Genomic DNA, 57671 nt, shown 5'->3' with positions numbered 1-57671 from the left:
TATGTATGGTAAGTTCGATTACTATCGTCGTAAGATCGATGGTATGATCTACGAGGTGAATGTTCCACAGCCACCGTATCCAAATGGCAAGCAATGGCAGAATATTGGCGAGATGGAGAGTAAAGGATGGGAGTTCGAGGTTGGTGGTGACATCATCCAGAATAAGGACTTCACTTGGACTTCCAGCTTGAATATGAGCCATAACTCGGGTAAGATCCTTACGATGTATGGCAACAATTCACGTATGGATGGTAACGCTATGGATGAACCGGGATGGCCGGGCGATGCCGCTCGTATTGAAGAGGGGGCAGAGATCGGTGCGTTCCATATGTGGAAATTCGCTGGATTCGACGATAAAGGAGACTTCCTTTTGTACAATAAGGATGGTGAGGTTATACCTGCTTCCCAGAAGAGTGTAGACGACAAACAATATATCGGTAATTATCTGCCCAAGGTGATGATGGGATGGAACAATACCTTTACTTATAAGAATTTTGACTTGGGTATTAATATGCGTAGTTGGATAGGTTTCGATGTCTTGAATACTTATCCGATGTACTTGGGTATCCAGGGACAGAGTGGTGCCGGCCAGTGGAATCTTTGGAAACCGGCGCTTGACGATCCGAAGTTTAAGGACATTCGCGGCGTGAAGCAGCTTTGCGATTACTTCTTGGAGGATGGCTCGTTCTTGAAGATAGATGCGATTACGTTAGGTTATACATTGGCGTTGAATAAGTATACAAAATGGGCAGAGCGTCTGCGCGTATATGGAACTGTCGGCAATGTAGCGACTATTACAGGATATAGCGGACATAATCCAGAGGTAGATATCACAGGCTGGACAGGTGGTACCGATAAGGTTTGGAACTGTGACCCGATTGTCCGCACATACACTTTAGGTATTCAAGTAACATTCTAAAAAAGGTAAGAAGAAAATGAAAATTAGCAAGATAACAAATTGGATGGTAGCCGGGGCTGCTTGCTTGCTGCTGGGTACCTCATGTGATGTGGATCCTACCTTCTATTCGCAGGTTGTTCCCGACACGTATTATACGAATGCAGACGCGATTTGGTCGCGTTTTAATCGTCCTTTTACGCATTGGCGTTGGTGGGTAGCTCATAACGACGCTCGTGTGCGCTTGATGGAAGTGGGAACTGATGCTATGTGTGTGCCTACTCGTGGTAATGACTGGTTTGATGGCGCCGTTTATCAGAACATGCATCATCATCATTTTATGGATGATATGAGCCCGATGAAGGATGGATGGGACTTGACGACGATGGGTGTGGCTCAGTCGTGGAGTGCCTTGGAGGATTTGGAGAATATCGATTTCGTATCGGTGGGCTTGACTGAGGAGGATCGTGTATCAATGATTAATCAGTTGAACGTATTGGCTGCCTCTTTTTATTTGGATGGTTTGGACATGTTTGGTGGTATGCCTCTTTACACATCTACGAAGGAGGATGTGAAGGCTCGTGCTACAGATGTGGAGACTTTCCATTTTATCGACTCCTTGTTGGATGTATCTATGCCGAATCTTCCGTTGAAGGAGACCTTGGGAGCACCCGAGACGAACGTTATCCATCGTGCTGTGGCTGCGGCTTTGAAGGTTCGTTTGTATTTCAACGCTGAATCGTATATCAATAAACCGATGTATGAGGAGGCCGCTAAGATTTGTCAGGATATTATCGATGGAAAGTATGGTCAGTATAAATTGGCCAACCATTTCACCGAGATCTTTGGTTGGGGTAATGAGACTTGCCCGGAGATTATCTGGACAGTACCTTCCGAGAATGCCAAAGGTGAGACGGATGGTGGTTTGACTGCCTTCACTCTTCCCTATAATTTCAAGGATTTCTTAGGGGGCTTGCAGGATGCTAGTGGTAATAATGGGCTTTGCCTATGCCCTAGTCGCGATCCGGAGGGTAACTTGTATAAGTTTAACGTAGGTAATCCATACGAGACATTCAACGACAAGGATATCCGTAAGCAGCAGTATGTATATGAGGGTGGTCGCAAATACCGTGGTATGTTTATCGTTGGTGAGTTGCAAAACCCGGATTTCCCCGAGTACAAATGCTTGGGTGCCCGCGAGTATGCCGGCAAGGTCTTGAATGTCGTAGACCAGATCGCTCATATCAGCCAGGTGGGCAATACGGTAGCCAGTCTTAAGGATCTGACTTCTACGATTGCCGATGCAGAGGAGAACTCAGGCGTGCGTGTTCTTAAATTTAGTCCTCTGCCTAATCAAGATGAGTTCAAGGAACGTTTCAACCCAGATTGTCCTGTAATTCGTCTGACAGAGATCTATTATACTTTGGCGGAATGTAAGATGCGTTTGGGCGATAAGAATGGTGCGGCCGATATCATCAACTCCATCCGTAAGCGTAACTTCGAGGGTGGAAACGACCCGGATCCTGTTACCGCTGCCAATTTGGATAAATACCGTATGCTGAAGGAATGGATGCAAGAGTTCTTGCGCGAGGCCCGTCGTCGCACGGACTTAATCCGTTGGGACGCATATGTGACAGAGGATTGGTGGGATCATAAGGCTACGAACGATGAGAAATACAATCGTTATCCATTGCATCAATTGTCATTGGGTGCGAACCCGTTGTTGGAACAGAACCCGGGATATTAATAAGTTAAACTTAATATAAAAAAGGAGGTATGTCAGTTGGGCATACCTCCTTTTTTTGATATGGTGTGGAAAACGCAGTAGTACTTACTTAACCGGAGAATATATACTTCATCGGGCAAGTAAGTATATATTTGTAGACGAAGTAAGTACTACTGCGTTTTCTGGCATATAATTTTGATCTGCTATTAGTTCTTATTCAAAATGGGAGGAATTGCGTTTGATCGAGCGTTTTTTCCTGCCAGTCAAGCGTATTGTCAAGGAAAGTTTTTGAGATCATATGTTCTTATCTTGTTCTGATAAAAAGGAATGTCTATCTTTGTTCATGGTAAGTATATCTAAACGATCATCGCTATGAACCAGACAATTTATCCTATCGGCATACAGAACTTTGAGAAGATCCGTAAAGACGGTTATCTCTATATTGATAAGACAGCTTTGATTTATCAGTTGGCTAAGACCGGAAGTTACTATTTCTTGAGTCGTCCGCGGCGTTTCGGCAAGAGTCTCTTGCTATCTACGTTGGAGGCCTATTTCCAAGGGAAGAGGGAGCTGTTCGAGGGGTTGGCGATGGAACGGTTGGAGAAAGACTGGGAGGTATATCCGATCTTGCATTTGGACTTGAATGCTCGTCATTATAAAGATACTGCCGCTCTGACTAGTATCTTGAATGAGTTCTTGGAGAAATGGGAGGCTTTATATGGAACGGAGAAACAGGATCGTGCCTTGGAGGAACGTTTCAGTTATGTGATAGAACAGGCTTACCGCCAGACCGGGCATCGCGTGGTGATATTGATTGACGAGTACGACAAGCCTTTGCTGCAAAACCTGCACGATGAAAAGACGCAAACGCAATTGCGGAATATGTTGAAGCCTTTCTACGGCGTGTTAAAGACGATGGATAGAGCCATTCGTTTCGCTTTGTTGACAGGGGTGACGAAGTTTGGTAAGGTAAGCGTGTTCAGCGATTTGAATAACCTTATGGATATCTCGATGGACAATCGCTACGTCGAGATATGTGGCATCACGGAGAAAGAGATACATGCCTACCTAGAAGAGGAGTTGAAGGAGCTGGCTGAGACACAGGAACTGGATTATGAGGAAACCAGCCAGAAACTCAAGGAGCGCTATGACGGATACCATTTTACCGCCAAGTCTGCGGGAATATACAATCCCTTTAGCCTATTGAATACCTTCGCCAAGATGGAGTTCGGAGATTATTGGTTCGAGACCGGTACGCCCTCTTACCTCGTTGAATTACTCAAGCATACCCATTACGACCTTTACGAGATGGCGAACACGGAGACTGATGCGGATGTGTTGAACAGTATCGATGCTGCCTCGAAAAATCCCGTTCCCGTAATCTACCAGAGTGGTTACTTGACGATCAAGGATTACGATCCTGAATTTGGTATCTACCGGCTAGGTTTCCCCAACCGGGAAGTGGAAGAAGGTTTCGTGAAATATCTCCTTCCATTTTACACGAGTGTTAGTGCGCCCAAGACCCCTTTCGAGATCGGGCAACTCGTACGAGAGATACGCTCCGGTGATTACGATGCGTTCTTCCGCCGTTTACAAAGCTTCTTCGCTGATACACCCTATGAGGTGATCGCCGGCCAGAAGCCGGAGCGTGATACGGAGTTGCATTACCGGAACGTGCTTTTTATCGTATTTAAGTTGGTTGGACTTTATACGCAGGTGGAATATCATACCTCACAAGGGCGTATTGATCTCGTTCTGAAGACCGATCGCTATATCTACGTGATGGAATTCAAGCTGAACGGCACCGCCGAGGAGGCGTTGCGTCAGATAGAGGAAAGACAGTATGCGCTTCCCTTTGCGAGTGATCCACGGCAAGTTTTTAAGATCGGCGTGAACTTCTCCTCTGTGACCCGTAACATCGAGCGATGGTTGGTGGAATAATAATCTATTAAGTATATGAACTGGAAACAAACGCTTTTCTGGTCTTTTTCGGCAGCTGCTATTTTTTATTATTTCCTGCTTTTTGGCGTGTTTGTGTTTGTCGGTCAGGAGGAGATGCAATTGTTTATACCTGAGTGGTGGTATATCCGGGAGTTCCTTTTTCAGCCGGGAGGATTTTGCGCTGTCGCCGGGCAATGGATCATTCAATACTACCGGCAGCCTATGTCGGCGGTGGTTCTCCATACGGTTTTACTCGTTGGTTGCGGGTTTATGGTCTATAGGATCTTGCGTTGTTTTTCTGACAAGACCTACCTGCTGTTCCTCTCTTTATTGCCGGTCCTGTATCTGGTTAAGATGAGTATTCATGGGGAGTATTTGGTGGACGGGACGGTTGGCGTGGTTTTGATGCTTTTAGCTTTGTCGGTCTCGCTAAAGGTGCGGCGGGCGGGTTCTATTGCCGGATACGGAATTGCCTCTACACTTTTTTTATGTGGGCTGACCGGGCTTCTTTCGGTCTGTTACGCTTTCTTATATACGCTGTTAGCCTTACTCCGCTACAAAACGTCGCGGCAAAGATTGGCCGCCGCTGCCTGCTTGATCCCAGCGCTTTTTATCTATTTGTTTAGCGGATGGTTAGGGATTCCTGTACCTTTGTCTGATGGATGGATGCCGGAAGCCTATCTGGAGATACAGCGATTACCTCATTATTATATGTATCGTGTATGGACTTTCTTTACCCTTTCGATTGTCGGTGTTGCTTTATTTGCTCGCTTTGTTCCGGTGATTGGCGAGAAGAGTAAATGGATGGATCGGGTAGCCCTTGTTGTTTGTCTGATCACGGCGCTGGTATCCATCCGGTTTTGCCTGCCGGAACCTTGGCATGCGCAACGCATGATGCTTGACGAGCTCTCTTTCTTAGCCCGGGAGAGGCAATGGGACGCCATTATTGATAAGTACCGGGGAAAGCAGATCTATAATTATGTTAGCTTAAACTATTTGAATATGTCGTTGGCCCATAAGGGAGAATTGGCCGACCGGATGTTTACTTTCGATCAGAAAGGAACGAAAAGCTTATGTGCCGATTGGAATCAGACCTTTTACATGGATCGTTTATTGAGCGATGTTCATTTTCTTGTTGGCGATGTCTCTTTGTCTGAAAGCTTTGCGATGGACGGATTTACGCAAGCCAAACGTAAAGGGAGTGCCCGCATGATGCAACGTTTCGTGCAAGTTTGTCTGATTAGGGGTGAGGTGGCGCTGGCCAAGAAATATTTGGACTTGCTTGCCGCTATGCCATTCTATAAAGATTGGGCTTGCCGTTATGCTATCTATCTGGTACATCCGGAATTAATGGATAAAGATCCGGAGTTGAGTGACAAATATATGCCTGTTGAGAAAAGGGATCGACTGAGTTTGTCCGTACCTGTCGATTCCTTATGGAGTGGATACAATCTTCCGGATCATCGGATCGGTTGGGAATACCGGGGATGTTATTATTTGTTGGGTAAGAAGCTGGATGCATTTGGCCGATTCTTGGAAGAGACATCTTTCATGAAGGGGGAACCGATACCCCGGCATTTCCAAGAAGCCGGATTGTTGTTGGCGGACAAAGACAGTATATCGCTTTCCTCCTATTCCATACAGCCGGAGATCGTAGACCGATACCGGGAATTCAAGCAGGTTTTGGGACGATCTGCCAACCAAGTGGATGTGTCCTCGATGTATCGACAATTTGGAGATACCTATTGGTATTATTACTATTTCAAGATCTTTAAAGGAGAAGAACAATGAAGCGATTATCTATCTGTTGGATTATAGGTTGTCTTTTGGGACTTGTGGCTTGTAGGCCGGAAGTTCCTGCGCAAGCGGAACAAGGAGAAACTGACGTGTTTCCGGATTACAGGGAAGTTACTGTACCGGTCAATATGGCCCCTCCCAATTTCAAGTTGGTTGATCAACAGCTACAGGGGATAACTCGGTTGAAAACTATGAATAGGGAGTTGATAATCGCAGCCGATCATGGTGTTTTCAACCTGCCGGAAACGGATTGGAAGACCCTGTCGCAGGACGCACAAGGAAAACAAATAGATGTGACGGTTTATTTTCGAGAACCTCAAAGTAATTGGAAACAAATGAGTTTCCCTATCTATGTGTCAAGAGATTCCGTTGACGCTTATTTGGTGTATCGCCGTATTTTTCCCGGATATCGGATGTGGAACGAGATGGGGATTTATCAACGATGTGTTGAAAACTATGTTGAAAAGTCTATTCTTGATAACCAATCGACAAATAATAGTTGTATGAACTGCCATGCCTTTTGTGAGCGACAAGGGGAACAAATGCTTTTTCATCAGAGGGGTTCTCATAATGGGACTTACTTGATTGATCATCGGCAGGTAAAGAAGATTGCGTTGGAACGGGACGGTAAGCTGGCTTCGTTCGTTTATCCGTATTGGCATCCATCCGGCCGGTATGTCGCTTTTTCTACCAATGAGACCCACCAAGACTTCCATCTTTCCGATGAGAATCGGATTGAGGTATATGACGTGGAATCGGACGTGCTGATCTATGACACGGAGAAGGAGAGGGTATTCAGTTCGCCATTATTGGCTTCCATGGCGTGTTATGAGACTTTTCCCACTTTTACTCCGGATGGTAACTATCTGCTGTTCTGTTCGGCGGATTCTGTCTGTATGCCGGAAAATTATCGGGATGTCCGGTATAACCTGCTACGAGTCGCTTTTGATCCGGAAGACGGTTCGATTGGAACCCAAGTGGATACCTTATATAATGCGAGGGAAGCGGGCCGGAGTGTTAAGTTCCCGAGAGTCTCCCCGGATGGGAAGCGGCTACTTTATACGGTGTCCGATTATGGCAATTTCTCTATTTGGCATAAGGATGCGGATTTGTATATGCTGGATCTGTCTACCGGGGCAATCGATTCTTTGCCGGAAGTGAATAGCCCGGATGTAGAGAGCTATCATTCTTGGAGCGGCAATAGTCGTTGGTTTGTCTTTTCCAGCCGCCGGGACGATGGGCTTTTCACACGCCCGTATTTGGTACATGTGAATGAGCGGGGGCAGTGCGGTAAACCTTTCTTGTTACCGCAAGCATCTCCGGATTATTATGAATGCTCCCTGTTCTCGTTTAATGTTCCGGAATTTATACATACTCCGGTTATAATCTCGAAGGAAAGGCTGGTCGAGGCTTCACGAAAAGAAGACACTACGACCATTAAACATATCGAGGGCATCTAATTTTTCACTTCTTTGTGCCGAAGGTATTTATAAAAGTCGTACTTTTGCGCTAAAATCAAAACGATGCGAAAAGTTCATTTGATCTCCGTAACCGAACCTTTGGTTTTAGATCTAGCCCTAGCACTTCGAGAAAAAGGATATGAGGTAAGCGCTTCCGGTTGTGGTCTGACTGAAGAGATGATAGGAAGACTTCATAACGCGGGCTGTACCTGTTATGGGGATGGGTGGTTTCCGGAGAAATTAATAAAAGATATTCACTCGGTGGTTTTGGGTGCTAAAGTAAAGCAAGATAACCCGGAATTATTGCGTGCGAAGGAATTGGGGATGTTAATCCAATCTATTCCGGAATTTATATTTCAACGGACTCGGTCGAAAACTCGGGTTGTTGTGGCGGGTAGTCGTGGAAAGAAGACAATTATTTCCATGATGGTCTGTGCGTTGCGCCGGCAAAAGTTGGCGTTCGACTATGCGTTGACTAGCAAGGTGGACTCGCTTCCGAATCGGGTACATTTGAGTTATGAGGCACGTATCGCTTTGATCGAAGGAGATGAGCATATCACCTCTGCCTTGGACAAGCGTTTCCAATTGGAATTCTATCGTCCGCATATCGCCATCCTGACGAATTTATCTTGGTCTACCGAGACGGATCATGCGACTCCGGAGGCTTATTTATCCACTTATCAGTCTTTCTCCGTTTCTATTGAGCGGGAAGGGAAATTGATTTATTTTGGAGGTGATGATACTGTCAGTCAGTTGGCAGGGGACGTCCGGAGCGATATCACCGCTATCCCTTTTGAGGAACATCCGGTCGTGGAGAAAGACGGGCAGACTTTTTTGCATACTCGCTACGGAGACTATCCGGTACGGATTCCCAATCGCTATTTCTTGATCAATCTGAATGCTGCACGTTTGGCTTGCCGGCAGTTAGGCGTTAAAGACGCGGATTTTTATCAAGCGTTATCGGAATATAGTTTATCTTTGCCGATATGATAATAGCTAGACAAAAAAGAAAAGAGAATATCGCTGAATATCTGCTTTATATGTGGCAGGTTGAGGACTTGATCCGGGCGAATAAGTTCGATATGGATTCGATCAACCGCACGGTGATCGCCCATTACGACCAGCCCGAGGAGGTGAAGAAGGAAATCGCTCAATGGTACGAGGAATTGATCGAGATGATGCGTAGCGAAGGGGTGATGGAGAAAGGTCATATCCAATTGAACAAGAATGTGATTATTACTTTGACCGATTTGCATCTCCGTCTTTTGAAATCTCCGAAAGAGATGGTTTATAGCGCGGCTTATTATAAGACGCTTCCTTATATCGTACAGCTCCGGGCTAAATCGGGTGGAGAGGATCTGCCGGAGCTGGAAACTTGTTTCGCTGCCGTATATGGCTATCTGCTTTTGCGTATGCAAGGGAAAGAGGTGAGTGCGGAGACGTTAGAGGGTATTAAACAAATCAGCTCCTTCTTGGCGTTGCTCGCCGAGAAATATCGGGAAGATATGAAAGGGGAACTTAAACTAGAGGATTAATAATAGATATAGACATGAAGACAGTTTTGGTAACCGGAGCGAACGGTCAATTGGGAAGTTCTATCCACGCTCGTATCAGCCAGTATCCCGGCTATAATTTTCTTTTTACGGATATAGATACGTTGGATATTTGCGACAAGGAGGCCGTCCGGAAATATGTCTTGGAAAATGATGTTCAATATGTCATGAATTGCGCCGCTTATACGGCGGTGGATAAAGCGGAGGAGCATGAGGATTTGTGTATGCGCATCAACCGGGATGCGGTACGGAACTTAGGTGAGGCCGCTCATGCCGTAGGTGCGAAGGTGATTCATGTATCTACCGATTATGTGTTCGATGGAACGAGTTGCCGTCCTTATCTGGAAAGCGATGCGACTTGTCCTGTTTCCGTATATGGACGTACGAAACTGGCGGGAGAGCAGGCCTTGATGGAGGTGTGTCCGGATTCCGTGATTATCCGTACGGCTTGGTTGTATTCCGAGTATGGAAACAATTTTATGAAGACGGTATTGCGTTTGGGAAAGGAGCGGGATGAGTTGCGTTTCATATTCGACCAAGTGGGTACGCCTACTTATGCCGGAGATTTAGCGGTCGCTATGCTTACCGTGCTGGAACGTGCCGAGGCGGGTAAATTTATACCGGGTATCTATCATTTCTCGGACGAGGGGGTGTGTAGCTGGTATGATTTTACGGTAAAGATCTTGCAAATAGCAGGTATGAATAACCGGGTGATACCCATAGAGACCAAGGATTATCCGACACCGGCCAGCCGGCCGCATTATAGCGTATTGAATAAAGGTAAGATAAAAAGCTCGTACGGACTGACGATTCCCCATTGGGAGACTAGCTTGGCCTACTGCATGAATAACAAAGTGTAACTGATAACAATATATACATATAAAATAGAATGAGCCAGTATTCAGAAGAGATTGAAAGAAGAAGAACGTTTGCCATAATCAGCCACCCGGATGCCGGTAAGACTACACTTACCGAGAAATTATTGTTATTTGGTGGCGCTATCCATGTAGCGGGAGCGGTGAAGTCTAATAAAATCAAGAAGACTGCCACGTCCGACTGGATGGAGATTGAGAAGCAACGCGGTATCTCCGTAGCTACCTCCGTAATGGCTTTTGATTATTCCGATCATAAGATTAATATCTTGGATACACCGGGCCACCAAGATTTCGCCGAGGATACGTTCCGTACCTTGACGGCGGTGGATAGCGTTATTATCGTAATCGATATCGCCAAGGGCGTGGAGGCGCAGACTCGTAAGTTGATGGAGGTTTGCCGTATGCGTAAGACTCCGGTGATCGTTTTTGTCAACAAGATGGACCGTGATGGTAAAGATCCTTTTGATTTGCTGGATGAGATAGAAGAAGAATTACAGATAAAGGTACGCCCATTGAGCTGGCCGATCGATATGGGACAACGTTTCCGGGGCGTATACAATATTTTTGAGCAGAAACTGAACCTATATACCCCGAGTAAGCAATATGTGACGGAGAATGTGGAATTCAAGGATATCACTAGTCCGGATCTCGAGACTTATATTGATCCTACGCAAGCTGCGAAGCTTCGTGAGGATATAGAGTTGATAGAGGGGGTTTATCCCGAATTTGATGTGAATACGTATTTGGATGGGGATATCGCTCCGGTATTCTTTGGTTCCGCTCTGAATAACTTCGGTGTGAAAGAGCTATTGGATTGCTTTATCCGTATCGCTCCCTCGCCACGTCCGATCCATGCGGTAGAGCGTGTGGTAGACCCGAATGAGGATAATTTCACCGGCTTCATTTTCAAGATCCATGCGAATATGGACCCGAACCATCGCAGTTGTATCGCTTTTGTGAAGATTTGTTCCGGTCGTTTTGAGCGTAATGCGAACTATAAGCATGTACGCTTCGGTAAGATGATGCGTTTCAGTAGCCCGACGGCTTTCATGGCTCAGAAGAAAGAAGTGGTGGATGAGGCGTTCGCGGGTGATATTATCGGTTTGCCGGATACCGGGAATTTTAAGATAGGGGATACGTTGACTTCCGGAGAGGAATTGCATTTCAAGGGATTGCCAAGCTTCTCTCCCGAGATGTTCAAATATATAGAGAACGCCGATCCGATGAAGGCAAAGCAATTGAACAAAGGTATCGAGCAATTGATGGACGAGGGTGTAGCCCAGTTGTTTACCAATCAATTCAATGGCCGGAAGATTATCGGTACCGTGGGACAATTGCAGTTTGAGGTTATTCAATACCGCCTGTTGCATGAGTATGCCGCTCAATGTAAATGGGAGCCGATCAGCCTATATAAGGCTTGCTGGATCGAGAGTGATAACCAAGAGGCATTGGAGAATTTCAAGAAACGTAAGGCGCAATATATGGCGTTGGATAAGGAAGGCCGTGATGTTTATTTAGCGGATTCCAGCTATGTATTGATGATGGCCCAACAGGATTTTCCGGATATTAAGTTCCATTTTACATCAGAGTTCTAATATGAAAAGTCAATTCTCCATTCTTTGTTTACTTGTTAATATCTTGTTGATAAGTTGTGAACAGGCTCCCCAATACTATGAGGTATCCGGAAGGCTTCATACACCTTATCATATTAAGTTTGAGCATACTAAACCATTGGATAAGGAGATTGACGAGCAGTTGAAATATTTCTACCACCTGTTTAATGCTTTTGATTCTACTTCGGTAATCAGTCAGGTAAACCAGAACCGTGACATACGGGTAGATACGCTCTTCCAAAAAGTCTTTAAGAAGGCGCTTGAAGTGTCTACTGAGACAAATGGGGCCTACGACGTGACTTGCGCCCCGTTGATCAACCTTTGGGGGTTTGGCTTCAGCCGGAAGGATAGCGTAACCCCTGCCCATATCGACAGTGTCCGTCAGTTTATCGGTTTTCAGAAAGTTCGTTTAGAAGGGGATCGCATCGTGAAGGACGATCCTCGCTTGATGATGAACTTTTCTTCTTTGGCGGATGGAACGGTTTGCGATATGATAGCCCAAATGCTGGAGAAGAAAGGGGTCCGTAATTATTTGGTGGAGTTTGGTGGCGAGATGCGTGTGAAAGGTGTGAATCCCTCGGGCATGGATTGGCGCTTAGGGATCACGAAGCCTACGGATGACGCTGCCGGCATGAATCAAGAACTCGAGCAGATCGTTAGCTTCCCTAAACCGTTAGGAATGGCTACATCAGGTAATTACCGTAATTTTTATATAAAGGATGGACGTAAATACGCCCATACGATCGACCCTCGTGAAGGTTGCCCTGTACAGCGGGATATCCTTAGCGCTACGATCGTCGCTCCGGATGCCATGACCGCTGATGCGTATGCTACCGCGTTTATGGTCTTAGGCTCGGAGGAGGCTAAGTCCTTATGCGCTAAAGTGCCGGGTCTTGAATATTTTATTATTTGTTCCGATTCGATAGGAGACGGGTATCATCCGGAATACTCTGAGGGCTTTCGTCAATATCTGGTGACTGCCGATAAGTAATCGATTTATTTATAAGCTGTTAAGATGTTGTTCTTAGAATAGGCATTGTAAGATCTTTATGATGCCCATTCTAAGGAGCTTATAATGCCCATCGTAAGCATGCTATAATGGGCATTGTAAGAAAGGTCTATTTATAGGATAGATTTGATCTCTTCCAGAGAGCGGACTGTATGGGTCGGGGTGAATCCATCGGCAGGTAATCCTTCCGGATTCAACCATATCTGGTCGATCTTGGATTGGTAAGCCCCAATGATATCAGCTTCCCAGCTATCCCCGATCATTAAGCTCTCGGATCGGCGTGAGTTCGTGTTCTTTAAGGCGAAGTCGAAAATACCTTTATGGGGTTTTTGTATATTAGCGTCCTCGGACAGGATCATCCGTTCGAAATAAGGAGCCAAGCCTGCGTTGCTAAGTTTCTTGAATTGTACCTCACGGAATCCATTGGATAAAATAAATAACCGATAGGAAGGGCGGAGATATTCCAGTAATTCAATGGCTCCGGGCACTAATCGGGTTTTGGTGGTCGTGCGTTGCAAGAAATCATTATTTACCGATAAGACGGTTTTCTTATCTTCTATTCCTAACGGACGAAGTACGTAGAGAAATCGATCCAAGATTAAGGTTTGCCGGTCTATTTCCCCCGAACGGTACTTGGCCCATAAGTCTAGATTATGAGGCATATAAATATCGAAGAAAGCCTCGAAAGAGGCATAATACCGATTAAAGTGGTAATCGGTATATAGCTCTTCAAGGCATTCTTTATTGTTATGGTACGTGTCCCAAAGGGTATCGTCCAAATCGATAAATATACTTTTATAAATCATTATCCAACTTCGATCACTAAATACTTGCCTAGGCTCCAGAAAGCCTTCTCGTCATTTATTTTCAAGGTCAAGTTTCCGTCTTCATCCTCTACGAACTCATAAGATCCTTCCGGATGATTGGATTTTAGTTTAGCCTTGCTTGCGAACAAAGGAATTTCTTTTACCTCACGGATATCGATAGAGATGAAATAATCCTTGTTGAAACCACTCTGCAATACTTTAGATTTAGAGAACAGGCCACCACCGGATAAGATCTTCTGTTCCTTCAATTCCTTGGAAGTACCGAAACAGTAGTAAGCCGTGTGAAGGGCTTTATCTTGAGCGTTCAATTTCTCGGATTGAGCGGCTGCGGTAGTAGCCAGACTTTCCACATCCTCATTCAAGGAACTTACCATCTCGTCCAATTCTTGGATACGTACGTTCTTCTTTGCCAAATCCTCTTGCAAAGCGACAATCATCGTTGCCTTTTGATCCAGCTCGGAGGAAAGACGATCGATCGTCTTTCGTAATGCGGAAGATTGAATACCGCTTTTCTTCAATTTCTCCTCCAACTGGCTGATTTGCTCCTTGTTCTTCTTCAAGGTCTCGCTGATCAATTGCATGTTTTGCTTGATTTGATCTCTGCGTGACTGATTTAGCTCACCGCCGGTTTGTTGTTGGATTGTCAAATAATTCTCGGCATCACGTATAGATTGAAAATCAGATTCAATATCATTTAGGGTGGAGAGCATATCATTAAGCTCATCCGTGTTCTTCGTATTCTCGATACGTAGAGAATCGTTCTCAGCCTTTAGTTTCTTGTAATCCGCTGAATTTTGGCCACAAGAGGCCAGCATGGCTGTGCAGACACATACTAATAATACTTTCTTCATGTTCTTTTTGCTTGTTAAGTTAAACATCTTTTTCTGTCTCTTTGTCCTTTTTATCTTTTAAGCCTGCTAATACAATAACAATCTCACCCCTTGGTTCGTTCACGGTAAAATGCTGAATTACTTCTTCTAAGGAACCTCGTACGGTTTCCTCGTGTAATTTGGAGATTTCCCGGGATACTGATACTTGGCGGTCCGTACCGAAAAACTCGGCGAATTGCGTCAAGGTCTTGAGCAGACGGAAAGGTGATTCATAAAAAATAATAGTCCGGTATTCCAAAGCCAATTCTTTTAGCCGGGTCTGCCTTCCTTTCTTTTGAGGGAGAAACCCCTCGAAACAGAACTTCTCATTGGGTAATCCGGACGCTACCAAGGCGGGCACGAAAGCCGTAGCTCCGGGCAGGCACTCTACGTCTACCCCTTGGCGAACACATTCCCTCACCAACATGAATCCCGGATCGGAGATGGCCGGCGTACCGGCATCGGAAACAAGGGCGATATTCTCGCCTCCCTTGATACGGGCCGCGATTTGCTCCACCGTCTTATGTTCATTGAACTTGTGGTGGGACTGCATCTTGTTCTGTATCTCGAAATGTTTCAGCAAGATGCCGGTCGTACGGGTATCCTCCGCTAAAATAAGATCAACTTCTTTTAGCACACGGATCGCCCGGAATGTCATATCTTCCAAGTTACCAACAGGGGTTGGGACTACAGTCAATTTTGCCATATCGTATATTTATGAGAAGCGTTTTTCCAATAGCTTGATGAAATCGGCTACGGAAGCGTCTTCTATATTCCAGTTCAACACCTTGTTCAGATAAGTGACCGATTCCTCGTACGAGCTAAGATCGTTCAGGTCTGAGATCGCCTTATTCATTTTCTCCTCATTTCCTCCGAATAATTCCCTTCTGAAGCGGAAACGATCATTTAAACTGAATGCCTTACGGAAATCAGAAAGATTCTTTTTCTCCAATATATCATTCAGTGAAATACTGGATTTATCCGCTAATATAGTTTTATGTGGAATCTCTATCTCTTTCAAGGGGATTGTCTCTTGTACGATCTTTTCTTCTGGGATCACTTTTTCGACAATTGGTTCTGCTACGATAGGTTCCTCAACGACCGGTTCTTGTACCTGTACGACCTCGATCGTAGGGGATACTTCCGGAGCCGGTTGCACCTCCGGCATCTGTAAAGGTTTACTTACGGGAATAGAATCGATAAGTCGTTGATGTTCCTCCATTTGTTTACGCAAAGCCTCTAACTGAAACTCCTCCAGCGTATGAAGCTCCTTCAATACCTTGTGGGTCAACTGGAAGGTCTGGTTGAAGAAAGAGGCGGGATAAATTTCCGCATCCCTCATTCCGGCTACCAACTTCTCCAGCTCCCTGATATCGATCAATAGATAATCTATTTTTTCCTTGTTTGCCATTTCTATATGTTTTTCAGATGCTATAAATCATCCGGACATACGTATGTTTTGCAACAAAAATAAGTATTTCTTGTCAATGTTGCCAGTTTCGATCTTAAAATATTGTAAATCATTCGACGAACTCGTCCGGTAAATTCACCAGATATAGGTGATGGGTCGCCCGGGTAAAAGCCGTGTAGAGCCACCTATAGAAATCCTCACCAAGCATTTCCTCCGTGATGTAACCGATATCGAGAAAGACGTTCATCCATTGGCCGCCTTGGGCTTTATGGCAGGTTACCGCATAAGCGTATTTTACTTGGACGACGTTGTAATGAGGATCTACCTTCATCTTTTTCATTTTTCCCGCCTTGGTAGGAATGTCCTCGTAATCTTCCAATATGGTGTAAAAGAGCTTGTCGTTTAGCTCCTTAGGGAGGGCGGGGGAGTCGGTCTGTAAAGTATCCAATAGGATTTTCAAATCGATTTCCAGATCATAATCTTGAAAACGAGCCGTGATGTCGGCAAAGCGGAAGCCATACATCTCCGTGACACGGCGTACCCGCATGACTTGAATGATCTCTCCGTTCGCTATAAAGTCCATCTCCTTGCAATTCGCTGTCCAATAATAATTGTTCTTCGCTACCATTAAACGATCGCCGGACGATAGCTCTTCTTCCCTGTATAGGATACGGTTACGTATGCCGTTATTATAAATCGTGGCTCGTTTATTCGAGCGGGAGATAATCATTGTCTCTTCCATACCGTCGCGGCTATAGGCGGAAGATATTTCCTCAATTAGCTCATCTCCATTGACTTTCGTGAAATCGGAGAAGCCTTTTAATTGTAATTTCGGAAAGATCTCGACCGTGTGGTTTCGTAGTGCGTCTCGTAGCCGGGTAGCGTTGAACAGGATTCCCGAGTCCTCGCTTTGGCGTACGACTTGAGTTAACGCTATCTCCCAAACCTGTAGGTTGTAACCCCGTAATATCTCAGGATTCAAGGCGGGACTCTCCGTTTGCATCACCGGAGGAAGCTGTGCGACATCTCCCATTAGGATAAGACGGCAGTTTTCCCCGGAATAGACATACTGGATTAAATCGTTCAACAGGCGTCCGGAACCAAAAACAAATGAATCCAACCCCTCGTTGGCGATCATAGAAGCCTCGTCGACGATAAAAAGTGTATCTTTATGTAAATTATCTGCCGGCATGAAGCCCGTCGGCTCATTGGAAAACGCCCGTTGACGATATATTTTTTTATGAATTGTATACGCTTTTTGGCCAGCGTAGCCCGAGAAAACTTTGGCTGCTCGTCCGGTTGGAGCCAACAAAAACGTTTTTTGCTTTAGTTCGTTAAGCGTTTTCACCAAAGCCCCGACCAGAGAGGTTTTTCCGGTTCCTGCGTAGCCTTTCATCAGTAGAAGGCTGTCCGGTTCCTCTGACAAGAGAAATTCGGTAAGCGTATGAAGCGCTAAAAACTGATCATCCGTCGGTTTATAGGGGAAATTTCGTTCGATTTGCTGGCTTATGTAACTATTTATCATTTTGATCGCAATAATTTTCGCGATAAAGGTAGTGTATTAAATATTCTTTTTTAAATTTGCCGAACGAAATAAATTCAAAAAACAATACAAACCATGAAAGTTACATTAAAGATTTTATTAGCTGCCGCAGTTGTACTGCTAGTTTACATGTGCTACAAGAGCGTCACTGGTCCGATTGAGTATGATGATCAGAAGACTATTCGTGACAATGCGATCATCGCCCGTTTGATTGAAATCCGTAAGGCTCAGATCGAATACAAGAACATGTATAAGACTCATGCCGGAAGTTTCGACGATTTGGAGAAATTCTTGAATACGGATAAGTTGCCGTTCTTGATCAAGGAAGGTGTATTGACGGATGAGCAGTTGGAGAAAGGTATGACAGAAGCAGAGGCTGTTAAGAAAGGTTTAATCAGACGTGATACCATGTGGGTATTGGCGAAAGATACTTTGCTGGGTAAGAACTATGATGTAGCGGCTATGCGTTATGTTCCGGCCGTTCCGGGTGAAAAGATTACTTTCAAGATGGATACGGCTACGTTGAAATCTGGTTCGGGTTATGAGATCAAAGTATTCGCTTGTGAGGTTCCTTACAAAGAATATTTGCGTGACATGGATGCTCAGTTGACTTATAACTTGATCGACAAGGCAGAGAAACAAGGTAAGTTCCCGGGATTGCGCGTAGGTTCTTTGGAAGAAATTAATAACAACGCAGGTAACTGGGAATAATCAGCGGCTCATATGACTATCAGCATTCCTGATACGTTAACTACTGATAATTCGGAAAAGTATATAGTGTCCATCCGGCTTCGGTCGGGTGGACTTTCTTTTTCCGGGTATGATCCCTCGGCTGGAGGAAGTTTCTTTTATCGGGAAACGGAATTCGATCGGGCGGTCTCTTTCATTTCTTCCCTTAAGGAGTTTTTCTTCGCTCATGAGTTTCTTACGTGGACTTATAAACGGATTAACGTGATCTGTGTATCTCCGGAATATAGCTTGGTCCCTGATAATTATTGGGGGGACGGTAAGGAAGGGCGTTTATTGGATTTCAGCTTTTCTACACTGGAATTGCATTGCTTAACCGATACTTTAAAGGAACAACAGGCTAAGTTGGTGTTTGGTGTAGACGAGGAGGTTTACGAATTTTGCTCCCGTTCTCTTTTGCATCCTTTTTTCTCCCACTACATGACTTCTCCGCTAACGCTATGGACAAAAGAAAGTAGTGCTAGCTTACCCCGGCAAATGTATGTCGTGATAGAACGAAAGCGGATGGATGTGGCGTGTTACGCTCAAGGGAAACTCTTATTTGTGAACTCTTACCCGATCGACCAATCGGACGATATAGTATACTATATATTATATGTATGGAAACAGGCGGGATTGGACCAAGAAAAGGACCAGTTGCTTTTAGCGGGGAAATCTTCCTCGCGAATGCGGGTTCTGGAGCGATTGCGAACCTATTTACGCCATGTTAAGCCGGTGGAGATCCCTTCGGAAGCCTATCTGCTGGGAACGGATGTAACGAAAGCCCCTATGGATTTAATATCTTTATTAATATGCGAATAATAAGCGGTATATACGGTCGTCGGCGTTTTGACGTGCCCTCTTCGTTTAGCGCACGTCCTACGACGGATTTTGCGAAAGAGAATATTTTTAACGTAGTAAATAATTTGGTGGATCTGGAAGGTATGGATGCGTTGGATCTTTTTGCCGGAACCGGAAGTATCTCTTTTGAGTTGATCTCACGAGGATGCCGGAATGTAACCGCCATAGAGAAAAATAACGCTCATGCCTCTTTTATAGCCAAGGTAGCGAAAGAGCTGAAGACGGATGCATTGGCTCTGATTCGTGGGGATGTTTTCCGTTATTTGAATTCAGCCCCTAAGCAAAGTTTCGATTTCATCTTTGCCGATCCCCCGTATGCCTTGCCGGAGTTGCCGGAAATACCCGCCTTGGTTTTCGAGCGTGATTTACTAAGGGATGGAGGGATATTCATCATGGAACATCCTAAGACCAATGACTTCTCATCTTTGCCTTATTTTTATCAGCACCGGGTGTATGGCTCCGTGAACTTTAGCATCTTCCTTAAAGAAGGGGAGAAAACAGACGCATAAATGATTCCGCCATGCGTTGCTTGAGGGGGCGCTTTAACCAGCGGGAAGGGATCAAACGCTCACAGTGATGCATGTCGTGTGTAAAGATGCGTTTCATTTGCAGGGCGAATTCCTTTTGATATACGAAAGCGTTAATCTCGAAGTTATGCTCAAAGCTACGGAAGTCCATATTGGCGGACCCGATGCTTGTCAATGCGTCGTCGGACACGACTAGCTTGGAATGCAAGAAGCCCGGTTTGTAGAGGTATACTTTTACGCCGGCCTTTACCATCTCGTCGATAAAGGAATGACTGGCCATATTCGCTGAACGTGTATCGGAACGCTTAGGCAGCATCAAACGAACATCCACTCCCCCTAAGGCGGCGGTTTGCAACGCTTGGTTCAATCCTTCGGTAGGCAGGAAATAAGGGGTTTGTATAAAGATATACTTCTTGGCGTTGGCGATCATGAAAATGGTCGCTTGCAACAAAGTTCTCCATTGACCTACCGGACCGCTAGTGGCGATTTGCATAATATTATCGCTATAGATTTGGGCGGCCGGATAGTAAATCCGATCGTTCAAGAGTTTTTTACTAACCACGTACCAATCGATGAGGAATACGGATTGAAGCCCGTGCACTCCTTTCCCTACAAATTTGAAATGCGTATCCCTCCATGTGCCCCAAGAGGTTCCCTTATCGTATCGGTCGGCTATATTCATGCCTCCCATAAACCCGACTTTACCGTCTATCACGATAATCTTGCGGTGGTTCCGGTAATTCACCTTACTGGTGAAAACGGGGAACGCTACCCTCAAGAACGCATATACCTCGATACCCGCTTCCTTCATTTCCTTAAAGAAGCCGTCTTTTACATTCCAGCAACCCACATCATCATAAAGCACACGTACCTTCACGCCTTCTTTTACTTTCTTGATAAGGAGTTGTTGCACCTGTTTTCCTATCTCGTCATCACAGAATATATAATATTGTATATGGATATGGTGGGTCGCTTTCTGGATCTCTTCCAGCAAGTCTTTGAACTTATCGGTACCATTCGTATAAATCGTGATTTGTGTTCCGTATAGGAGGGAGGATTGGTTGGTGTTAGTCAACAAGGTCGATAAAGGTTTATAGGGGTCCGGAACTACGCAGGCGTCTTGAGGTAATTTACCCTCTTGCGGCCTTTTCATGATGCGTTTATAGGTACGCCTCGATATGATCCGTTGTTTCCGGTTATCTTGTCCAAAGAAGAAATAGAAAAGCAGTCCGATACCGGGTGCTAATAATAAGACGATTACCCAAGGAATTGTCTTTAACGGATTCCTATTCTCTGTAATGATAACTAATACCAGTCCTAATATAGTGACGCTATACAATATGATAAATATCGTACCAACGATTAACTGTATATGAATGGCTGCTAACATGAAACTCTCTCTTTGCTATAATCTGCTATAATTTGCTAAGATAAGAATGCTTTCCGAGAATAGCAAATTTCCGTATTCTTTTTGGGCTGTATAGAAGGGACAAAAAGTAAGTTAACTTAAATGGCAAAGTAAGCTAACTTAAATGCCCGAGTAAGTTAACTTACTTTGCCAGCGAAGCTAGCTGACTTTGGAAGCGGGGTTATGTACATTTTAAAATAATGAGGTCGTTTTCTAAATATGAAGTGTCATTTGTTGATTTTGGCGCAGGCTATTATGAGAAGTATCTATGATAACAATAAAAATATTTAGATTGAAAACGACTGTAAAAAACGATCGTTTCAATTAGTCGTTTGCAAAGGTAGGCATTTCTCCGAGACCGGCAACCTTTTCCGATTAAATTTTGTCCTGCTATATATCTTTTTCTCAACAGGATAGATTAATCAAAGTGTCACGAATATGACAAAAGAGCATCATCTTTTTACTTTCTAAAAAAATGCAAGATCTAAACGATCGTTTTCACTAGTCGTTTTTTATGTGGAAGGGTAAGAATAAGAAAAACAGTAAACCAATGATAACTTGGAATCAAACTCTAGAGATATGAATAGAAAGTCTTCTATACGAGCCATTTTACTCCGTAAGGAATGCCTTTTATTCTTTTTGCTACTATTGCCTATGTTTACAAAGGCCCAATATAATAAGGTATATGCGGATATCACCGCGAATATGCTGGTCGATATGGGTTTTGAGAATGTTGTCTGGTCGGAAGACGAGAAGGAGAGAGTGTATGTCTTGGAGAATACCCCTTGGCGTTTGCAGGGTGTGGGACTGGCCCATGCCATAGACCGCATCCAGAAAACAGGCTTGCCGGAGAAGGGCAAATCCTGCCGTATCGTCGTATTGGATAATAACATACCGCAGATCTCATTGATCTATACGGCAAATCCGGACAGCTTGAAGGCGGCTCCCGGCTCCTATGCGGCCCGTTCCGCCTGGGATGCTACTTACGATCTGGGCGATAGCTGGGATAAGGTGAAGAAAGAGTACCGTATGAATAGCTCCTTATTTAAAGTAGACGTGGTGGTTTATCCGGAGTTGTATCTGAAGAACCTCATTATCACGCAAATATACCAAGTGTTATTCAACCTCTCGCCTGCGATCGAGGTCTCTTTCTGGAATGGGATGAAGCTGACGGCACAGATGGTGTTTCCTATATATAATGATGGATATGGTCCTTGGGCGGGTAAGATTCACCCGGGCATGGTTACCCTTTCCCAATCTTTTCGTTTACCTTATCGTACGTTCGCCAGAGCCAGTATCGGTTTGTTCAATGCGGATCGTTATGGCGTGGATTTAGCGGTAACCCATCATTTGAAGGATGAACGTTTTTCTTTGGAAGGACGTATTGGTTGTACGGGTACGGGATCTTGGCAGAAGTTTGAATATCATTATGGGACTCACCAACGGGTGACATGGTCGCTGGGAGGTAGTTTCTACTGGCCAAAATACAATACGCAAGTCTCCTTGAAAGCCGAGCAATACTTACTGGGTGAGATCGGAGGACGGATTGACTTGATCCGCCATTTTCGCTATTGTTCGATAGGATTTTATGCGATGAAGGCGCAAGGTGCTTTGAAAAACGGCGGTTTCCGGTTTCAAGTGGCTCTTCCTCCTTATAAATATAAACGTAAGAATATGCGGGTGCTTCCTTCTGACAACTGGGGTATGTCTTACAACGCCGGTAATGAACGCTATTATTATAAGGGGTATAAAGCCTCACCGAATGATAACATCATGCAACAGAATCAATTCAATCCGTACTTTATAAAGTCGGAATTACTCAATTTTTAAATAGTTTTATTATGAGAACAATTACAAAGTTACAGACCTTATTGGTCTTGTTCCTTACGACAGCCATGGTATGTTTCATGGGCTGTAAGGATGACGATGATGATGTGCCTACTCCGGGTGGTGGTGGCACTGTTGCCACCTATGCGATTAGTGGTACGGTCATGGATGCCAGCAACAACCCGATGATTGGCGTTAGCGTAGCTCTTTCTGGAGCTCAATCTCTTAGTGCTACGACGGGTTCTGATGGAACGTACTCTTTCGACTTGAAAAGCACACCAGGCTCTTACAAAATCGCCTTTAAGTCGGAAGGCTATGTAGACAGAAGCTATGATGTGGATGTGAAGAAGATCGAATCGGGTGTTGGACAGTATGTAGTAAACGCTGTCATGGTAAAGGGCACGACTCCCGATACTCCGAAAGAGTATAAGAAGGCGAAGTACAATCTTTCCGTATCGATCGAAGATGTTGTGGGAAAAGCTATCTCTACTTCCAGCCTTTCTGTTGTCGTAAAATACGGGGATAAAGAGATCGCTAAAGAGAATAAACCTAATTTTAAGGTCTCTGATGTGACTCCCGGTATCTACGACGTAGTAGCTACAGCTTCCGGATATACTAAAGCCGTGGCTAAGGTTGTCGTTTCAGCCGTTCCGGATCAAGAAAAGAAAGAGGGCGAAGGTGATACATTCGACGTTGAGTATCCAGCTATTATCGTGATGAATGTCGCTCCTTCTATTCCAGTAGACCCGGATGATCCTTCTAAGCCGACAGATCCTTCTGACCCGTCTGATCCTTCCAAGCCAACAGACCCGTCTGATCCTTCCGATCCTTCCAAACCGACAGATCCGTCAAAAGCGACTTATATCGTATCTGGTATAATAACAGACCTATCTACGGGCGCAGACATCAAGACAGCGGAAGTCACATTGATGTTAGGAAGTGAAGAGTTATTTATTTCTAAGAATGAGAGTGAGTTCTCTTTCAATATCGCATCATCAAAGGTTACGGAGGATGCTCAATTTATCTTGAGTGTTAAAGCCGCAGGTTATACGAGCTACTCTCGTACGATCATCTTTAAGGTCGGTCAGAGTATGAACTATGTATTTCCTATCACATTGAACCCTATAGGTACAGGTGGAAATACGGAGATTGATTTTTCTAAATATGGTGTTCAGGTTCCGGAAAAAGAAGCGGAAAAAGTAGCGGATGAGATTAAGAATGCGATTAACGCAGGCGGAACCGAAGAGGTTAAGGTGTCTGGTGTCACTTATGTGGATGAGAATAATGTTGAGCAAAAAGTAGACGTTGTCATTCCTGCTAATGTCTTAGATAACTATAAAGGTGCGGATAATGAGGTTCAAGCTCCAGTTATTAAGGTTTTGAATCAAAGTGATGCTGAGAAATTGACAGAATCGATAGGAGTGATTGAAAGTACGACCGCTGATGGTATAAAAGAGAAAGATGAGGTAAGTTTGGTCGCGGAAAGTGGTAAGCCTGTCGTTATCGTTATGCCGGCAAGTAGTAATCAAACATTGGTGATTGAACGTGATATGTCTGCGGAAGCTCTGCAATCCAATAATGTGACTTCTGATGCTGGTGCGGTAGCCAGTGTAAGCCGTGTATATAAAGGCGAGCCTAGCGGTACGGTATTCTCTCCGGCTTTGAAGATCTCGTTCGACGCTCCGAAGGATTTGGTTTCTTCTACACAGCCTATGGCATTGTTATATGCGACCACAGGCATAGATAATAAGAAGATCATGAAGATTGATCCTACGGCGGACCCTGTTTATATCAATGGTACTGGTGCGGAAATGTCTGTCGCTCACTTCTCTAAGTTTGCCGCAGGTTTTGAGTTGGCATTAGCGGAAACTGAAGATATCAGTACTGATACTACAATCGTAGAAAAGGTTGTTGACTACTGCTCTGATGGTAAGGCAGGAAACATTCCTGTAGTTGTTACAACTACAAATGCTTATGTTGGAGAAAACTTGCAGGATCTAGTCGGAAAATCTAACGTAGATGGTCAAGTCGCTAAGAATGCGGTTTATAACCGAATCTCTAATCGTTTGCAAGCTGATGGTTATCAGATAGGTATCCAAACATCATTGACAACATCCGTTCCTACGGAAGCTGATCGTACGGTCGCTTCTATGAGCTTGAAGAAGACATATACTACAAATACGTATGTATTTAAGTTTATGACAAAGGGTAAAAAGGTGGAAGAGATTCAGGTTGTAGCTAAAAAACTTATCAAGATAGAAGGTACTCCTGTTTACAAGCAATCCCACGGTCACGGACATGGTGATGGCAATAACGCCGGTGGCGGTATCATCATCCCGGATTAATGCTTGATATTTGAAGCTTGATTAAATAATGTTGAGCCGGAAGTTTATAAGTAAACAAAGAAAAATGAAGAAATTACTCTTATTGATCATATTCTTAAGTTGCTGGACGATACTTCCGGCTCAATTATCTTATGGCACGACAGGGCTATTGCATGCCCCGTCCGCCGATATGCAAAAGGACAAGACCGTGATGCTTGGCGGAAACTTCTTGCATCAAGAGCTTACGCCTCCCAAGTTTAATTTTAATACGTGGAATTATTATTTGAACGTGACGATCTTCCCGTTTCTGGAAGTAGCGTATACTTGTACGCTGTTTACGGCCGAGAGCCTTGGATTGGATAAGCATGGCTATTCCGGATTCACGAACCAAGATCGTTATTTCTCCGCCTGCTTACGTGTGTTGAAAGAAAGCAAATACATCCCCGCTGTCGTGCTGGGGACTTCGGACCCTTTTACGTCATCCGGGCATAAATTCGCTTCAGCCATAGGGAACGGCTATTTCTGCCGTTATTATCTGGCCGCTACCAAACATTTTCAGCTGGGAAGGGGAACCTTAGGCGTTCATTTATCCTATCTGTATAATCGCCGTGAGGATTATCCCTTGAACGGTGTGGCGGGAGGTATCACCTACAATCCTTCATTCGCCCCGCATTTGAACGTCATAGCCGAATACGATTCGAAAGACTTCGCTATGGGAGCCACTTACCTGCTATTCAATCATATACATTTTCAATTCGAATTGCAGCGAATGAAGTATTTCTCCGGTGGACTATGCTATAAGATTTATTTGAGATAAAAAGAGGTTCAGCCTTTGTCCGTTTTTAATCCGCTTGGAGGCGAACGGTTAGGCTGAACCTTTTTATATCTTGTTACGCTGTCGCGCTAGCCATATCTACGGCTTTATTCCCCGATGAAATTCTTGCGTATCAACTCGGCGGACTTGTACTCCTCTTCCAGATACGTCTCAATATGCCGTTTCTTCTTATCCTCTAATATCTCGTTAATAGCGATTAGGATACCCGTTTCTTCCACCTCTCCAAACTCATGGTTGATCGCTGTGCCGAATACACGCATCTTAGGCGACAAGCTCATGTAAGCATTTACCAAAGGAGGCACGTTGATGCCGAATTTACGAACCTCTTGGTTCAATACCTTGTAGTTATCCTTGAAATTATCGTGAGGGAAAAGAGATCTCATCTTCTCTACATCCATATTAGTCTCCAAAGGATATACCGGAGTGATCAGTTGGTCTGCGTCCGGGAAATGCAATCCGAGGAAGTATAAGATCATATTACGGGCCTCTTGGTTGTACGTATTGTACATAGTCACCTTCCCGAAATAATACCTCAAGCTCGGATCAACCACGGATAAAGCCCCCAATCCATCCCACAGGTTATCCAACACGAATAAGCCTTTCGCCCCGGAACGGGTGGATTGATACTCCAGAGCCACGAACGAGCGTCCCAACTCTACCGTATAAGGAAGGATCTCCTTGATAAATTTCTCTGAGAAATTAAACAAGTGCGAGGTCGCCAAGATCGGTTTACCATTCTCGTCGAACTTAACGTCCGAACCGCAAAGGAAACGGTATCCCCCCAAGATCTGCTCATCTTCCGGGCTCCAGACAATCAGTTGGCGGTAAGCGTCTTCCATCGTGTCATACTCATCGATATCCACCGGGAATCCCGTGCCACCCCCGTAATAACGGAAAGCGACCTCCCGCAGACGCCCTATCTCTTGCATGACATTGGGTGAGTCGTGCGCCGTGACGATATAAATCTCATTCTTCGATTTATTGGTACTTCTCAACCTCTTCTCTTTGGTCAATTCAGCCTTCAGTAGTGCCCTGTCTATGGGATTGATAATGTCTTGCATATGTTTCGTCTGTTAATCCTTGAGTTTGTAAACCTTGTTTTTTATCCACTCAGCCCATTCGGCGGGTTTCTTGCTATTGTCGAATGTCTGCCAAGGGATAGGCTTCCCGAAATGAATCCGGAAGGTCTTATGTTTGCTCCGGAACATCTCGTCCGGTAAATAAATCATCTCATAATTCATCTTTATACCCAACGCCTTGCGTATCCGGGCAAGGTTATAGAAGAAATTGGAATTCTTCCCGTCGAAATAGACCGGTACGATATCCCGCTTGTATTGCACCGCCTTCTGGATGAACGATTTCTTCCACTCCAAGTCTTGTATCTTGCCACCAATCTTGCGAGAGCATAATCCGGCGGGGAAAGTGATGATCTGGTCGTCCGAGGCAAAAGCCTCCTCCAGCATCCGTGCGTTGTCCTTTCCTTGGGTGCCGTGTTTGTTGATCGGTACAAAGATGGATTTTAGATTGGAGAGATAAAGTAATAAATCATTGACCGGATACTTGATGCGGCCTTCGAACCGGGAACCGATAACGGCGGAGAGACAGATACCGTCCAATCCTCCGAGCGGATGGTTGGAGGCGAAGATATAGCGCCCTTCGGTCGGGATGTTCTCCGCATGTACCAGATCGAGGGTAAGGTCAAAATAGCCGATAAGCTCACGCATGAAATCTACCCCTTCCTTATCGTGGTAACGGGTTAATATATCATTCAGTTCCTCTTGATGAACCGTGCGAATCAAGTAGTCCACGATAAATCCCGGAATCTTGCGTGACGCCTTGGGCGCCTTTTGTGCCAATACTTGCTTAATATCTATCTTTGTCACACCTTGTTTTGCCATCTATATAAGCTTGTCAAGGGGCAAAGATAAAGTTAATAATTAAAACGAGAGAGGTTTGAGTGAAGTTTTTGCTTTTTCGCCAGCTATCTTGGCCTTTTCCCCTTGATCTTTTAGCCGCTACCATTAGGGAGGTTAGTCCCCGGGAGCTTGACTATCGGTTATCTAACGGCTGTTGGACGATCATGCACCAACTGTTAGAAGATCATCTACCAACTGTTGCATGATCATCCAACGGCCGTTAGAAGATGAAGGTGAAAGGAAGAATTGGTTAACGGATACCGGTGAAAAGCGTAAGAGATAAGGACGAAAAGACGAAGGGTTAACGACCTGTTGATAACTTTTTCCTACTTTTCTTATATAAATGTTGGCGGGTAATTTTGGAAATGTGTACTTTTACCCACCGATAAGGCATGTGCGTGCGTATCAAAGGAGTACGGCGCTTGATTTTAAGAGGAAGTTTAACGTAAGAACGACGAATGGAAGAAAAAGATAGTTGCTATCATGTACCGGTAATGCTGCGGGAAAGTCTGGAGGGATTGGATATCCGTCCCGACGGGATTTACGTGGATGTTACGTTTGGCGGTGGAGGACATTCCCGCGAGATCTTGAAACGGTTGGGTAGCGGGGGCGAACTTTACGGCTTTGACCAAGACGCGGACGCGGAGCATAATATCCCGGCAGATCCACGATTCACTTTCGTGCGCAGTAATTTCCGTTATTTGTATAATTTTATGCGTTACTATGGAGAAAGCGGGGAGGTAGACGGTCTGTTGGCGGATTTAGGTGTCTCTTCCCATCATTTCGACGATAAGGATCGCGGTTTCTCTTTCCGTTTCGACGGGACGTTGGATATGCGGATGAATACGCGTGCGGGGCAGACCGCCGCCGATATCGTGAATAATTATACGGCGGAGGCGTTGGCCGATGTGTTTTATCTATATGGCGAGCTGAAGGTGTCACGGAAATTAGCCTCTGTGCTGGTGAAAGCCCGTGAGACAAAGAAGATAGAGACGATCGGGGACTTCTTGGAGGTGATCAAGCCGTTTACGGGGAAGGACAAGGAGAAGAAATTCTTGGCGCAAGTCTTTCAAGCGCTTCGTATCGAGGTGAACGATGAGATGAGGGCGCTGAAAGAGATGCTGCGGAGTACCTTGCGGGTGTTGAGGCCGGGAGGACGTTTGGTGGTTATCACGTATCACTCCTTGGAAGATCGTCTGGTAAAGAACTTTTTGAAGACCGGAAACTTCGAGGGGAAATGCGAGCAGGATTTCTTCGGGAACGTACGATCGCCTTTCCGCTTGGTCAATAATAAGGTGATCGTCCCGACCGACGAGGAGGTGGAGCGGAATCCCCGTTCCCGGAGCGCCAAGTTGAGAATCGCTGAGAAGGTATAAGGAGAAATAGATATGGAAGAAAACGGACAACATAAGAAAACGAGGAAGAAGGAGAAACGTCTTTCGTTCTGGTATATACTCGGTGGCGGCGTGCTGAAAGAGGATTTTATCTTGAGGCATACGCGCATGATCGTGTTACTTGTCGTGTTGGCGTTTTTCTTTATCGGTAACCGGTATACTTGTATGCAAAAGTTGCGTGAGATCGACCGGTTGCAACAGCAATTGAGGGATGTGCGTTTCGAGGCGTTGTCGATCTCATCCGAGTTGACCGGCAATAGCCGCCAATCGCAAATCGAGTTGCTGATCGAGGAGCAAGGTATTGATCTGGAGGGTGCGAAAACCCCTCCTTATGAGTTATATAAGTGAGATAAGGTGTAAATGGGTATGTCTGAAGAAAACGAACCGAAAGAAATAGAGCCTAAAAGTAGCCGGATTTTATTCTGTTACTTCGTGGTCGTGCTGTTGCTGGGGCTTGTGGCCGTAGGAATCCTGTTCCGTGCCTTTGATACGGCCTTCGTGGAGAGGGATAAATGGATGAAGGTGGCCGAGAGCCAGAAACGACCGAACCGTTTGGTGTTGCCCGGACGTGGCAATATCTATTCGTCGGACGGTAAGTTGATGGCTACCAGCGTGCCTCGTTATTATATGTATATCGACTTTAAGGCGGATGCGTATACTCCGGCTAAGGATGCCAAGTATAATTGGCTGGATACGTTCAAGACGTCCAAGAAGGATGGGGTGGACTCGTTGGCGTTTTATCTTTCCCGTAAATTGAAGGATCGTACGCCGGCGGGCTATAAGGCTTATCTGCTGAAAGGGCTGAGCGGTAAGAGTCGCCAGTTCCCGATTTACGCGGGGAAGGTCTCGTATTCGGACTTGAAGGAGATCCGTAAGTTCCCGTTCCTTCGTTTGGGACGTTATAAGAGCGGTTTTTATACGAAGGAGATGGTGCAGCGCCAGAAACCTTTCGGGACCTTGGCGTCTCGTACGATCGGTGATATCTACGGAGAGATCGAGGAGGGTGGAACTACGAAGGGGAAGAATGGATTGGAGTTGCAATACGATTCGCTCCTGCGGGGGCAGGCCGGGTTGAGTTCCGTTCGCCGTGTCGGTGGAGGCTGGACGAACGTGATTGAGGTGGACCCGGTGGATGGCATGGATATTCGCACCACGATCGATATCAATATACAGGATATAACCGAGAAATCGCTGGTCGATAAATTGAAGGCGATCGATGCCGAGTCTGGTACGGCTGTCGTGATGGAGGTCGAGACCGGAGAGATCAAGGCGATCACGAATATGGGGCGTATCCGTGAGGGCGTATATGGCGAGACGAAGAATCATGCCGTGGCGGACGAGATCGAGCCGGGCTCTACTTTCAAGGTGGCCTCTATCATGGTGGCCTTGGAGGATGGTTTATGCAATCCGGGAGATACGGTCGATGTAGGCAATGGTATATATATGTATAAGGGTGCCCGCATGACGGACCATAATATGAATAAAGGCGGATACGGTCGGATCTCGGTGGAGCAGGCGATTTGGTATTCCTCTAATATCGGTGTAGCCAAGACGATCCTGAAAGGTTATTCGGATAACCCGACAAAGTTCGTGGAGGGACTGTACCGTATCGGTATGAACGCGGATCTTCGTTTGGAGATACCGGGGGCGGGACGTGCCAAGATACGTCGCCCGGATGATACGACCCGTTATTGGTCCAAGACCACCTTGCCTTGGATGTCGTTCGGTTACGAGACGCAGGTACCGCCGATCAATACGCTGGCGTTCTTTAACGCGATCGCGAACGACGGGAAGATGGTTCGCCCGATGTTTACGAAAGAGATCTTACATAACGGCAAGACCGTGCAGAGTTTTTCCACGGAGGTGATCAACTCTTCGATTTGCTCGGATCATACGCTGGCGTTGATAAAAGATATGTTGCTGGGAGTCGTGGAGAAAGGGACCGGTAAGGCGGTTCATTCGGATATTGTCCGGATCGCCGGAAAGACCGGTACGGCGCAGATCGCTACGGGCGGTGTCTACCGTACGAGCGGGCACCAAGTCTCTTTCTGTGGCTATTTCCCGGCCGATCATCCGAAGTATTCTTGTATCGTGGTGATCCGCCGTCCCCGTATTGGTTATCCTTCGGGCGGTACGATGTCGGGAGGCGTGGTGCGTGCGATCGCCGAGAAGATATACGCCAGCCATATGTCGTTCGATGTCCGGGATATGGAACGGGATTCGATGGCCGTGATGGTACCTCGTGTGAAAGGCGGCGATCTGAGGGCGGTAGAGGACGTATTAGATGAATTGGATATTAAGGCGGATACGGACAGTTTGGAGACAAAGTGGGTCGTAGCCTCCGCCGAGCAAGAAGAGAATAAGGTGAAATTAAGCGATCTGACGATTCGTGAGGGCCTGGTACCCCGGGTAGTCGGCATGGGTGCTAAAGATGCGGTTTTCTTGTTGGAGCAAGCCGGTCTGCGTGTCTCTTTGTCGGGTGTCGGACGGGTCGTTTCGCAGAGTATTCAACCCGGACAGCGAGTGTCTAAGGGGCAGACCGTATTATTAACATTGAAATAGGTATGGAACTAAGGGATTTAATCGGTGCGTTGGAAGCTCCTATGTTGATGGGGGCGGATAATGTGGATATCACGAATATTCAATCAGACTCTCGTCGGGTGACGAAAGGGTCTTTGTTTGTCGCTGTGAGAGGTACGGCCGTGGATGGCCATGCCTATATGGACAGCGCCATAGAGAAGGGGGCTGTCGCTATCGTATGCGAGGAGGCTCCGTCCTATTTGGAGGGGAGATGCTCGTTTATCGTGGTGAAGGATTCGGCGGAGGCGCTGGGTCTTTTGGTTTCCCGCTGGTATGGTGATCCTTCCGGGAAATTGGTGTTGGTAGGCGTGACGGGTACGAACGGGAAGACTACGATCGCTACCTTATTATATGAGATGTTCCGGAAGATGGGGCATAAGGTGGGATTGCTTTCCACGGTATGTAATTATATAGATGGCGAGGCGGTACCGACGGATCATACGACACCGGACCCGCTTACGCTTCATTCCTTGATGGCCCGGATGGTAGAGGCCGGATGTGAGTATGCTTTTATGGAGGTTAGCTCTCATTCGATCGATCAGCGGCGCATCAGCGGCTTGTCTTTCGACGGGGGGATTTTCACGAACCTGACCCGTGATCATTTGGACTATCATAAGACCGTGGAGAATTACTTGAAAGCGAAGAAGAAATTCTTCGATGACCTGCCTGCCGGGACTTTTGCCTTGACGAATGCCGATGATAAATCCGGCTTGGTGATGTTGCAAAATACGAAGGCGAAGAAGCTGACCTATTCCTTGCGTACCTTGGCCGATTTCAAGGGAAAGATATTGGAATCTCATTTCGAGGGTACAGACTTGATCATTAACGGTCGGGAGGTTATGGTGCATTTCGTGGGACGTTTCAACGCTTATAACTTACTAGCCGTGTACGGAGCCGCAGTTTCTTTGGGGAAAGATCCCGAGGAGGTGTTGATCGTGCTGAGCACGCTTCGCTCCGTATCCGGTCGCTTCGAGACGATCCAGTCTCCGCTCGGTTATACGGCGATCGTGGATTACGCTCACACGCCGGATGCCTTGACGAATGTACTGAATGGCATTCATGAGGTATTGGATGGGAAAGGACGTATCATTACCGTGGTAGGTGCCGGGGGAAACCGGGACAAGGGGAAGCGTCCGTTGATGGCGAAAGAGGCTGCCAAGCTGAGCGATCAGGTAATTCTGACTTCCGATAACCCGCGCTTTGAGGAACCGGATGATATTATTAACGATATGGTAGCCGGATTGACGAAAATGGATATGGAACGTGTCTTATGTATCACGGACCGTACGCAAGCGATCAAGACCGCTACGATGTTGGCGAAGAAAGGGGATGTGATCCTTGTTGCCGGAAAAGGCCACGAAGACTATCAGGAGATCAAGGGGGTGAAACATCACTTTGACGACCGTGAGAAGTTACGCGAGATTTTTTCGACACAACAATCATAATATTTAAGACGACATGCTTTATTATCTTTTTAATTATTTGGATCAGTTGGATTTCCCGGGAGCGGGTATGTTTAAGTACGTATCTTTCCGCTCGGGGTTGGCCTTGATCTTGTCCTTGTTTATCTCTACGGCGATCGGCCGGCGTATCATCGATAAGTTGCAAATGTTGCAGATCGGCGAGACGGTGAGAAATCTTGGGCTGGAGGGCCAGATGAGCAAGAAGGGAACGCCAACGATGGGAGGTATTATCATTATTATCGCTATATTGATCCCGACTTTACTGTGTGCCAAGCTGAATAATATCTATGTGATATTGATGTTGGTGACTACGGTTTGGCTGGGAGCCTTGGGATTCGCGGATGATTATATCAAGGTGTTCAAGAAGAATAAGGAGGGCATGCACGGACGTTTCAAGATCGTCGGGCAGGTAGGACTGGGCCTGATCGTTGGCTTGGTATTGTTCATGAGCCCGGATGTGGTGATCAAGGAGAATATGGAGGTGCGCCATGATAACGTGATCGAGGAGGTGCGTTATCATACGGTGGAGACCAAGTCGACAAAGACGACCATCCCGTTCTTGAAAAACAATAATTTCGATTACGCCAACTTGGTGAACTGGGCGGGCGATTATAAGGAGGAGGCCGCGTGGCTAGTGTTCGTGCTGATGGTGATCTTTGTGGTGACTGCCGTGTCGAACGGAGCCAATATGACGGATGGATTGGACGGCTTGGCTGCCGGGACATCGGCGATCATCGGGGTGGCGCTCGGTATTTTGGCTTATATGTCATCCCACTTTGAGTTCGCCTCGTTCTTGAATATCATGTTTATACCCGGCGCAGAGGAGTTGGTGGTTTATGCCGCTGCCTTTATCGGTGCCACGGTCGGTTTCCTATGGTACAACTCATATCCGGCCCAAGTATTTATGGGAGACACGGGTAGCTTGACCTTGGGAGGTATTATCGCTGTTTTCGCGATCATCATCCGTAAGGAGTTGTTGATTCCGATCCTTTGCGGTATTTTCTTGGTGGAGAATATATCGGTCATGTTGCAAGTGGCCTACTTTAAATATACGAAGAAGAAGTATGGGGAAGGTCGCCGTATCTTCAAGATGGCTCCTTTACACCATCATTTCCAGAAACCGGGAAATGCGGGTATACAGGCGTTGATCCAAAAGCCGTTCAATGTCGTGCCTGAATCGAAGATCGTGGTCCGTTTCTGGTTGATCGGTATTATTTTGGCTGTTATGACGATAGTTACGTTAAAGATGAGATAAAAGATGAGTAAGAGAATGGTTATATTAGGGGCCGGGGAGAGTGGCGCGGGAGCCGCTGTCTTGGCGAAGGCGAAAGGATTCGACGTGTTCGTGTCCGATAAATCGTCTATCAAACCTAAGTATAAGGAGATGCTGGACAACCACGGGATTCGTTGGGAAGAGGGACAGCATACCGAAGCCGACATCTTGAATGCCGACGAAATTGTCAAGAGCCCGGGTATTCCCGACAAGGCTCCTATCATACAGTTATTGAAGAAGCAAGGTACGCCGATCATCTCCGAGATCGAGTTTGCCGGAAGGTATACGGACTCGAAGATGATTTGCATCACGGGTAGCAACGGCAAGACGACAACGACGATGCTTACGTATCATATACTGAAAGAAGCGGGCGTGGACGTGGGCTTGGCCGGAAATGTCGGAAACAGCTTGGCGCTTCAGGTTGCGGAAGATCCACATGCGGTCTACGTGATCGAGTTGAGCAGTTTCCAACTGGATAATATGTACGACTTTAGAGCGGATATCGCTATTATATTGAATATAACACCGGATCATCTGGACCGTTATAACTATGAGATGCAGAATTATGTAGACGCTAAGTTCCGCATCTTGCAAAATCAGACGAAGGACGACGCCTTCATTTTCTGGAACGATGACCCGATCATAGCCCGTGAGATCGCCAAACGGCATCCTAAGGCTACTCTTTACCCATTCGCCGAGACACATGAGAACGGCGTGAAGGGATATACGGAAAATAATCAAGTAGTTATTGAAACGGTAAACGGAACATTTACGATGGAACAAGACCTATTGGCATTGACTGGTACGCATAACCTGTATAACTCTTTGGCTTCGGGGATAGCGTCCAAGATCGTGGACATTCATGATGAGAAAATACGTGCCTCACTCAGTGATTTCACGGGTGTTGAGCACCGTTTGGAAAAGGTGCTTCGCGTGCGTGGTGTTGATTATATCAATGACTCGAAAGCTACGAACGTAAACTCTTGTTGGTATGCCTTGCAGAGCATGACGACCCCGGTCGTTTTGATCTTAGGGGGCACGGATAAAGGGAATGATTACTCGGAGATCGAGGAATTAGTGAATAAGAAGGTACATTCATTGATTTTCATGGGTGTGGATAATACGAAACTGCATGCGTTCTTCGACGGGAAAGTGGCGAATATTGAAGACGCCCGCTCGATGGAGGAGGCTGTGGCGAAAGCTTATAAGATGGCTCATAAGGGAGATACGGTATTGCTCTCTCCTTGTTGCGCCAGCTTCGACCTGTTCAAGAGCTATGAGGATCGGGGCGATCAGTTCAAGGCTTGCGTACGTAATTTGTAATAAAGGATAAAATGGATCTGGCGAGTAAACTGTTTAAGGGCGACCGGGTGATATGGATCATCTTCATGTTCCTGTGTCTTATATCGGTGGTGGAGGTGTTCAGCGCGACCAGTACGATCGCTTATAAGAACGCGAATCACTGGGCGCCTATCGTACGGCACGCCACCTTTTTATTGGGGGGTTTCGTCATGGTATTGCTGTTACATAATATACCGTGTCGTTTCTTCTCTGCGTTTATTATATTATTGCCGGTCTCGATGTTGATGTTGATCGTGACGCCCTTTATCGGCGTGGACGCTAATGATGCGCATCGATGGCTGGAAATCATGGGAATACAGTTCCAGCCTTCGGAGTTCGGGAAGCTGGCTTGTGTCGTGTTTGTCGCTTTCTTGCTCAGCAAGCGGGGGAAATTAACGGAGAACCAGATCTTTAAGTATATACTGATTGGAGTAGGACTCACCTGTGTCTTGATTCTGCCAGAGAACTTCTCTACGGCGTTTATGCTATTCGGGGTTTGTTTCCTGATGATGTTTATCGGTCAGTTGCCATTTGGTAAGTTGGCGAAGCTGGCGGGCATCTTGATGTTGGCGTTGGTGTTGTTCTTGGTGTTGCTTAAGTTTACGCCAGCCGCTATTACTCAGTATTTGCCGGATCGATTCGTTACTTGGCAGGGGCGTTTGGAGCGTTTCTTCGACGGGCATAAGGATAATTTGGATGAGAGTGGTACGTATAAGATAACCGATGATAATTATCAGGTAACCCATGCGAAGATAGCTATTGCCAGGGGAGGCGTATTAGGACAGATGCCCGGACATGGCCAACAGCGTGACTTCCTGCCACAGGCGTATTCAGATTTTATCTATGCGATTATCATAGAGGAACTGGGTATCGTTGGGGGGATCTTTGTACTGTTGCTTTATATAATGCTGCTAGTGCGGGTCGGGATGATCGCCCGGAAATGTGATAAATCATTCCCGAAATTCCTAGTGTTGGGATGTGGGTTGCTGGTGGTAGTCCAAGCCTTGGCGAATATGGCGGTAGCCGTGAATTTAGTGCCCGTTACCGGGCAACCGATGCCGTTGGTGAGCCGGGGTGGTACGTCTACGCTTATATCTTGTATCTATTTCGGGATCATATTGAGCGTAAGTCGTTTTGGAGCCAATATCGGAAATGAGGATGAGGAAGAGGAGGATACGGAGAATCCAGAGAATCCTTCCGACGAGCCATCCGGAGAGACAATAAATCAGGCGGTCGAGGGAGAGAAAGAAGATAATCCGCTGTCGGCTGTCGAAACGATAACTGTAGAGTCAAAAGTATGAGAAAGTACCGGATCATAATAAGTGGTGGTGGTACGGGAGGCCATATCTTCCCGGCCATATCTATCGCTAATACTTTCAAGAAACGTTTTCCGGATGCGGAAATCTTATTTGTGGGGGCGGAAGACCGCATGGAAATGGATAAGGTTCCGGCAGCTGGTTATAAAATTGTAGGTTTACCAGTGAGTGGGTTTGATCGTGCCCACTTGATGAACAACGTGAAGGTCATGGCTCGTTTAGCGAAAAGCTTGCGCTTGGCGAGGAAGACGATTCGTGAGTTCAAGCCAGATATAGCGGTCGGCGTGGGCGGTTATGCCAGTGGACCGACTTTATGGATGGCGGCTTCGCAAGGTGTTCCTGCGTTGATACAGGAGCAAAACTCATATGCCGGTGTGACCAATAAGTTGTTGGCGAAGAAAGCGAGCAAGATTTGTGTCGCTTACGAGGGCATGGAGAAGTTCTTTCCGGCGGATAAGATCGTGATTACGGGAAATCCGGTGCGACAGGATTTGGAAGAGGCGCTGAGTAAGAAAGAGGAGGCGTTGGCGTTCTTCGGGCTTTCTCCGGAGAAAAAAACGATCCTTGTGGTAGGTGGTAGCCTTGGCGCACGGACGATTAACCGGAGTATTCAAGGGGATCTGGATAAGTTCTTCGCCTCGGATGTACAGGTTATTTGGCAAACCGGTAGGTATTATTACAGCGACGCTTCCAAGCATTTGAAGGCGTACCGGGGAATGCCGGTTTGGTGCTCAGACTTTATTACCCGTATGGATTATGCTTATTCAGCGGCCGATTTGGTGATATCCCGTGCGGGGGCTAGTTCTATCTCGGAGCTTTGCTTATTAGGAAAACCGGTGGTCTTGGTGCCTTCGCCGAATGTGGCGGAAGATCATCAGACCAAGAATGCCTTGGCCTTGGTCCATAAGGATGCCGCCGTTATGATCGCCGATAAAGACGCGGAAAAGGATTTGGTGCCTACTGCCTTGAAGATAGTTCATGACGATGAACGTTTGCATACGTTGAGCCGTAATATCGAGACCTTGGCGCAACGCCATAGTGCGGACCGTATCGTGGATGAGATTGTTAAGATTATAGATAAGAAATAAGGAATATGGATATAAATAAAGTGACAGCGGTGTATTTCGTAGGTGCCGGGGGCATTGGAATGAGTGCCTTGATCCGTTATTTCCTCGCTAAGGGAAAACGAGTGGGCGGATACGATAAGACCCCTTCCGATTTAACCGAGGAGTTGAAAAAGGAGGGAGCCGATATTCACTATGAGGATAATGTAGCTTTGATCGGGGAGGCGTTCAAGTCGCCCGATGATACGCTGGTGGTTTATACGCCGGCGGTCCCGGAGTCGCATACGGAATTGACCTATTTCCGGGCGCACGGTTTTGAGGTGATGAAGCGGGCACGTGTCTTGGGAGAGATTACGAAAAGCAGCCGGGGTTTATGCGTGGCGGGAACGCACGGCAAGACAACGACCTCTTCTATGCTGGCTCATTTGCTGAAACAATCGCCAGTGGATTGCAATGCTTTCCTCGGAGGAATCCTAAAGAACTACGAGAGTAATTTGATGTTGTCTGATACGAGCGACTTTACCGTGATCGAGGCGGATGAGTTCGATCGTTCTTTTCATTGGCTTACTCCTTATATGGCAGTGATTACTTCCGCAGATCCAGATCATCTGGATATTTACGGTACGGCGGAGGCTTACCGGGAGAGTTTCGAGAAATTTACCTCCTTAATTCGTCCCGATGGTTGTCTACTGATCAAGAAAGGAATCAACGTAACGCCCCGTTTACAGGAGGGTGTCAAGAAATATACCTATTCCGTTACGGAAATAGCGGACTTTTACGCTGAAAATATTCGTATTTGCGACGGAAATATTACCTTTGACTTCGTTGGTCCGGAAATCCGTATTCCTGATGTGGAATTAGGTGTTCCCGTAAAGGTTAATATAGAGAACGGGGTAGCGGCTATGGCGATCGCTTGGTTGAACGGAGTGAAACCGGAGGATTTGAAAAAGGGTATGGCTACATTTGCCGGACCTCGCCGCCGTTTCGATTTCCATTTGAAGACTGATCAAGTGGTATTGATCGATGATTATGCCCATCATCCGGCCGAATTGCGACAGAGTATCTTGTCGGTGAAGGAATTATATGCGGGTCGTAAGGTGACAGGTATTTTCCAGCCGCATCTATATACCCGTACCCGGGATTTCGCTGGTGATTTCGCCGCGAGTCTCTCTTTATTGGATGAGTTGATCTTGCTGGATATCTATCCGGCTCGTGAGGAACCGATTCCGGGGGTGAGCTCTCGGATCATTTTTGATAAGGTGACGATCCCTTCCAAGACGCTGTGTAAGAAGGAAGAGCTTTTGGACGTGGTTGCCGCCGGGAAATATGAGGTAGTATTAATGGTAGGCGCCGGTAATATCGACCGTTTGGTGGAGCCTGTAAAAGAGATTTTATGTAAACAAATAAGGAAACCGTGATCCGAATAATTTCCATAGTAGTAGCCACGTTGTTGTTCTGTTACATCGTGTTTGTGTCGTTTTTCTTTCGGGAAATACGTCAGGACTCTATTTGCCAAGATCTGCAAGTCGTGGTGAAAGACAGTCTGGATAAACACTTCGTGAGCGAGAGTGACCTTGTGTCTATACTGAAGAAAGCTGGGCTAGATCCGATCAAGCGGTCAATGGCCGACGTGAATACGGATCGGATAGAGACGGAATTGCTTAAGAATGAGATGATCGCTCAAGTGGAGGCGTATAAGACTCCTTCGGGTATTATCAAGCTAGAGGTCATGCAAAAGATGCCTATCCTCCGGATTATGGGCGTAAGAGGTAGTTATTACGTGGATAATCTGGGAACCACCATGCCGATCAGTCGTCGGTATGCCGCGCATGTGCCAATTGTGAGTGGATATGTGGAAAAAGAGCTTGCGGTGACCGACTTATACAAATTTGCATTATTTTTGCAAGAGAATGAGTTCTGGAATGACCAGATTGAACAAATCTATGTCTATCCGGATAATGATATAGAACTTATTCCAAGAGTGGGTAACCACCGGATCATGTTGGGTACTTTGGATGAATTCGAAGAAAAGCTTGCGAATTTAAAGCTTTTCTATGAACAAGCGATCCCTAAAGTGGGTTGGGAAAAGTACAGTATGATTAATTTAAAATATAAGAATCAGATTGTTTGTACTAAAAAATAGATGATATGGCATACACAGACTTTATAGCAGCTATTGACCTAGGTACCTCCCATATGGTAGGAATGGTGGGGACTAAGAATGCGACGGGCGCTCTTTCAATCATCGCCTACGAAGTTGAGAACTCTGGCACCTGCATACGAAGAGGATGTGTATATAACGTGAAGGAGACGGCGAGTAAGATAAAACGCTTGATCCTCAAGTTGGAGAATAAACTGGGGGGGACCAAGATCGGGCAGGTATATGTGGGACTGGGTGGCCAGTCACTCCGTTCTATCGAGCATACGGTTTGCAAGGTATTGGGAACGGAAGGAGTGGTCACGGAGGAGATCATAGACTCTCTTTATCAAGAGTGTAAGGATTATCGTCCGGATATGTTGACCGTTCTTGACGTGGTTTCTCCTTCCTATTTTTTAGATGATAAACCAGAGTCCAACCCGGTGGGTGTGCCTTGTAGCCGTATCGAGGCTCGTTACAAGTTGATTGTTGGACGTCCTTCGTTGAAATTAAATATTGTCAATAGCATCTCGGAACAAGCGAAAATCGAGATCGCCGGTATTCTGGTGTCACCCCTCGCGTTGGGAGATGTTGTCTTGAGCGACAATGAGAAGGACTTGGGTTGCGCCTTGATCGGTTTCGGTGCCGGCGTGACGACGATATCTGTCTATAAGGGTGGTAAGTTGGCCAGCCTTTCCGTTGTTCCCTTTGGAGGTAATTTGATAACAAAAGATATAACCAATCTCAGGGTCGTAGAGTCTGAGGCGGAACGCTTGAAGATCACTTATGGTAGCGCGAAAGCGGACCGGGATAATGATATGACCATCCAAGTGAGTTTAGCGGATGGAATGGGCTTACGTGAGATTAAGCTGGCCGAGTTGAACGGTGTGATCGAGGCCCGTATGGATGAGATCTTAGAGAATGTATATGCTCGTCTGGAGGCTACAGGCTTGATGAGCGTTCTCGGTGCCGGCATCGTGATTACGGGTGGAGGCGCCGCTTTGAAGAATTTACCGGCTGTTATGAGCGAACGCTTGAAGATGGAGGTTCGCTATTCAGCGGTTCGCAAGGGGGTTGTCGCTAGTGGTGATTTAGTGGTCGCCAGCAATCCCGAATATGCGGTAGCCGTCGGCCTCTTGGCGAAAGGAACTAAGAATTGCGCGTTATATATTCCTCCTAAACCGGAGCCTAAGATTGAGCCGGTGGTTGAGCCTGAACCGACAGTGGAACCGACTCCGGAACCGGAACCCGTCAAGGAGAAGCCGAAGAAAGAGAAGAAAAAAGGTCCCGGCTTGTTCGGGCGGTTGACAAAAGGAATCGATACCTTTGGTAAAACCCTCTTCGATGACGATGATAACGAGAGTAAATAACGTGATCTACGAATGTAATAAAACCGGAAGACAATGGACGATACAATATTAAATTTTAATTATCCTACGGATACTCCCAAAATCATTAAGGTGATTGGTGTTGGAGGCGGTGGCGGAAACGCTGTTACTCATATGTATAAGGAGGGCATACACGATGTTACATTCGTGTTATGTAATACGGATAATCAAGCCTTGAACCGTTCGGATGTTCCTATCAAGTTATTGCTGGGACGTGAGATCACGCAGGGATTGGGCGCGGGCAATAAGCCGGAACGTGCGATGATGGCGGCCGAGGAGAGTCTGGACGATCTTCGAGGTATGTTGAACGACGGTACGAAGATGGTATTTATTACCGCCGGTATGGGTGGTGGTACCGGTACGGGTGCCGCTCCGGTTATCGCTCGTATCGCGAAGGATATGGGAATATTGACGGTAGGTATCGTAACCATTCCTTTCTTGTTCGAGGGTGAGCGTAAGATTATACAGGCCTTGAATGGTGTGGAGGAGATCGCGAAGAACGTGGATGCCTTATTGGTGATCAATAACGAGCGTTTGCGTGAGATTTATTCGGACCTTTCCGTGATGAACGCTTTCGGCAAGGCCGATGATACCTTGACGATCGCCGCCAAGAGTATCGCGGAGATCATTACGCTTCCGGGTATTATCAACCTCGACTTCGCCGATGTTAACACCACGATGAAAGATGGTGGTGTCGCTTTGATGAGTAATGGTTTTGGTGAAGGAGAAGGACGTGTTCGCCAAGCGGTGGAAGACGCTCTGAATTCTCCGCTATTAAGCAACAACGACGTAAAGAACGCCAAGAAAATCCTGTTCAACGTATATTTCAGCGAGGAAGCCGAGTTGCGCATGGAGGAGATGAACGACGTGCATAACTTTATGTCCGAGTTCAACCGTGATATAGAGGTTATCTGGGGTACTGCCGTGGATAATACATTAGGTAATAAAGTGAAAATGACGATCCTCGCTACTGGATTTACGATGGATGATATTCCATTGATCGCTGATAAACGCAGGAATGAAGCCGCTCAGATGACGGAAGAAGAATTGCGCTTAGAAGAAGAGCGAATCGAGAAAGAGCGTAAGGAGCGTGATTTGATTGGTAAATATTATGGTGCTTCCGCACAAAAGGCGGGTCGTTTTACCTCTCGTGCGAAAGCGGTAGTTTTGACTCAGGAAGAGTTGGATGATGATGCCTTGATCGCTTTGATAGAGGATAATCCGACTTATAACCGGGATCCGAAGATCGTAGCCCGTGCCCGTTCCAAAGTAGCGGGAGAGGATATTCAAGTATCGGCTCCGACAACGGCGAAGCAACCGGCTAACCAACCTCGCCAAGATTCTCAGCGGGGGGGTAAACAAGTGATCAGTTTCCGATAGTTAATAATATAATAAGGATATGGATTTATTTGAACAAGTCAGTGAAGACATTAAAAACGCTATGAAGGCGAAAGATAAAGTCGCCTTGGAGACATTGAGAAATGTAAAGAAATTTTTCTTGGAAGCGAAAACCGCTCCGGGAGCCAATGATACGCTGATGGATGCGGATGCCTTGAAGATCATGCAGAAGTTGGTGAAACAAGGGAAAGATTCCGCTACGATTTATGTGCAACAGGGCCGTCAAGACCTAGCGGATGTTGAGTTGGAGCAAGTAAAAGTGATTGAGAAATATTTACCTCAACAAATGTCTGCCGAGGAATTGGAGAAAGAATTGAAAGCTATTATCGCTCAAGTCGGTGCCGCTGGCCCGAAAGATATGGGTAAGGTAATGGGTGTAGCCTCAAAAGCATTGGCAGGAAGAGCCGAAGGACGGATGATTTCCGAGACGGTTAAGCGTTTACTTAATTAATTGATTCATACGAAGACCGCACTAAGGGCATTCTGACAATTACTCGTTAGAATGCCCTTGGTACGGTTTTCTCGTATATACCTTTTCCTTTGACAATTTAATTCTTTAGAAAACCATGATTACTTTTACATGTTGTCTGATAGCCCTTATCGTTGGATATTTTACGTATGGTAAATTTGTCGAGCGGGTGTTTGGCGTAGATCCCTCCCGGGTTACTCCCGCTTTCACGAAACAAGATGGTGTCGATTATATACCCTTGCCTACTTGGAAGATTTTCATGATCCAATTTTTGAATATAGCGGGTCTGGGACCTATTTTCGGCGCTATCATGGGGGCTAAATTTGGGGTAGCTTCTTTCCTTTGGATCGTATTGGGAAGTATATTTGCGGGCGCTACCCATGATTTCCTATCGGGAATGCTTTCGTTGCGGCATGATGGAGAAAGTCTTCCTGAATTGATCGGACGGTATCTGGGGAACAACTTTAAGCAATTTATGCGGGGCTTTACGGTTATCTTGATGATCTTGGTGGGTGCTGTTTTCGTAGCTGGGCCTGCAGGGTTGCTGGCTAAACTGACTCCGGAATATCTAGATGCTACGTTCTGGATTATCGTCGTATTCATTTATTATATACTGGCTACTCTATTACCTGTTGATAAGATTATCGGAAAGATCTATCCATTATTCGCCATCGCTTTGCTATTTATGGCCGTAGGTATCTTGGTTATGTTATTTATTAACCAGCCGCCGTTACCTGAGATTACGGATGGACTTAGTAATACGCATCCGGGAGGCTTGCCTATTTTTCCGATCATGTTTGTTAGTATCGCTTGTGGCGCTATCTCTGGCTTTCATGCTACCCAAAGTCCATTGATGGCCCGTTGCATGAAAAGTGAGAAATACGCCCGTCCCGTATTTTACGGAGCGATGATTACCGAAGGTATCGTAGCCTTGATCTGGGCCGCCGCCGCTACGTATTTCTTCCATAATAACGGAATGGAGGAGAACAATGCCGCTGTCGTAGTAGACAGTATCACAAAAGAGTGGCTGGGCGCTGTCGGAGGTGTATTAGCGATACTGGGTGTGATAGCAGCTCCGATTACTTCTGGCGATACGGCTTTCCGCTCGGCTCGTCTGATTGTCGCAGACTTCCTGCAAATGGAGCAAAAAACGGTGGTCAAACGTCTGATGATCTGTATTCCCATGTTTATCGTTGCGATAGGAATCTTATTATATAGTCAAAAAGATAAGGATGGCTTCGATATGATCTGGCGTTATTTCGCATGGAGTAACCAGACGTTGGCAGTATTTACCCTATGGGCCTTAACCGTATATTTGGTACAAGCAAAGAAATTATATGTGATAACCTTGATTCCCGCCTTATTCATGACGGCGGTATGTTCTACCTATATTTTTGTAGCTCCGGAAGGGTTTGGTCTTTCCTCCGGTTTTTCTCAACTTTTGGGGCTACTAGTTACATTGATCGTTTTCGGGATCTTCTTAGTCTGGAAAAGAAAGAAAGTATAAAAAAGGCTGGCTTACATTTAGCCAGCCTTTTCTGTCGTTATTGTTCAAGTGAATTAAAGCACTTGTATGCCTTCCTCACGGGCTTGTTCCTCCCCGGAAGGAGTGATTAATTTATAACCCTTGCCGTGGATGTTGATGATCTCGATACCCGGATCGTCTTTCAACAATTTACGTAATTTCGTGATATAAACGTCCATGCTACGAGCGTTGAAATAGTTATCGTCTACCCAGATTGTCTTCAAGGCGTAGTTACGCTCAAGGATCTCATTTGCATGGGCGCACAACAAGCTTAATAATTCGCATTCCTTCGTAGTAAGTTTCGTAACCTTGTCGCCGATAGCCAACGTTTGTTTTTGGGTATCGAACAAGAAGTTTCCTAACTTGTAGAAAGGAATATCTTTCATCTTCTTACCTTTCACACGGCGAAGGATAGCCTCGATACGAAGCAATAGCTCTTCCATGCTAAACGGTTTTGTCAAGTAGTCATCCGCACCGATCTTGAATCCTTCCAAGATGTCTTCCTTCATAGTCTTGGCTGTAAGGAAGATAATAGGGATATCAGGATTGATAGAGCGAATTTCTTGTGCCAAGGTGAAACCATCTTTCTTTGGCATCATGACATCCAACACACAAAGATCGTATTTACCTTTGGTAAAACCTTTGTATCCGGCTTCTCCGTCAGAGAATAGGTCCGTTACATACCCTTTAGCTTGTAAGTATTCTCTTAAAAGCATTCCTAAATTCTCATCGTCTTCACAAAAGAAGATCTTTAGTTTTTCTTCCATAACTAACTTTTTATAAGAGGTAAAGTAATAATAAATTTTGTTCCAATGTTTCCGGCACCACTTTCAGCACGGATCGTACCTTTGTGGTCCTCAATAATTTTACGTACGTAAGCGAGTCCGAGGCCGAACCCTTTCACGTCATGTACGTTGCCTGTCGGTACGCGGAAGAAACGGTCGAATACCTTTTTCAGATATTCTTTCTTGATACCGATACCATTATCTTCCACGGAGATCAACAGCTTTCCGTTCTCGTTCCAAGTGCGTGCCATCAATGTAAGCGGAACTTCCGGGCGGCGGTATTTAACCGCATTGTCCATCAAGTTGAACAATACATTGGTGATATGCATTTCATCCACATATATATCCGATTCTGTAGCTTGCAGGTCTATATCCATTGTACCGCCGTACTTCTCGACCTTTAAAACGAAGGTGTTAGCCACGTTCGCTACCAAATCATTTGCGTCAATTTCTTTCAATTTAAGCGCTGCTTTCTGTCGTTCGAACAAAGACATCTGTAGCACTTTCTCGACCAAGAAGCTCAATCGCTTCGTCTCGTCGTTGATTACGCCGGATATATGCTTGAATACGTCCGGACTCTTCGTTATATCCGAATCCTTCAACATCTGGGCGGCGAGCGAGATCGTGGATACCGGTGTCTTCAACTCGTGCGTCATGTTGTTGATAAAGTCGTTTTTCATCTCGGATAACTTCTTCTGACGGAATACGATGTAAATCGTGAAGACGAAGGTTATCAACAGGATCAATGAGAATATAACCGATGGAACGATGAAAGTAATAGAGCTTGAGATATAATCCCCTTTCGTCGGAAAATAAACTCTCAGGTAGTTTAGTTTCGATGGGGGATCGTTCGGGAAAAGCACTTGGGTGATCACGTCAGAGGCGATCGGTTGCTTTTGGAATTCTCCGCTCTGGTATACTACATTTCCATCTTTGTTAATAACAGAAAACACAAACGGCAAGTTCAAACCGTTGTTAATAAATTCTGTTTTTAAGTAATTGTTCAGCTTTTTAAAATCTATACGTTCCTCAATCGGCTTTAGATTCGCGGTGTATAAGATGTTGTAAATCACCTCCTCTATCAGTCCACCTTGGTACTGGTAACGTCTTTTTAGTGTCTTCTGTAAATCTTTAGATGTGTTTACGATGCTGTTGGCAGACTGCCGTTTTGACAAGGAAGAGAGCGGCTCGAACTTATGGGCGCTAAAACTTTGCATCTCTATTTGTTGAACGGTTCCATTAGAATCCTTGATCTGTAATTGGTATTTCTCATGGTTGATCACTTGTCCTAGGCTTTGGGCATCCGGGGCATTTTGATACATGAAATTTGTCTCATCCCGGTTGATATCATCCTCGAGGTATTTACGGGTCTCATCCAATTCCAGATTCTTAGATACTTGGCGCAGGCTTCTTTTGACAGTCTCATTGAACTGTTCGCTGCGTGTCTTAAGTATAATGCTCACATAGTTTACCTGTAGGTATAATAACCCGGCGAAGGCAAAAGCCATAACTACCGCAAGCAACCAAATTGTCGACTTCCTCATATCAATATCTTTCTCTTAATATTGCAACAAATAACGTATGTTTTAGTTTAATATTTACACAAAAAAGGTAAAAATAATCCGTTTAAAATGTTAATAATACTTTGTGGGCATAGAGGATGTATGCTAGCTAAGCATTGAAACTCCGCTGTTAATGCACTAGTTAGCGTTATTTTATCCTAAGTTTTTTATATATTATCCTAAGTAAAAACAAGTCCGGTGCGTTCTTTGTTGCGCCCGGACTTTATAAAGTCTCCACTTAGGGGATTAAAATCGATGTCCCGGAGGAGGACCCATCGGACCTCTTCCCCGTCCGCTTCTACCCGGCGTTTTCACGTCGCTGGCACTGGCTCCGCCTTTGAAGATGCTGAACCGATAGATGAAGTGTACCATGAAATAACTGCCTAGCGTGTTATATTCTGAGTCTTGTATATAGCTAGCGGTAACGGAACGGGAGATATTGCTTCGTTGTTGCAGGATGTCGTAGATCTTGAAACGGAGCGTCCCTTGGTTATTCTTTAAGAAAGACTTGGAGGCTGAGGCATTCCATAGGACTTCGTTCTGTTTGAATCCGTCCCCGTAGCCAGAGTTGGTAGACCAGTTCACGTCACTCTCTATCTTGAAATTGAGGGGCAGATAGATTGTCGTGTAACCGCCGGCTCCGTAATTGAAGGTGTTTTGGTTATTTTCCTTTTGCAGGGAGTTGCTGGTGGCATTGTAACGAATATTCCCGTTTACGCCCAGATCCAGATAAGAGGAGCGGAAGTCGATACCACCACGTTCGGACAATATGAGATTCCGGTTCGTATTCTTCTCCTCGTTGATATATCCGTTGCTATTAGCGAACGAGGCCATTGTCATGGAGTTGATGGAGAATTTCTTATTCTTCAAGGGGGTGTTCAACATCATACGGACGTTGCCACTATAGTTGCCATTTACGTTTTTGTAAGTGGTGGTCTTTACACCTGTCTCTTGGTTATAAGAGGTATAACTTACGATATCGTTGATGATATAACTACCGTTTGCCATGATCATGAAGGCCCGTTGTTTCTCCGGCGTGAACTGTTGGAAACGAATAAATACGTTGTTCGTATAGCGGGGATTCAAATCCGGGTTACCGATCGTGATATTCGTCGGGTCCGAGATATCCGCTACCGGTTGTAATTGAGTCATGCTCGGTTGGCTGGTACGGCCATTATACATGATACGAAGATTCGTACGCTTATCGAACATATAGTTGAATTGAGCCATCGGGGAGAGGTTGACCACCTTACGGGTTATCTTGGATAAGGTCGTGTCGCCAACGAAATTCTCGCTGCTGGAATAGGATGGGTCCAGATTCAAGCCGATCGTGTAGTTGAACTTTGCCCGTTGAGACTTGAAGCTCAAGCTGGCCCGCTGGCTGATAAAGTTATTACGATAGCTTTGGTTATAGGCGGAATCTAATACATTATATATACCATCAGCGTCTTGGTTGTAAACATTCTTCAAGGCTTCTTGTTTCCGTTGGCTGATGCTATAAGTGGCTTGGATGAAATTATTATGCCCGATCGGTTCTACCCACGATACGTAGGCCCGGTAATTGAAACCTTTGTTGTCGTAACGTGAGCGCTGGTCGATAATGCTATTCTTCAAGGCATCAGTCTGGTTGAAATAAACGATGTCGGAACGGTTCATGCCGTCACTGTACGAATCGCTATTGCCTCCGGAAAGGGTGGCGCTGAACACACGCCCTTTGTTATTCAGCTTACGGCTGAAATCGATGCTGGCATTTAGGTTGTACCCGTTACTTTCCGAGTAATTGCTGGATTTGTTGGTATTGACCGTATCCCGTTCGTTATCCAAGGTGGTAGCATCACTGAAATTGTCATTCATGCTATGGCTGAGGCTGAAACTCGGGCGGAAGATAAGTTGAGTCATCGTGTCCGGTTTCCATTCCAAGCGAAAGTCTACGCCAAAGTTATCGCTCTTCGTACGGCTCATCGCCTCGCTATTATCGTAGGAGGAACTATCTCCGGGAAGAATATTCTGCCGGTCGCTCTTGCTGCGAGCGTCATTGTCGGAATGGGAATAACGAGTATTTCCCCCAAGAGTTAGTTTATCCGGCTTGAATTCCTTGCTGAAATTCAAACCTGCGTTTCCGGAAGAGGTGATACCGCTACCCGCTCCGAAACCTCCTCGTCGACCTCCACCGCCTCCCATACCGGAGAACATTGTTGAGGCTAGATCGGAAAAGCCCATATTATTCGTGTTATTCGTTCCCCCCATGAACGTGATCTGGTCATTATTCACGAAACGATTGACCATGGCGTTGCCTTCATACCGATCTTTACTTCCGTATCCGCCATATGCGTTGCCAAACCAACCTTGCTTCATGCCGGGTTTCACGGTTAGGTTGATGACGGTCTCTTCCTCTCCATCGTCGAAGCCAGTCATTTGGGCCATATCGCTTTTTTTATCAAGTACCTGTAATTTATCGATCATCTTGGCTGGAAGATTCTTGGAGGCCACTTTCGGGTCATCGGAGAAGAACTCCTTTCCGTCCACCATTACCTTTTTCACCTCTTTTCCATTGACGGTGATCTTGCCTTCGCTATCTACCTCCACACCGGGCATCTTTTTCAATAAATCCTCCAAAACGGAGCCTTCGGTTACTTTATAAGAATCCGCGTTGTATTCCACAGTGTCGTTGCGAACGGTAACCTCGGGTGCCTTACCTATAACTACGGCTTCTCCCAACTCGATCGCTCCGTCGCTTAATTCGAGTTTACCTACGTTTACGGGATTTTTCTTTCCGGTGATTTGCAAGGGTTGGTACAATGGATCGTATCCGATGAATGTGATGTGTAGTAAATAACTTCCTTTCTTTACGTTTTTCAAGGTAAAACTACCATTACGGGCGCTCACCACACCTCGTACCATGGCACTGTCTTTTACGTTCAGCAATCGTACCGTTGCTTGCTCGATGGGGGTATCACTACCTTGCTCAACGACAGATCCGGTAACATTAACACCGCTTTGCTGTGCGAAAGCCATCGGTGAAAAAAGGATCATCAACAACATCAAAAGGCACTTTCCCGATTTCATAACTATATGGATTACATTGTTTACAATTACGAAAAGATAGACATGGTTCATTCAAAATAGTTTAATATAACTTTTATGGATTTGATATTATTAACACATGATATTTATTCTTGGGGCCGTAGAACCTCAGTGGGGATAGGTGTATGAGTTAACCATTCTCACTCTTTTGATCGAGGTGAATTTCATCCGTATCGGCACAAGCGATAAATACTAGAGCTTAGAACCTGCACGAGTAGTCCCAGCCTACGCCGGTAGTTGCGTATGACGACACCGATACTAACACAAGGTGCTCATGAAAAAAGTATCGTATCTTCATCGCCCCATGCACCTAAGATACTTCGCCAATGAACTTAGGATACTTTCTCAATGAAACTAAGATACCTTTTTCGCATGGCTAACTGATACGCCTTTTACTGCCCCTTACTTTTGGAAGTACTTCTGGCATGATCATAAGGAATGATTTTCTCTTTGGTAGAGGGTAAGAAAGATGCTTACGCTGAAATGTCTATCGGACATAAGATCATCTCTGCGATCGCTGATGACGGTAAGGCCGTTGTATATTATATTGCTACGACGGTTCTTACTTCCGACAACGCTACTATTGCTGCTCCGGCCGCTGCTGTATTCGTAACGGTTGGCGAGGAAACTGTTAAGGTGGTTGTGAAATAAATTAGACAACAAATAGATAGGGTAAGAGATGGAATATTCCCCATCTCTTCCTTTTAGAAGATATTTATAATTCTGAAATTCCCGGCGGAGATAGATTCTTCAAGTACATCGTGATGGTAGATTACTTAAAAATATGGGAAACATGTGTCCGTATAGGCCCTAATAACCAGGAAACGGGTCCTGCCATTGGCGGCTAAAATGAATAACCTACGGCTTGTCGAGTGAATAACTAACGGCTATACCTAGCCGGTAACATACAACTCTAAAAATGAATAGCTTACCACTTGAAAAGCCTTTTTATGCCGAAACCAACAAGATATTCTTTGCAACTTCTTTAAAAAAATATTGATAGTTTTATTTAGCTTTAGGGTTTGTAAATGTGTAAAAAGAGTTGAAATGTTGTTTCTATTAAAAATATGAGTTACATTTAGCGGTTAAACAGGAACGATTATTTTTTTATTTGTCATTTTGTGATTAGGAAAGGTTGAAATAAGGAGATAAGATAACTATAATATGGAGGAACAGTTTCTGCTTGTAGAGCTTAGACGGGGGAATAAAAATGCTTTTTCCCATTTATTTATGGCTTATTACAAAGATCTTGTGATGTTTGCTGGTAGCTATTTAGGAGAGAGAAATATTAGTGAGGATGTCGTACAATCAGTATTCCTAAAGGTTTGGAATGATCGTGAGAGCCTAATAATAGAAACTTCTTTTAAATCCTATCTTCTGGCTTCCGTACGAAACAGTTGTTTGGATGAGATACGGCATCGGTATGTTGTTCGGGAGCATGAATCCATTATTTTGTCCCATCTGGAACTAGATGATATTGATACGGAGAATTATATATTATATTCAGACTTATACGATCATTTGCGAGAAGCCTTGGATAAATTGCCTATAGCTTGCCGGGAAGCTTTCGAGATGAGTCGTTTCGAACAGTTGAAGTATAAGGAAATAGCGGTAAAGCTAAATGTTTCTGAACGTACGGTGGAGGTAAGGGTAGGTAAGGCCTTGGGGCTACTTCGTCATTATCTGAGAGATTTTTTGTCTGCATTGATCACAACATTTCCCTAAAGAATGTTATTTGGCTGTGGGTTATAACTTGAATACCTTCTCTAGCGCAAATTATGCGCATTGACCCTTATAAATGGTACGCATGGAAAGACGGGGCTTTAGTTTTCTGGGATGATCCTTTGGAATGTGTGTTCAAGAAGATCGGGCAGACATTTAATGTTGACATTATTTTAAAAGACACGGATATAGCTCATCAACTTTATCGGACCACTTTTAGGCAAGAATCTTTGGATGAGATCTTATGCCTTCTGCGTTTGACCGCTCCGATTCGTTATGAATATTCCAACCGGAAGGTAGATGCATCATCATTATAAGAAACAAAGGATAGAAGTCTATAAAATTAGATAGGGAGCGAAAAAATACGTTTTATTTTATGTGGGGTTCTAAAGTTGATCCGTCTTATATATGTAAAGACTATTTGTTTGTTAACCTGTAAATAGAAATTGCCTATGGAATAAAGGAGGAGCAGGAAAATTATATCATGCCACGAATTTAGGATAAAAAAGGGAAGATCTCGTACATCCTCCCTTTTATGAAGCTTAGTCGTAAAATTTTATAACCTTATTTTCTAACTAAACACAACAAAATTATGAAATCAGTTTCATTTGATGAAATTAAACGGCGACTATTTGCCACTAAAATCTTTAGTATTATAAGAATATGCCTGCTATTACTGATCTGTAGTGTAATGAGAGCTTTTGCTTCTATAGGCTATTCACAAATGACTACACTTTCATTAGATCTAAAAAATGTATCAGTAGAAGAAGTCTTGAATGAGATCGAATCAAAAACGGAATACCGCTTTCTTTAATAATAAGAGATCGGTAATTGAACAAAAAAGCTGATATATCATCTAAATGAGAAGGAAATAACAACGATTCTAGATAATCTGTTCGAAAGAAGTGGAGTGAATTATGTGATAAGCGATCGACAGATTGTGAGTTGATGAATTGGAGCGTTCATTTATTTATAATATACCAAGTAGATAAAAGCCTCATATAGAAAGATAAAGTATGTTACGAAACATGTTCGTCTTTGTTTTAGGTAATGGATAAAGTGTTATTTTTACGCCCAAATATATAAGTGTTAGTTATTACACTTATATGAGTTCAATCTTTTAATAAAAAGGCATATAGTAAACCACTCTATAATGTGAAAAGTAATGATTGAGGAATTAAAAGAGAAAGTTTTCAAAGCGAATTTGGATTTGGTCAAATATGGGCTGGTTATTTTTACTTGGGGAAATGTAAGTGCCATTGATCGTAAAAAAGGATTAGTAGTCATTAAGCCTTCGGGTGTTTCTTATGAGACTATGAAGGCTGATGATATGGTCGTGCTGGATTTGCGGGGTAATATAGTGGAGGGAAGGTTGAAACCTTCATCGGATACTCCGACTCATTTGGTCTTGTATAATGCTTTTCCTGAGATAGGGGGAGTTGTTCACACGCATTCCACCTATGCCACTTCGTGGGCTCAAGCCGGACGTGATATTCCTAATATCGGTACGACACACGCTGACTATTTCAGCGAGGCCATTCCTTGCACGCGCGAAATGACTCAGCAGGAAATAGAAGGTGAGTATGAGAAAGAGACAGGAAATGTGATCGTCGAACGTTTTCAGCAAATTAATCCTGTATATGTTCCCGGGGTCCTCGTAGAGAATCACGGACCATTTTCTTGGGGAAAAGATGCTGATGAGGCTGTGTATAATGCGGTTGTAATGGAGCAAGTGGCCAAGATGGCTTATATATCTTATGGCATCAATCCTCAACTGGGTATGAATCCACATTTGGTTACGAAACATTTTTATCGAAAGCACGGCCCGAATGCTTATTACGGGCAAAAATAAGTATGAACACTATAAATAGATGATAAATAACGACATTATTAACTTTTTAAATCAATAAGCCATGAATAATTTCAATGATTTCGAGGTATGGTTCGTTACAGGGGCGCAGCTTCTGTATGGCGGCGATGCGGTTGTAGCGGTAGATGCACACTCTAACGAGATGGTAAATGGATTGAACGAATCCGGTCTCTTGCCCGTAAAAATAGTATATAAAGGTACGGTAAATTCTGCCAAAGAGGTAACGGCCACTTTCAAGGCCGCTAATAATGAGGACAAATGTATCGGTGTAATCACTTGGATGCATACTTTCTCTCCGGCGAAAATGTGGATACATGGCTTGCAGGAATTGAGAAAACCTCTATTACATTTTCATACCCAATTCAACAAGGAGATACCTTGGGACACCATGGATATGGACTTCATGAACCTGAATCAGTCTGCTCATGGCGATCGTGAGTTCGGGCATATTTGTACTCGAATGCGAATTCGCCGCAAAGTAGTGGTAGGGCATTGGAAAGATGGGGAAGCTCAACGTAAGATTGCTGTTTGGATGCGTGTCTGTGCGGCTTGGGCGGATGCTCAAGACATGCTGATTGTCCGTTTTGGCGACCAGATGAATAATGTAGCGGTAACGGATGGAGATAAGGTTGAGGCGGAGCAACGCATGGGTTACCATGTGGACTACTGCCCGGTGAGCGAACTGATGGAATATCATAAAAATATCAAGGATGCCGATGTGGAAGCTCTTGTAGCAATCTATTTTAGTGAATACGACCATGACGCTTCATTGGAAGATAAATCTACAGAAGCTTATGAGAAAGTATGGAATGCGGCGAAAGCGGAATTAGCTCTCCGTGCTATCCTCAAAGCGAAAGGAGCCAAAGGTTTTACTACAAACTTTGATGACCTAGGACAGACAGACGGTAGTTATTTCGACCAAATCCCGGGATTGGCTTCTCAGCGTCTGATGGCGGAAGGTTATGGATTTGGCGCTGAAGGTGATTGGAAGTCCGCCGCTCTTTATCGTACGGTATGGGTAATGAACCAAGGACTTTCCAATGGTTGTTCTTTCTTGGAAGATTATACCTTGAACTTTAAAGGTGGCCAAAGTTCAATTCTTCAATCACATATGTTGGAGATTTGTCCTCTTATCGCCGCATCCAAGCCACGTCTTGAAGTACATTTCTTGGGTATAGGTATCCGTAAGAGCCAGACGGTACGTTTGGTCTTCACCTCAAAAGTAGGTACGGGTTGTACGGCTACTGTCGTAGATCTGGGGAATCGTTTCCGTTTGATCGTAAACGATGTGGAATGTATCGAACCGGAGCCGCTGCCTAAGTTGCCGGTTGCGTCTGCCCTTTGGATTCCGATGCCAAGCTTCGAGATAGGTGCGGGTGCTTGGATTTTGGCAGGTGGTACTCACCACTCATGTTTCTCGTACGACTTGACTGCGGAATATTGGGAAGATTATGCTGAAATCGCAGGTATCGAAATGGTACATATCAACAAGGATACGGCTATCAGCAACTTCAAGAAGGAACTTCGCATGAATGAGGTTTATTATATGTTGAACAAAGCGCTTTGTTAAACTTCAATCAATATGAAAGTAGATGCGAAATCAACCATTGAAGCGGGGAAAGCTATTCTTGGCATAGAATTTGGCTCGACCAGAATAAAAGCTGTCTTGATCGATGAGGAAAACAAACCGATCGCACAAGGAAGTCATAGTTGGGAAAACCAGTTAGTCGACGGACTTTGGACATATAGCGTGGAGGCTATTTGGTATGGATTGCAGGATTGCTATGCGGATCTTCGTTCAAACGTGAAAAAAAAGTATGACGTTGAGATCGAGACACTGGCGGCAATCGGTATTAGTGCCATGATGCATGGTTACATGGCATTCAATGAGAGAGAGGAGATACTCGTGCCTTTTCGCACATGGAGAAACACCCATACGGGCAAGGCTGCGGCGGCCTTATCGGAATTGTTTGTATATAATATTCCTTTGAGATGGAGTATTTCTCATTTGTATCAAGCGATCTTGGATAATGAGGAACACGTTAAGGATATTGATTATCTGACAACCCTTGCCGGTTTCATCCATTGGCAGATAACGGGGCGAAAAGTATTGGGTGTAGGTGACGCATCCGGTATGCTTCCCATAGATCCGGCCACCAAGAACTATTCTGCCGAAATGATATCCCAGTTCGACCGATTAATCGCTACAAAGGGATATGATTGGAATTTGCGGGATATCTTGCCTAAGGTCTTGCTAGCAGGTGAAAATGCCGGTCATCTTACATTGAAGGGAGCTAAAATGCTTGATGTATCAGGCCATTTGAAAGCAGGCATACCTGTTTGTCCTCCGGAAGGCGACGCTGGTACAGGTATGGTGGCGACCAATGCCGTCAAGCGACGTACGGGAAACGTTTCCGCCGGTACATCCTCATTCTCTATGATCGTGTTGGAGAAGGAGTTGTTAAAGCCATACGAGATGATTGACATGGTTACCACGCCGGATGGAAGCCTTGTGGCTATGGTACATTGCAATAATTGTACCTCCGACCTTAACGCATGGGTCAATTTATTCAAGGAATATCAAGAGCTGCTGGGTGTACCTGTGGACATGGACGAGGTATTTGGAAAGCTTTATAATCATGCGCTTACGGGGAATGTGGATTGTGGTGGTCTTATTTCATATAATTACATCTCGGGTGAACCTGTAACGGGGCTTTCGGATGGAAGACCGCTGTTTATACGCTCGGCGAATGACAAGTTTAACCTTGCGAATTTCATGCGGACTCATCTGTATGCTTCAGTAGGGGTTCTTAAGATAGGTAATGACATCCTTTTCAAAGAAGAGAAAATCAAAGTCGACAGAATTACAGCACATGGAGGTCTGTTCAAGACCAAGGGTGTAGGTCAAAGAATATTGGCTGCGGCTATAAACTCACCCATATCCGTTATGGAAACCGCTGGTGAAGGGGGTGCTTGGGGAATTGCCCTGCTGGGTGCTTTTCTTGTGAACAATGACGGGAAGCAATCTCTGGCTGATTTCTTGGACGAGTATGTGTTTGCCGGTGATGCCGGTGTTGAAGTTTCACCCACGGCGGAAGAGGTAGAAGGTTTTAACACATACATCGAAAATTACAAAGCCGGATTGCCCATAGAGGAAGCGGCTGTACGATTTAAATGTTATTGATTAAATCTTACACCTCTTTTCAACCAGTCTTTGAAGAGGGGTGTATATCTTCAAAAGTGCAATTATACATACAAAAGCCTAAATAGATAGAGTCCCCTGAAAGATGATATATCTTATCGTTGTAAGATGCATGATCTTATAATGATAAGATCATACATCTTGTTGCTGTAAGA

46 protein-coding genes and 1 pseudogene (1 of these 47 only partly in view) are annotated in these 57671 nt (G+C 45.2%); 36 read left to right on the top strand and 11 right to left on the bottom strand.

The annotated features are described in order from the left end of the window. From DW205_RS12175 to DW205_RS12130, 10 genes are all read left to right on the top strand, one after another. Positions 1–919, top strand: partial view of a SusC/RagA family TonB-linked outer membrane protein gene (locus tag DW205_RS12175; RefSeq protein WP_005866926.1) — the end only. 2144 nt of this gene lie to the left of the window's left edge; 919 of the gene's 3063 nt are visible here — the last part of the coding sequence; its start codon lies beyond the left edge, outside the window; its stop codon occupies positions 917–919. Positions 920–935: 16 nt separating this feature from the next. Then, complete coding sequence (locus DW205_RS12170) at positions 936–2642, top strand: RagB/SusD family nutrient uptake outer membrane protein (protein WP_005866928.1); 1707 nt, start codon at positions 936–938, stop codon at positions 2640–2642. Between the two features lie 351 nt (positions 2643–2993). After that, positions 2994–4562: an ATP-binding protein gene (locus DW205_RS12165; protein ID WP_005866930.1), complete on the top strand. Its 1569-nt coding sequence runs from the start codon at positions 2994–2996 to the stop codon at positions 4560–4562. A 15-nt stretch (positions 4563–4577) separates the two neighbouring features. Then, positions 4578–6353 carry a DUF6057 family protein gene (locus DW205_RS12160; protein ID WP_005866932.1) on the top strand — a complete coding sequence of 592 codons (1776 nt, stop codon included), beginning with the start codon at positions 4578–4580 and terminating at the stop codon, positions 6351–6353. Next, complete coding sequence (locus tag DW205_RS12155) at positions 6350–7819, top strand: PD40 domain-containing protein (protein WP_005866934.1); 1470 nt, start codon at positions 6350–6352, stop codon at positions 7817–7819. Before DW205_RS12160 ends, DW205_RS12155 begins: the two co-directional genes overlap by 4 nt. 63 nt (positions 7820–7882) lie before the next feature. After that, positions 7883–8809, top strand: a complete 927-nt coding sequence (locus DW205_RS12150) for a Mur ligase family protein (RefSeq protein ID WP_005861318.1) — start codon at positions 7883–7885, stop codon at positions 8807–8809. Further along, positions 8806–9354 carry a DUF4924 family protein gene (locus DW205_RS12145; protein WP_005861320.1) on the top strand — a complete coding sequence of 183 codons (549 nt, stop codon included), beginning with the start codon at positions 8806–8808 and terminating at the stop codon, positions 9352–9354. Before DW205_RS12150 ends, DW205_RS12145 begins: the two co-directional genes overlap by 4 nt. Before the next feature lie 14 nt (positions 9355–9368). Continuing rightward, positions 9369–10232 (top strand): dTDP-4-dehydrorhamnose reductase, encoded by an 864-nt coding sequence (gene rfbD, locus DW205_RS12140; protein ID WP_005866936.1) that lies wholly within the window; start codon positions 9369–9371, stop codon positions 10230–10232. A 29-nt stretch (positions 10233–10261) separates the two neighbouring features. Then, the gene (locus DW205_RS12135; RefSeq protein WP_005866938.1) at positions 10262–11842 is read left to right on the top strand and encodes a peptide chain release factor 3; all 1581 of its coding nucleotides are present in this window, start codon (positions 10262–10264) and stop codon (positions 11840–11842) included. 1 nt (position 11843) lies between these two features. Further along, positions 11844–12851, top strand: a complete 1008-nt coding sequence (locus tag DW205_RS12130; RefSeq protein WP_005866940.1) for an FAD:protein FMN transferase — start codon at positions 11844–11846, stop codon at positions 12849–12851. 131 nt (positions 12852–12982) lie between these two features. Here the strand turns inward: DW205_RS12130 and DW205_RS12125 are convergent, their stop codons facing one another. From DW205_RS12125 to DW205_RS12105, 5 genes are all read right to left on the bottom strand, one after another. Continuing rightward, entirely contained in the window at positions 12983–13675 is a 693-nt protein-coding gene (locus tag DW205_RS12125) for a YjjG family noncanonical pyrimidine nucleotidase (protein ID WP_005866942.1), read from the bottom strand. Next, entirely contained in the window at positions 13675–14547 is an 873-nt protein-coding gene (locus DW205_RS12120) for a hypothetical protein (protein ID WP_005861330.1), read from the bottom strand. The genes DW205_RS12125 and DW205_RS12120 overlap by 1 nt, the downstream gene beginning before the upstream one ends. Positions 14548–14566: 19 nt before the next feature. After that, positions 14567–15271, bottom strand: a complete 705-nt coding sequence (rsmI, locus tag DW205_RS12115) for a 16S rRNA (cytidine(1402)-2'-O)-methyltransferase (protein ID WP_005866944.1) — start codon at positions 15269–15271, stop codon at positions 14567–14569. A 9-nt stretch (positions 15272–15280) separates the two neighbouring features. After that, positions 15281–15976, bottom strand: coding sequence for a hypothetical protein (locus DW205_RS12110; protein ID WP_005866946.1), 696 nt, complete (start codon positions 15974–15976; stop codon positions 15281–15283). Positions 15977–16085: 109 nt separating this feature from the next. Further along, the gene (locus tag DW205_RS12105) at positions 16086–17501 is read right to left on the bottom strand and encodes an ATP-dependent RecD-like DNA helicase (RefSeq protein WP_005866948.1); all 1416 of its coding nucleotides are present in this window, start codon (positions 17499–17501) and stop codon (positions 16086–16088) included. A gap of 93 nt (positions 17502–17594) precedes the next feature. On the opposite strand from DW205_RS12105, the gene DW205_RS12100 reads away from it, so the two are divergent. From DW205_RS12100 to DW205_RS12090, 3 genes are read left to right on the top strand one after another with little or no spacing between them, the layout of a single operon-like run. Then, positions 17595–18230: a hypothetical protein gene (locus tag DW205_RS12100; RefSeq protein WP_005861338.1), complete on the top strand. Its 636-nt coding sequence runs from the start codon at positions 17595–17597 to the stop codon at positions 18228–18230. 12 nt (positions 18231–18242) lie between these two features. Further along, entirely contained in the window at positions 18243–19067 is an 825-nt protein-coding gene (locus DW205_RS12095; protein WP_005866950.1) for a DUF3822 family protein, read from the top strand. Next, complete coding sequence (locus tag DW205_RS12090) at positions 19058–19615, top strand: RsmD family RNA methyltransferase (protein WP_005861342.1); 558 nt, start codon at positions 19058–19060, stop codon at positions 19613–19615. Before DW205_RS12095 ends, DW205_RS12090 begins: the two co-directional genes overlap by 10 nt. Here DW205_RS12090 and cls read toward each other — a convergent pair. Beyond that, positions 19587–21023: a cardiolipin synthase gene (gene cls / locus DW205_RS12085; protein WP_005866953.1), complete on the bottom strand. Its 1437-nt coding sequence runs from the start codon at positions 21021–21023 to the stop codon at positions 19587–19589. The two genes, DW205_RS12090 and cls, sit on opposite strands and share 29 nt — an antisense overlap. 597 nt (positions 21024–21620) lie before the next feature. Here cls and DW205_RS12080 point away from each other — a divergent pair. The 3 genes from DW205_RS12080 to DW205_RS12070 all read left to right on the top strand — a co-directional run bounded on the left by DW205_RS12080 (position 21621) and on the right by DW205_RS12070 (position 26009). Continuing rightward, positions 21621–22871, top strand: a complete 1251-nt coding sequence (locus DW205_RS12080; protein ID WP_008778447.1) for a hypothetical protein — start codon at positions 21621–21623, stop codon at positions 22869–22871. A gap of 11 nt (positions 22872–22882) precedes the next feature. After that, positions 22883–25213, top strand: coding sequence for a carboxypeptidase-like regulatory domain-containing protein (locus tag DW205_RS12075; protein WP_005866958.1), 2331 nt, complete (start codon positions 22883–22885; stop codon positions 25211–25213). Positions 25214–25277: 64 nt separating this feature from the next. Next, positions 25278–26009, top strand: coding sequence for a YjbH domain-containing protein (locus tag DW205_RS12070; protein ID WP_005866960.1), 732 nt, complete (start codon positions 25278–25280; stop codon positions 26007–26009). A gap of 104 nt (positions 26010–26113) precedes the next feature. Here DW205_RS12070 and DW205_RS12065 read toward each other — a convergent pair whose 3' ends face one another. After that, positions 26114–27088, bottom strand: coding sequence for a GNAT family N-acetyltransferase (locus DW205_RS12065; protein WP_005866962.1), 975 nt, complete (start codon positions 27086–27088; stop codon positions 26114–26116). Between the two features lie 12 nt (positions 27089–27100). Beyond that, on the bottom strand, positions 27101–27925 hold the full coding sequence (locus DW205_RS12060; RefSeq protein WP_005866963.1) for a 1-acyl-sn-glycerol-3-phosphate acyltransferase: 825 nt from the start codon (positions 27923–27925) through the stop codon (positions 27101–27103). A 476-nt stretch (positions 27926–28401) separates the two neighbouring features. Between DW205_RS12060 and rsmH the strand changes: the two genes are divergently transcribed. The 14 genes from rsmH (at position 28402) to DW205_RS11990 (ending at position 45273) form a co-directional block, all read left to right on the top strand. Then, positions 28402–29319: a 16S rRNA (cytosine(1402)-N(4))-methyltransferase RsmH gene (gene rsmH / locus DW205_RS12055; RefSeq protein ID WP_005866965.1), complete on the top strand. Its 918-nt coding sequence runs from the start codon at positions 28402–28404 to the stop codon at positions 29317–29319. A 12-nt stretch (positions 29320–29331) separates the two neighbouring features. Further along, entirely contained in the window at positions 29332–29685 is a 354-nt protein-coding gene (locus tag DW205_RS12050) for an FtsL-like putative cell division protein (RefSeq protein WP_005861360.1), read from the top strand. An 18-nt stretch (positions 29686–29703) separates the two neighbouring features. Then, positions 29704–31899: a penicillin-binding protein gene (locus tag DW205_RS12045; RefSeq protein ID WP_005866967.1), complete on the top strand. Its 2196-nt coding sequence runs from the start codon at positions 29704–29706 to the stop codon at positions 31897–31899. A gap of 2 nt (positions 31900–31901) precedes the next feature. Next, a complete protein-coding gene (locus DW205_RS12040; RefSeq protein ID WP_005866968.1) occupies positions 31902–33362 on the top strand; it encodes a UDP-N-acetylmuramoyl-L-alanyl-D-glutamate--2,6-diaminopimelate ligase in 1461 nt (486 codons plus the stop codon). Positions 33363–33375: 13 nt separating this feature from the next. After that, positions 33376–34635, top strand: a complete 1260-nt coding sequence (gene mraY / locus DW205_RS12035) for a phospho-N-acetylmuramoyl-pentapeptide-transferase (RefSeq protein WP_005861367.1) — start codon at positions 33376–33378, stop codon at positions 34633–34635. Positions 34636–34638: 3 nt separating this feature from the next. Further along, positions 34639–35976 (top strand): UDP-N-acetylmuramoyl-L-alanine--D-glutamate ligase, encoded by a 1338-nt coding sequence (murD, locus tag DW205_RS12030; RefSeq protein ID WP_008778445.1) that lies wholly within the window; start codon positions 34639–34641, stop codon positions 35974–35976. Positions 35977–35987: 11 nt separating this feature from the next. Further along, positions 35988–37295, top strand: coding sequence for an FtsW/RodA/SpoVE family cell cycle protein (locus DW205_RS12025; RefSeq protein ID WP_005866970.1), 1308 nt, complete (start codon positions 35988–35990; stop codon positions 37293–37295). Further along, positions 37292–38398, top strand: coding sequence for an undecaprenyldiphospho-muramoylpentapeptide beta-N-acetylglucosaminyltransferase (murG, locus tag DW205_RS12020; protein WP_005866971.1), 1107 nt, complete (start codon positions 37292–37294; stop codon positions 38396–38398). Before DW205_RS12025 ends, murG begins: the two co-directional genes overlap by 4 nt. 5 nt (positions 38399–38403) lie before the next feature. Next, positions 38404–39792, top strand: coding sequence for a UDP-N-acetylmuramate--L-alanine ligase (gene murC, locus DW205_RS12015; RefSeq protein WP_005861375.1), 1389 nt, complete (start codon positions 38404–38406; stop codon positions 39790–39792). Further along, positions 39789–40517 (top strand): cell division protein FtsQ/DivIB, encoded by a 729-nt coding sequence (locus DW205_RS12010; RefSeq protein ID WP_005866972.1) that lies wholly within the window; start codon positions 39789–39791, stop codon positions 40515–40517. The genes murC and DW205_RS12010 overlap by 4 nt, the downstream gene beginning before the upstream one ends. A gap of 5 nt (positions 40518–40522) precedes the next feature. Then, entirely contained in the window at positions 40523–41881 is a 1359-nt protein-coding gene (ftsA, locus tag DW205_RS12005; protein ID WP_005866973.1) for a cell division protein FtsA, read from the top strand. A gap of 33 nt (positions 41882–41914) precedes the next feature. Continuing rightward, entirely contained in the window at positions 41915–43279 is a 1365-nt protein-coding gene (gene ftsZ / locus DW205_RS12000) for a cell division protein FtsZ (RefSeq protein ID WP_005866974.1), read from the top strand. A 19-nt stretch (positions 43280–43298) separates the two neighbouring features. After that, on the top strand, positions 43299–43748 hold the full coding sequence (locus DW205_RS11995) for a GatB/YqeY domain-containing protein (RefSeq protein WP_005866975.1): 450 nt from the start codon (positions 43299–43301) through the stop codon (positions 43746–43748). 115 nt (positions 43749–43863) lie between these two features. After that, entirely contained in the window at positions 43864–45273 is a 1410-nt protein-coding gene (locus tag DW205_RS11990; protein ID WP_005866976.1) for a carbon starvation protein A, read from the top strand. A gap of 53 nt (positions 45274–45326) precedes the next feature. On the opposite strand, the gene DW205_RS11985 is transcribed toward DW205_RS11990, so the two are convergent. The 3 genes from DW205_RS11985 to DW205_RS11975 all read right to left on the bottom strand — a co-directional run bounded on the left by DW205_RS11985 (position 45327) and on the right by DW205_RS11975 (position 50704). Beyond that, positions 45327–46058, bottom strand: a complete 732-nt coding sequence (locus tag DW205_RS11985) for a response regulator transcription factor (RefSeq protein WP_005861388.1) — start codon at positions 46056–46058, stop codon at positions 45327–45329. A gap of 2 nt (positions 46059–46060) precedes the next feature. Further along, positions 46061–47620, bottom strand: coding sequence for a sensor histidine kinase KdpD (locus tag DW205_RS11980; RefSeq protein ID WP_005861390.1), 1560 nt, complete (start codon positions 47618–47620; stop codon positions 46061–46063). A gap of 264 nt (positions 47621–47884) precedes the next feature. Beyond that, positions 47885–50704 (bottom strand): TonB-dependent receptor, encoded by a 2820-nt coding sequence (locus tag DW205_RS11975; RefSeq protein WP_034530533.1) that lies wholly within the window; start codon positions 50702–50704, stop codon positions 47885–47887. 564 nt (positions 50705–51268) lie between these two features. On the opposite strand from DW205_RS11975, the pseudogene DW205_RS22845 reads away from it, so the two are divergent. From DW205_RS22845 to DW205_RS11940, 6 genes and pseudogenes are all read left to right on the top strand, one after another. After that, positions 51269–51373 (top strand): annotated as a pseudogene (locus DW205_RS22845) (DUF6383 domain-containing protein); the annotation flags it as partial. Positions 51374–51886: 513 nt separating this feature from the next. Then, on the top strand, positions 51887–52447 hold the full coding sequence (locus DW205_RS11965) for an RNA polymerase sigma-70 factor (RefSeq protein ID WP_005866979.1): 561 nt from the start codon (positions 51887–51889) through the stop codon (positions 52445–52447). Positions 52448–52500: 53 nt separating this feature from the next. Continuing rightward, the gene (locus DW205_RS11960; protein ID WP_005866980.1) at positions 52501–52761 is read left to right on the top strand and encodes a FecR domain-containing protein; all 261 of its coding nucleotides are present in this window, start codon (positions 52501–52503) and stop codon (positions 52759–52761) included. Between the two features lie 848 nt (positions 52762–53609). Further along, positions 53610–54296: an L-ribulose-5-phosphate 4-epimerase gene (gene araD / locus DW205_RS11950; protein ID WP_005866982.1), complete on the top strand. Its 687-nt coding sequence runs from the start codon at positions 53610–53612 to the stop codon at positions 54294–54296. Positions 54297–54357: 61 nt separating this feature from the next. After that, the gene (gene araA / locus DW205_RS11945; RefSeq protein ID WP_005866983.1) at positions 54358–55884 is read left to right on the top strand and encodes an L-arabinose isomerase; all 1527 of its coding nucleotides are present in this window, start codon (positions 54358–54360) and stop codon (positions 55882–55884) included. A gap of 12 nt (positions 55885–55896) precedes the next feature. Next, entirely contained in the window at positions 55897–57498 is a 1602-nt protein-coding gene (locus DW205_RS11940; RefSeq protein WP_005866984.1) for a xylulokinase, read from the top strand. The last annotated feature ends 173 nt before the right edge of the window (positions 57499–57671 follow it).

This window comes from Parabacteroides sp. AM17-47 (assembly GCF_003434625.1).
Lineage (GTDB): Bacteria > Bacteroidota > Bacteroidia > Bacteroidales > Tannerellaceae > Parabacteroides > Parabacteroides distasonis.
Note: the sequence above shows the minus strand (reverse complement) of the source record. Positions and strands in the feature narration are given on the sequence as shown.

Excerpts from the sequence above, each read along its gene's own strand:
- DW205_RS12170 (WP_005866928.1), top strand. The coding sequence starts at position 936 with ATGAAAATTAGCAAGATAACAAATTGGATGGTAGCCGGGGCTGCTTGC.
- DW205_RS12165 (WP_005866930.1), top strand. The coding sequence starts at position 2,994 with ATGAACCAGACAATTTATCCTATCGGCATACAGAACTTTGAGAAGATC.
- DW205_RS12160 (WP_005866932.1), top strand. The coding sequence starts at position 4,578 with ATGAACTGGAAACAAACGCTTTTCTGGTCTTTTTCGGCAGCTGCTATT.
- DW205_RS12155 (WP_005866934.1), top strand. The coding sequence starts at position 6,350 with ATGAAGCGATTATCTATCTGTTGGATTATAGGTTGTCTTTTGGGACTT.
- DW205_RS12150 (WP_005861318.1), top strand. The coding sequence starts at position 7,883 with ATGCGAAAAGTTCATTTGATCTCCGTAACCGAACCTTTGGTTTTAGAT.
- DW205_RS12145 (WP_005861320.1), top strand. The coding sequence starts at position 8,806 with ATGATAATAGCTAGACAAAAAAGAAAAGAGAATATCGCTGAATATCTG.
- rfbD (WP_005866936.1), top strand. The coding sequence starts at position 9,369 with ATGAAGACAGTTTTGGTAACCGGAGCGAACGGTCAATTGGGAAGTTCT.
- DW205_RS12135 (WP_005866938.1), top strand. The coding sequence starts at position 10,262 with ATGAGCCAGTATTCAGAAGAGATTGAAAGAAGAAGAACGTTTGCCATA.
- DW205_RS12130 (WP_005866940.1), top strand. The coding sequence starts at position 11,844 with ATGAAAAGTCAATTCTCCATTCTTTGTTTACTTGTTAATATCTTGTTG.
- DW205_RS12125 (WP_005866942.1), bottom strand. The coding sequence starts at position 13,675 with ATGATTTATAAAAGTATATTTATCGATTTGGACGATACCCTTTGGGAC.
- DW205_RS12120 (WP_005861330.1), bottom strand. The coding sequence starts at position 14,547 with ATGAAGAAAGTATTATTAGTATGTGTCTGCACAGCCATGCTGGCCTCT.
- rsmI (WP_005866944.1), bottom strand. The coding sequence starts at position 15,271 with ATGGCAAAATTGACTGTAGTCCCAACCCCTGTTGGTAACTTGGAAGAT.
- DW205_RS12110 (WP_005866946.1), bottom strand. The coding sequence starts at position 15,976 with ATGGCAAACAAGGAAAAAATAGATTATCTATTGATCGATATCAGGGAG.
- DW205_RS12105 (WP_005866948.1), bottom strand. The coding sequence starts at position 17,501 with ATGATAAATAGTTACATAAGCCAGCAAATCGAACGAAATTTCCCCTAT.
- DW205_RS12100 (WP_005861338.1), top strand. The coding sequence starts at position 17,595 with ATGAAAGTTACATTAAAGATTTTATTAGCTGCCGCAGTTGTACTGCTA.
- DW205_RS12095 (WP_005866950.1), top strand. The coding sequence starts at position 18,243 with ATGACTATCAGCATTCCTGATACGTTAACTACTGATAATTCGGAAAAG.
- DW205_RS12090 (WP_005861342.1), top strand. The coding sequence starts at position 19,058 with ATGCGAATAATAAGCGGTATATACGGTCGTCGGCGTTTTGACGTGCCC.
- cls (WP_005866953.1), bottom strand. The coding sequence starts at position 21,023 with ATGTTAGCAGCCATTCATATACAGTTAATCGTTGGTACGATATTTATC.
- DW205_RS12080 (WP_008778447.1), top strand. The coding sequence starts at position 21,621 with ATGAATAGAAAGTCTTCTATACGAGCCATTTTACTCCGTAAGGAATGC.
- DW205_RS12075 (WP_005866958.1), top strand. The coding sequence starts at position 22,883 with ATGAGAACAATTACAAAGTTACAGACCTTATTGGTCTTGTTCCTTACG.
- DW205_RS12070 (WP_005866960.1), top strand. The coding sequence starts at position 25,278 with ATGAAGAAATTACTCTTATTGATCATATTCTTAAGTTGCTGGACGATA.
- DW205_RS12065 (WP_005866962.1), bottom strand. The coding sequence starts at position 27,088 with ATGCAAGACATTATCAATCCCATAGACAGGGCACTACTGAAGGCTGAA.
- DW205_RS12060 (WP_005866963.1), bottom strand. The coding sequence starts at position 27,925 with ATGGCAAAACAAGGTGTGACAAAGATAGATATTAAGCAAGTATTGGCA.
- rsmH (WP_005866965.1), top strand. The coding sequence starts at position 28,402 with ATGGAAGAAAAAGATAGTTGCTATCATGTACCGGTAATGCTGCGGGAA.
- DW205_RS12050 (WP_005861360.1), top strand. The coding sequence starts at position 29,332 with ATGGAAGAAAACGGACAACATAAGAAAACGAGGAAGAAGGAGAAACGT.
- DW205_RS12045 (WP_005866967.1), top strand. The coding sequence starts at position 29,704 with ATGTCTGAAGAAAACGAACCGAAAGAAATAGAGCCTAAAAGTAGCCGG.
- DW205_RS12040 (WP_005866968.1), top strand. The coding sequence starts at position 31,902 with ATGGAACTAAGGGATTTAATCGGTGCGTTGGAAGCTCCTATGTTGATG.
- mraY (WP_005861367.1), top strand. The coding sequence starts at position 33,376 with ATGCTTTATTATCTTTTTAATTATTTGGATCAGTTGGATTTCCCGGGA.
- murD (WP_008778445.1), top strand. The coding sequence starts at position 34,639 with ATGAGTAAGAGAATGGTTATATTAGGGGCCGGGGAGAGTGGCGCGGGA.
- DW205_RS12025 (WP_005866970.1), top strand. The coding sequence starts at position 35,988 with ATGGATCTGGCGAGTAAACTGTTTAAGGGCGACCGGGTGATATGGATC.
- murG (WP_005866971.1), top strand. The coding sequence starts at position 37,292 with ATGAGAAAGTACCGGATCATAATAAGTGGTGGTGGTACGGGAGGCCAT.
- murC (WP_005861375.1), top strand. The coding sequence starts at position 38,404 with ATGGATATAAATAAAGTGACAGCGGTGTATTTCGTAGGTGCCGGGGGC.
- ftsA (WP_005866973.1), top strand. The coding sequence starts at position 40,523 with ATGGCATACACAGACTTTATAGCAGCTATTGACCTAGGTACCTCCCAT.
- ftsZ (WP_005866974.1), top strand. The coding sequence starts at position 41,915 with ATGGACGATACAATATTAAATTTTAATTATCCTACGGATACTCCCAAA.
- DW205_RS11995 (WP_005866975.1), top strand. The coding sequence starts at position 43,299 with ATGGATTTATTTGAACAAGTCAGTGAAGACATTAAAAACGCTATGAAG.
- DW205_RS11990 (WP_005866976.1), top strand. The coding sequence starts at position 43,864 with ATGATTACTTTTACATGTTGTCTGATAGCCCTTATCGTTGGATATTTT.
- DW205_RS11985 (WP_005861388.1), bottom strand. The coding sequence starts at position 46,058 with ATGGAAGAAAAACTAAAGATCTTCTTTTGTGAAGACGATGAGAATTTA.
- DW205_RS11980 (WP_005861390.1), bottom strand. The coding sequence starts at position 47,620 with ATGAGGAAGTCGACAATTTGGTTGCTTGCGGTAGTTATGGCTTTTGCC.
- DW205_RS11975 (WP_034530533.1), bottom strand. The coding sequence starts at position 50,704 with ATGAAATCGGGAAAGTGCCTTTTGATGTTGTTGATGATCCTTTTTTCA.
- DW205_RS11965 (WP_005866979.1), top strand. The coding sequence starts at position 51,887 with ATGGAGGAACAGTTTCTGCTTGTAGAGCTTAGACGGGGGAATAAAAAT.
- DW205_RS11960 (WP_005866980.1), top strand. The coding sequence starts at position 52,501 with ATGCGCATTGACCCTTATAAATGGTACGCATGGAAAGACGGGGCTTTA.
- araD (WP_005866982.1), top strand. The coding sequence starts at position 53,610 with ATGATTGAGGAATTAAAAGAGAAAGTTTTCAAAGCGAATTTGGATTTG.
- araA (WP_005866983.1), top strand. The coding sequence starts at position 54,358 with ATGAATAATTTCAATGATTTCGAGGTATGGTTCGTTACAGGGGCGCAG.
- DW205_RS11940 (WP_005866984.1), top strand. The coding sequence starts at position 55,897 with ATGAAAGTAGATGCGAAATCAACCATTGAAGCGGGGAAAGCTATTCTT.